This window comes from Bacillus cereus, assembly GCF_002567495.1.
Classification (GTDB): Bacteria; Bacillota; Bacilli; order Bacillales; family Bacillaceae_G; genus Bacillus_A; species Bacillus_A cereus_AQ.
In genome coordinates, this window is sequence record NZ_NVAP01000048.1 from 1 (window position 1) to 56,790 (window position 56,790).

Consider the following 56,790-nt stretch of genomic DNA (forward strand, 5'->3'; position numbering starts at 1 on the left):
CTATTCGGGTTCACTTCAACATGAAGAGGTTTTTACTTTTTTCTACTCATATGCTCCAAAAATGGAAGGATGAGTAGAAACAATAGTTTTATTATAAGCGTGTAATAAGGTGGCTCGTTAAGAGAATAACATTTGAAAGAATCGTTATTTTAACTTAGTAATAGTATGGTTGTTGACATGGTCCACCGTAACAAGGATAAGGTGCTGGCGGCGGGAAAGGTGGTGGATAAGGTGGGTAAAATGGTCGAGGGCCGAAAGCTAATGCTCCACCGAGCAATCCACCAGCAATTCCAGCTAGAAAGGGAACGCCAAAGAACGGGAAGAAGCGTGAGTCGCCTACTGGACCAATAGGTGCTGAACGGACTGGGATTGGTTGATAATATGGATACATGAACATACCTCCTTTATTGGACTCACTTGTATCATATGGTAAACGAAACGTGGATGAGCGCGTACAAGAAAGGATATGTAAGAAAATAGGCGAATTATTACGAATGTTGGAGCGTAAAAAGTGTAATTTCAGGTTTTGACATAAAACGGAATGGGACACGTGTTCTTCCGAGGCCCCGATTGACATAGAGAACTAAATCCTGAATCGTATAGAAGCCTTCAATATAGTCTTTGGCGAGTGCTGGTGTAATAATAGCTCCTAAAAAAGGGATTTGTACTTGTCCGCCATGGCTATGACCAGAAAGTTGCAAGTCGATTGGATATTTGGAAATTTGTGGCGCGATATCTGGCTCGTGAACAAGAACGATGTTATAAGTATTTCGCTGTGCATGTTGCAATGTTTGCTCTATTTTTGGTTTGCCTAATAGTATATCATCGAGACCGAAAATAGAAATTTCACTATTATCCATTAGACGGATTCTTTTTTCACTATTTAGCAATAGTTCAAATCCAGATTCACGCATGATGTGCTCATAGTATTCAGTTCCATATCCACCGTGATCATGGTTACCATAAATAGCGAATTTACCGAAGGGGGCTTGTATATTTTTTAAAATGGATGCAACGAAAGGAGTGTCAGTATACGTTTGGTAATTATCAATGAGATCTCCAGTAAAAAGGACAATATCTGGATTTACAGCATTAATTTTAGAAACAACTTGAGATAAATGTTGAAGCGAGAAATAGTATCCGAGATGTAAATCGCTGAATTGAAGAATTTTCATACCATGAAAACTTTTTGGGATGAGTTGTGATTTTAATGTGTGTTGTGTAAAAGAAATGAAATGGGGCTCTATATATTTAGCATAGTAGTATCCGATGCTACTGGTTATAAATGAATAGAGACAAGTACGCATACCAATTTTTAAAAAATTTCTTCTTGTAATGTGCTTCATAAAAATATGAGTATACCTCAATGTTTTTATTCTATTTATAGGATACTCAAATCTCCTTTCAGTTTATTTAAAATATATTTTACATAATAAAAAAGTAGTATAGATTACGAAAAAAATGAATAAAAAGAAAGTTCTTTACATTAAAATATCAGAAAAGTTTAAAAATATAAAGATTTCTATTAAATAAAATGATAAAATGAATGTGTATTCATTTTTGGGAGGGGATGTATGTGAAAGAAAAGGTAGTTATTATAACAGGTGGATCGAGCGGAATGGGAAAAGGAATGGCGACTCGTTTTGCAAAAGAAGGGGCACGAGTAGTTATTACAGGACGTACAAAAGAAAAATTAGAGGAAACAAAGTTAGAAATTGAACAATTTCCAGGGCAAGTATTACCTGTACAAATGGATGTGAGAAATACTGAGGACATTCAGAAAATGATTGAACAGATCGATGAGAAATTTGGGCGAATTGATATTTTAATAAATAATGCAGCTGGAAACTTTATTTGTCCAGCAGAAGATTTATCTGTAAATGGCTGGAATTCGGTAATTAATATTGTGTTAAATGGTACATTTTATTGTAGTCAAGCTGTCGGGAAATATTGGATTGAGAAAGGTATAAAAGGAAATATCGTTAACATGGTAGCAACATATGCATGGGATGCAGGTCCGGGAGTTATTCATTCGGCTGCAGCGAAAGCGGGCGTATTAGCGATGACGAAGACGCTTGCTGTTGAGTGGGGACGTAAATATGGAATACGAGTTAACGCCATCGCACCAGGACCAATTGAACGTACGGGTGGTGCGGATAAATTATGGATTTCGGAAGAAATGGCTAAGCGTACGATACAAAGTGTTCCGCTTGGAAGACTGGGTACGCCAGAAGAAATCGCAGGTCTAGCCTATTATTTATGTTCAGATGAAGCTGCGTACATAAATGGAACTTGCATGACAATGGATGGAGGGCAACATTTACATCAATATCCATTTTAAAAGGGATAAAAAATGAATGTTAGATTCATTTTTTTACGGTTAAATGTGACGGAATTGTGACATATGAAAGAAAAGTGTTTACAAGAGGTCATATATACGGTATATTTAAGACCTCTTTTTTCTTCATAGTAGAATTGCTAATTCCCCTTAGCATTTTACCCCTCTAATCCCTTCAGGAAAACTGAAGGGATTTTTTATTATTTTTCCGTAAATATCATGTTATAATTTTTGAAAAGTAAAGGGAGGGAAGCACGTTGATAGATGCATTAGATGTAATGAGTAACTTGGATAAAGTCCTTCCTTATTATCAAGCTATTTTTAGTGCTGATGAGCATACTGTAATTGGATATGAAGTAGTAGGACGTATTCAAACAGAAGAGGGCATGCAAAGTTTAGCTTCTTTCTTTCACGATGATTCAATTCCAAGTGAATTTCAACTGGAAGCGGATAACATTATAGTAGAAAAAGCTTTAAATCGTTATTTAGAAAGCGATCAAAAATTATTATTATTTATACATCGGAATGCGAATGTATTAATGAATGATGACGATGAAAGTTTACTTCAACTTTTATTGAGGTATGAAGAACAAGGTTTAAATTTAAAGCATATTGTTTTAGAGATTACAGAGCATGAATGTAAAGAAGATATAGAGCAATTTAATCATTTGCTTATGTATTATCGTACATATGGTATTCAAATTTCGATTAATAAGGTCGGAACGGGTACAAGTAATTTAGAGCGTATTAGCGTGTTAGCACCTGATATTTTAAAAGTAGATTTAACGAACTTAAGACAAACTGCACTTTTACAATCTTATCAAGATATTTTATATTCTTTATCATTACTTGCTAGAAGAATTGGTGCAACATTGTTATATGAAGAAATAGATGCTTTTTATCAACTGCAATATGCTTGGAAAAACGGCGGAAGATATTATCAAGGTAATTATTTGAAAGAATGTTTACCTGATTTTATTGAGACGAATGTTTTGAAAGAGCGACTTGGTAATGAATGTCATCAGTTTATTCAGCATGAAAAGAAGAAGTTACAAAAAATTTATAATTTAACAGAGATGTTACGCGATCGAATTGGCGATGTTTTATCAAAACAAAAAAAGAATGAAGATATAAATGATTGGTTATTACAATTTAGTCAAAGTGTATCACAGTATAGTTTTCGCATATTTATTTGTAATGAAGATGGTTTTCAACAATCAGGGAATGTTATGAAAAAAGATGGAGAATGGATTGCGATGCCGGATTATTATATGAAGAACTGGAGTTGGCGCCCGTATTTTCTCGAGAATATCATGAAAATGCGTTTTGAGAATAAGGCAAGGCTTTCAGATTTATATGCAGATATCGAAACGGGCGAAATGGTACGAACATTTTCTTTCCCGATTGATGATGACAACTTTTTATTTATAGATTTATCTTATGAATATTTATATGAAGAAGACGTTTTATTTTAATGCACGAAGAGATTCGTGCATTTTTTGTTTGTTTTTATCATAAATTGGTAATAGTGAAAATGGTGATGAAAATGCTGTCTATCGTTGTAAAGATTTTACGAACGAAATCTGTCCTTTCTTTGCATAATCATTGTTACAATGAATACTACAAAGACAAGTTCTTTTAAAAGGAAGGTGAAAAAATGAGGAAATATGGAATATGGCTTGTTCTATTTGTATGTGTTGCCTTTCTAGTTGGTTATAGTGTTACGACTGTTTTAGGAAAAGAGGAAGTGGAAGTCGATCGGAAAGAAGTATTTACAACGATACAAAAAGGCTATGAAACACAGTTTTCAATTCGTGGGAAGCATTTGCCGATGAATAAGATGATAGAGACGTTATCACCGTATTTTACAGATAATTTCCTTCAAGTATTTACAGATGAAAATAGCAGAAGTGATAAACAAAGTGGTGAATATTTACTTCCGGCAAAAGAAGCGCCGTTTTCTTTTAATTCAGAAACGAAAATGTCGTATGATGAAGAACATAAAAATCTATATGTATATGAGCGGACAAAAAGTGGACAATATCAAATTGTAACTTTGAAAAGGGATCAAGATAAATGGAAATTAGCAGGATATCATGAAAGCCAGGAACTTTTAACTGAAATAAAAAGGTTGCAACAATTATAAAGTGAAACTTTAAGCAGTGGGGCATCAATTTTCCATCTAACTTCTTTGCTCCAGCCGAATCTTTAGGTGGAAGTTTTACTGCCCACAAATAGCGGGATAAGAATAGGAATAGGTATTTACCTATTCCTATTCTATATTGAGTAGCTGTTGTAACTTTTCAATTTGAAACCCTGCAACTACTTCGCCATCAATTACGACTGTTGGAGTTGAATAGGAATCATAGTCGTATAAAAGACGATTGCGAGCAGCAGCGTCTTTTTTTACGTCAAATTCTTCATATGCAACATTATTATGCTTCAAAAATGCTTTCACAATAATACATGGCGGACAATCGGGTTGTGTATAAACCTCAATTTTTTTCATCGTAATTCCTCCTTTTTTCTGTTTTTTTATTATATTCTTCCAGCATAAAAACCGCAATAAAGAAGGGGAAATATGTTCTTTCTGTTTTTTCCTTCGCATTTCGACAAATTTTTAGTTGAGTTTCTGGCCAATAACCTTTATCCTAGACTGTGGAACATTTTTTCTGTTATGACGGATAGAATGAGTATAGCTGTAAAACCTATTGGTAGGAAGATCAGAGAAAGGAGAGATTTCATGTCTCTACTCCAAGGAATTTTAACTCGACTTGTTAGTCTACAAGAACAAGCTGAAAGCGGTGAAGTAGCACAACGCTATTTTGAAGTGAACGGTGAGCGCAAATGTAGCGTGAAATTTTTCGATAAAAGTGAAATGTATGAGTTAGAAGTGTATCAACAAGGTGAAAAACCTCAAGTGTATCAATTCGATAATATCGATATGGTTGCAATTGAGATTTACGATATCATTTCTTGATACATATAAAAAAGGTACTGCCATATGGCAGTACCTTTTTTAGTTCTATTACTTTCCAGCGTAATGTATAGAAGTTTTTTATTTTTCCTACAATGGTATTAAAATGAAAATTTAATCCATGAAAGGTTGCGCACCCATGTGGATAATTAATCCCGCCAACCGGGTGAATATGTGAAGCTAAACTTCTCACAATCGTTGGATCCTGCAAATAGCAGGAGAAATATAACTAGGAGGTTATCGTATGGAACGTTTACCAGTTGTGATCTGTCCTAATTGTCAAAGTTCTTCTGAGATTATTCATGTATTAACGGCTCAATCTAATCAAAATGTAATTTATACGTGCCAAGTTTGTCACTTTGTAATTCGAAATATTGAAACGAATAAAGGGTAGGAAGTTATAATTTTAGTTTTTGTCCCATACAATGAGAATACGAAAAGTCTGTCTAATTGAAAGGACGTGACTATGTGGACGGTGCACATAAATTTTACAATGTTTCAGAGAGACATTTAAATTTTGATATGGTCTTTAACCGTATTTGTAGTTTCATTGAAAAGGATCCACGAAATTTATATCGATTATCCATTGGGACAGACTCGCAAGCACATCAAAAGGATACGCGGTTTATTACAGCAATCCATATTCATCGTGTTGGAAAAGGAGCCTGGGGTTGTTTACACCATAGATCAGTAAAAGATAAGCCAGCAACTTTACGTGAGAAAATATATTTAGAAACGCAATTTAGTCAAGAAATCGCATGTCTATTTACGCCTACTCATATACAAACAATATGGGAGTTATTGCATCCGTATGCTCAAGATGGGGCCGGATTCATAATGGAAATTCATTTAGACATTGGCAATGATGGTTTAACAAAAGAATTTATTTTAGATATGACAGCAAAAATTCGAGCGATGGGATTAACTGCAAAAATTAAGCCAGATGCTTATGCAGCGTTTAGCTATGCAAATCGATATACGAAATGATTTTTTATATGTTTACGTTTGTTACATATCTTTTAATAAAAACTGAATATTACATCTATTAAATAGGCTAAATTTTTTATATAATAAGGGTAACGATGCGAGTGTAAGGAGAGGGGTATATGCAAAGGGAAGTTGTTTTAACGAAAGAAGAAGAGAGTTTACTACTAGATATTTTATTTCAACAAAATTATGCAAGCGAAATTTTAGCTGTGGAACTTACAGATATTGAGAATGGTTTAAAACAGACAGATGTGATGCAATATAAAAAAATCACAAGGCTATTTTACAGATTAAAAAATAAAGGGTATTAAGTGCTACCGGAATGGTAGTCTTTTTTTTGTGCTGTATGCTAAAATAGCTGTGTGATTGTATTTTTATTGAAATAAATTTAGGACAAAATAATAATATGAAAACGCTGTCATAAAATGTGAATAGAGTTGTGAACATAAGCAGGAAAAAGGGAAAATGGGGGATGTAATATGATTAGTATTCCGAAAGATGAATTTCAACAAATTCTTGTGAAGGATTTAATGATTTCATCGGAAAAAGTAGCTCATGTCCAAATTGGAAATAGTTTAGAACATGCTTTACTCGTTCTTGTGAAATCTGGATATTCGGCGATACCTGTCTTAGATCCAATGTATAAATTACATGGTTTGATTAGTACTGCTATGATATTAGATGGTATGTTAGGATTAGAGCGTATTGAGTTTGAAAGACTTGATGATATGAAAGTAGAACAGGTGATGAAGGAAGATATACCTGTTCTTAAATTAGAAGATTCATTTGCAAAAGCTTTAGAAATGACAATTGATCATCCTTTTATTTGCGCTGTCAATGAAGAAGGCTATTTTGAGGGGATTTTAACACGTCGAGCTATTTTAAAATTGTTGAATAAGAAAGTAAGGCAACATAATCGATAACGTGAGAAAAGTGACTTCATAGAAACGGAGAAGTCACTTTTTTTCGTGCATATCACTTGTGTATGTATTATATTTAAAAAGACATAAAACATAAGGAAAGTTTGAGCTGGAAAATTGTATTTTCTGCATGAAAGCATTCGGTTAAATTAAGGATGAAAAGCTTATTGAAATAAGGTGTATGGAAGCTAAGGAAAGAGGGAGAAAGTTGCAAATTGATGATTTTCAAATGATGGTTGTGTTAGCTCAGGAATCAAATATGAGAAAAGCGGCGGAACGTTTATTTGTTTCTCAACCTGCGCTGAGTCAACGATTACAATCTATGGAGAAACAATGGGGAATGAAGTTTTTTGTTCGCTCGCAAAAAGGATTGACAATTACACCTGAAGGGGAAAAAGTCGCAAATTATGCCAAAGAAATGTTGCAAAGGGAAGAGGATATAAAAAGTGAGCTAGCTGTTTTTAGGACGGAAACGCATGGAACGTTAAAAATAGCTGTTGCATCAGTTATTGGTCAATATTGGCTCCCTCCTGTTTTGAAAAAATTTGTGCATAAGTATCCTTCTGTAAAGATATCGCTGTTTACTGGATGGAGCAGTGAAGTGCAAAAGCAGTTTTATGAAGGCGACGTTCATGTTGCCATACTGAGAGGATCACAAGAATATAAAGGTCAGAAGCAACAATTATTTGAAGATGAACTATATTTAGTTGATAAAGAAATAAAAGATATTTCGATGTTAAAAGAAACAAATAGACCGTTCATTCAATTTAAAAGTGACTCGACTTATTATGGACAAATACAAAATTGGTGGTATGGTTTATTTTCTAATCCACCTAAGCGAACGATTGTAGTTGACCAAATTGAAACATGCAAACAACTCGTTTTAAACGGTATAGGTTATGCTCTTTTACCTTCTACCGTTTTAAAAGAAGTACAGGAAAATATGTATAAAACACCTGTTCAACTGACGAGAGAAACATGGTTATTAACAAGTGACTCGGCAAGGCAGTTGAAGCAAGTACAAGCATTTTTAGAAATTATAGAAGAAATTCAAAGGCAAAAATAAGATTATTATCTTGCTACTCGCTCTTTCGTTTGGTAGAGTAACATTATAAATGGATTTAGGAGGCAACAAGAATGAAAATGATGGACGCTAACGAAATTATTTCGTTTATTCAAAAAAGTGAAAAGAAAACTCCTGTAAAGGTATACATAAAAGGGGATTTAAAAGAAGTAACATTCCCTGAAACAGTACAAGCATTTGTGAATAAAAAATCAGGTGTATTATTCGGAGAATGGTCTGAAATTAAGACAATTCTTGATGAAAATAATAAGCACATCGTTGACTACGTTGTAGAAAACGATCGTCGTAATTCTGCAATCCCAATGCTTGATTTAAAAGGTATTAAAGCTCGCATCGAGCCAGGTGCTATTATTCGTGACCATGTTGAAATTGGTGACAATGCTGTAATTATGATGAATGCAACAATTAACATCGGTGCTGTAATTGGTGAAGGTTCTATGATCGACATGAACGCAGTACTTGGTGGACGCGCAACAGTCGGTAAAAATTGTCACGTAGGTGCAGGTGCTGTACTTGCAGGTGTTATTGAGCCACCTTCTGCAAAACCAGTTATCGTTGAAGATGATGTAGTAATTGGTGCAAACGTAGTTGTTTTAGAGGGTGTTACAGTAGGTAAAGGTGCAGTTGTAGCAGCAGGAGCTGTTGTAACAGAAGATGTACCTCCATACACAGTTGTTGCAGGTACTCCAGCACGTGTAATTAAAGAAATTGATGAGAAGACAAAAGCAAAAACAGAAATTAAACAAGAGCTTCGTCAATTAAACCCAGAGAAATAAAAAACAAAAAAAGCGTAAGGGCGTAAATGGGCTCTTACGCTTTTTATAGATAGAGGTGCAAAAATGACAGTAAGCAAATTTGTCCAAATCCGTAGAGATTTACATAGAATCCCAGAAATCGGATTTAAGGAATGGAAAACACAACAGTATATTTTAGATTATATAGGAACACTTCCTCATGAATTTGTGGAAGTGAAGACATGGAAAACGGGTGTAATCGTTAAAGTGAATGGAAAAAATCCAGAAAAAATAATAGGTTATCGTGCAGATATAGACGGTTTACCAATTACAGAGGAAACTGGATATGAGTTTGCTTCTACTCATGAAGGAATGATGCATGCATGTGGCCATGATGTACATACAACAATCGGTTTAGGCCTTCTAACGAAAGCTGTGAGCGAAAGAATAGATGATGACCTTGTATTCCTATTCCAGCCAGCAGAAGAAGGGCCAGGCGGTGCTCTTCCTATGTTAGAAAGTGAAGAGTTAAAAGGATGGAAACCAAATATAATTCTTGGTCTTCATATTGCACCAGAATACGCTGTAGGGACAATTGCGACGAAAGAAGGACTGTTATTTGCCAATACTTCAGAATTATATATTGATTTAAAAGGGAAAGGTGGCCATGCTGCCTACCCACATACTGCAAATGACATGATTGTTGCAGCGAGTCATCTTGTTACACAGCTTCAATCTGTTATTAGTCGCAATGTAAATCCTCTTGATAGTGCGGTAATTACAATAGGTAAAATTACAGGTGGTACGGTTCAAAATATTATTGCAGAAAAATCTCGTTTAGAAGGAACGATTCGCACATTATCAGTGGAATCAATGAAGCGTGTGAAAAGTAGAATTGAGGCAATTGTTGCAGGTATCGAAGCTTCCTTCCAGTGTAAGGCGGTTATAGATTACGGAGCAATGTATCACCAAGTATATAATCACGAAGAGTTAACGAGAGAATTTATGCAATTTGTACATGAACAAACTAATATGAATGTCATTACATGTACTGAGGCAATGACAGGTGAAGATTTTGGCTATATGCTTCGAGAGATCCCTGGATTTATGTTTTGGCTTGGAGTAAATTCAGAATATGGTTTACATCATGCGAAATTAAAACCAGACGAAGAAGTGATTGAAAAGGCAATTGTATTTTTAGATCAATATGTAAAGTGGAAAGGGACTAGAAAATAAAACTTCCGCTTTCTTGAAGGTTCCAAAAAACTTTTGTTCTGAGGTGTAAGTAACGCTCGTATAGGTTGATTTTAGACATTTGCATACAAATAGAATGAAGTTAAGTGGACTGTTTTGATAATGAGCAGGGTTTTTTTAGCCACTGCTCATTATTAATTATTTGACTAACTTATATATGTTTACTTTTAGTATGAAAAGTGTGTAAAATCAATGTGAAACATAGAAAAAAGGGTGGGGAATTACGTGCAAATTAGCAGTGCAATTTTATGTTTCGTCTTATATGCGTATGTTATTATTGCGGCGGTGTATTTTGGGATAAGTTTTTACGCCTATCGTCTAGTAGATAATAATGAATATGACGAAACATACAAATGGGTGAAGAGATATTTATCACCTGTACTAGAAATTATGAATGGGTTTGTACTCTTTTTATTTATTGGATTAATTGCTTTCTCAACGAGTTTAGTAGGGAATAAAACTACGTTATTTGTATTGGGTATCATTATTTTTATGCTGTTAGGAATAAGGATTGGTAATACGGTCTTTTGGAATGAAAGAAAAGTAGATGGTTGGACGGGAATGTTAATTCCGTGTATGTTAGCTGCAATCGTGACAAATATAGAACATGAATATTATCAATTGCATTTTTGGCTCATTATCGTTTTAACGATTCTTTCTGTTTTGTATATAAGTACAGTAGTACTAACATACATTGCACATGAAAAAGGAGATGTTAAAGGCACTCGTTTCTTTAGAGGACGGGCATTATTTTGGAGTGTGCCGACGATGGCAGTCATCGCGCTTATTGCGATATTAGTAAATGGATATCAATTTTCTAATTGGCAACTATTTTTAGAAAATTGGTGGATTTTCATCTTTTCGTTTATTGCTTTTTTAGGTGCAACGCATTATTTGTTCCATCAACATCATTACATATGGGCGCTGTTATTGGCATTTACGCAGCTTCTATTTGCTTTTTTTGGTCAAGAAACATTATTATTCGTTTTTGAAACATTTAGTTCATTTGGAAATATATTTGTATTTGCTATGTTACTTGTTGGTATCGCTTTTTACTTGCAACAATATTTTTATATACAAAAACAAAAATAAGAGATATTTACAGTTTTTGTGACGCATATAAAGTGTGTTACACTGAAAATACATAGTACTTGAAGTTATTGGAGGAATTCCTGTGGGTGAGAAAGAAAAAGAATTTGCTGTCATTGGGCTTGGTCGCTTTGGTGGAAGCATTTGCCGAGAACTAGCTCAATTAGGCATGGAAGTAATGGCAATCGATTCAGATGAGGATAAAATTAATGAATTTGCAAATATAGCTTCGCATGCTGTAATTGCAGATTCAACAGATGAGATGGTATTAAAAAGCCTTGGTATTCGAAATTTTGATCACGTAGTCGTTGCTATTGGAGATAATTTAAATTCAAGTATTTTAACGACTTTGATTTTGAAAGAGTTGGGTGTAAAAAATATTACTGTAAAAGCTCAAAATGATTACCATGAAAAAGTGTTAAGTAAAATAGGTGCAGATCATATTGTGCATCCAGAACGTGATATGGGAAAAAGGATTGCTAATAATATTGCATCAAGCAATGTGTTAGACTACCTTGAGCTTTCAGATGAGCATAGTATTGTAGAGATTATTGCGAATAAAAAAATTGATGGGCATTCTTTAATCGAATTAGATATTCGTGCGAAGTTTGGATTGAATATTGTAGCAATTAAACGAGGTAAAGAAGTTATCGTATCCCCTCGAGCTACGGAGAATATTCAAGCAGGAGATATATTAATTGTTATTGGTCATGACGATGAAGTGGATCGCTTTAAACACTTTTTAAGATAAGAGAGAAAAAAGGACAATGCCTTCATGGCATTGTCCTTTTTCTTATATTTCCATAATGATTGGTAAAATCATTGGACGACGTTTCGTTTTCTCATATAGGAATGGAGCTAATGTGTCAGTAATTTCATTTTTAATTTCAGACCATTGTGTTGTTTTGCGCTCCATTACTTTTTCTAAATGAGTTGTAATTAATGTTTGTGCATCATTGATTAAATCACTGCTTTCACGCATGTAAACGAAACCGCGTGAGATGATATCAGGACCTGCTGCAACTTTAAACTCTTTCATATCAATGCTTACAACTACAATAACAAGTCCTTCTTCAGAAAGGATACGACGATCGCGTAATACGATATTTCCAATATCTCCAATACCGTTTCCGTCGATATAGACAGATCCAGATGGTATTTTACCAGCTACACTTGCTTCATCTGAACGTAGAGCAAGAACATCTCCATTATCCATGATGAAACAGTTCTCTTCTGGGATACCACAATCATTCGCTAATTTCATATGCATACGTTGCATACGATATTCACCATGAATTGGCATGAAATACTTCGGTTTAATTAGGCGTAGCATTAGTTTTTGCTCTTCTTGTCCGCCATGTCCACTCGTATGAATGTTCGACAGCTTACCATGGATTACGTCAGCACCAGCACGATACAACATGTTGATTGTACGGCTTACACTAATTGTATTACCAGGGATTGGTGAAGAAGAGAAAACAACTGTGTCGCCAGGAATGATTTGAATTTGACGATGTGTACCATTAGCAATACGTGAAAGTGCTGCCATCGGTTCACCTTGACTACCTGTACATAAAATAACAACTTTATTAGCTGGTAAGCGGTTTAGTTGAGATGAATCTATGAATGTATCCTTCGGACAGCGAATATAACCAAGGTTTTGTCCGATTTCAATTGCTGCTTCCATACTTCGACCAAACACAGCTACTTTACGGTTGTTTTCAACAGCAGCTTCAACAACTTGTTGTAAGCGGTGAATATTTGATGCAAAGGTTGCGAATATAATCCGTCCGTCTACTTTACGGAAAATGTCTTGAATGCTATCACCAACGCGACGCTCAGACATAGTAAAGTTTGGAACTTCACTGTTCGTACTATCAGATAATAGACATAATACGCCATCTTTACCGATTTCAGCCATTTTCGTTAAATCAGCTGGTTCACCAACTGGTGTGAAATCAAATTTGAAATCACCTGTATGAACAACTTGACCTTGAGGTGTTTTCACAACAACGCCGTACGAATCTGGAATACTGTGAGTTGTACGGAAGAAGGATACAGACGTTTTTTTGAATTTAATAACGTCATCTTCTTGAATTTCGTAAAGTTTTGCTTTACGAAGTAAGCCGTGTTCTTCTAATTTATTTTTGATGAGTGCAATTGCTAATTTTCCGCCGTAAATCGGAATGTTTACTTGACGTAATAGGTAAGGGATTCCGCCAATATGATCTTCGTGACCATGTGTAATGAATAACCCTTTAATTTTATCTTCGTTTCGCACAAAATAAGTGTAATCTGGTATTACATAATCGATTCCGAGGAGTTCGTCTTCTGGAAACTTAATTCCAGCGTCAATTATAATAATTTCATCTTGAAATTGAACAGCATATGTATTTTTACCGATTTCACCAAGTCCACCTAAAGCAAAAACGGCAGCCTGATCATTCTTTAGAAATTTCATATGACTATACAATCTCCGCTAATATTAAATCAGCGTTTTGTTGTTCATATTCAAGATGGGCGCCAGTAACAGACTGAACAAACTCAATATTATATGCGAACTTATTTAATTTTTTACGAACATCCTTTTCAGACGTAGCCTCTAAATATAAAACTTTTGTATTTTCACGTACCGGAACCTCAGTTAATTTTTCTTGATAAAATACTTTAAAAATCATTTGGAAAACCTCTCCTTGTCTATGTTTTGCATTATCTGTTACTTATTATAAAGCAAACAGTCACGATTTTCATGTTTTTTCGAATGAGAATGAAGAAAAAGCCCGAAATGGGCACAATTTAAGCGATTGTCTTTTTACGGACTAGATCGTTTAAATAACGCTTGAGCTTTTTCTTCAGCTTCTTCAGCATGATTACTCCTTCCTTTCCTTATTTTAAACATGCATATTACTAGTGAAAACTCTATCTCTGATATGAGAGATAGGACAAAAGTGAATGGTGAATCTTGTCCTTTCCCATACAGTGAAAGTTATTCTATAGTAACGATTAGTAGCCGTTAGTTATAGGTATAGTATGAGAAAGAATGGAAAAGAAAATTCATCCGAACAAGTATCCACATGTTTTACTAATATATATATGCAAAGTTTATAAATAAGGTCAGAAAGGGAACGCTTTCTTCACAGATGTTTAATATGTTATACTTTTTTTTAGAATTTGAAAAGTGATATTCAAAATAGGAATATAGAGTGCCAGAAAGGATTTTGACAAATGAATGATAAAATTGTCTTTTTTGATATTGATGGAACATTATTAGATCATGATAAAAAAATTCCGCAATCTACACGAGATGCAGTAAAACATTTACAAGAAAAAGGTGTACACGTAGCAATTGCGACAGGGCGCGCGCCATTTATGTTCGAAGATATTCGTAAGGAACTCAATATACATAATTATGTTAGTTTTAATGGGCAATATGTTGTCTTTGAAGATGAGGTAATATTTAATAATCCGTTACATCCAGATGCTTTACATAAATTTACTCAGTTTGCAAAACAAGAAGGATATCCACTTGTATATCTTGACCATCAAGATATGAGAGCATCAGTGGAATATCATGATTATGTGAAAGAAGGTTTTGGAAGCTTAAACTTTGAGCATCCAACATATGAGCCTAATTTTTATGAGGAACGTAATATTTATCAAACACTACTTTTTTGTGAAGTAAATGAAGAGGAAAAGTTTATTAATCATTATCCAGATTTTCATTTTATTCGCTGGCATGCATATTCAATGGATATCATTCCGAATGGTGGTTCTAAGGCAAAAGGAATTGAGAAATACATTGAAAAGTTAGGTTTTAATCGTGATCAAGTGTATGCATTTGGAGATGGCTTAAATGATTTAGAAATGATTGAAGCTGTTGGCACAGGTATTGTGATGGGAAATGGCCATGAAGACTTGAAAAAACTTGCAAATCATGTGACAAAGGATGTTAGTGAAGACGGTATATACCATGGACTAAAGTGGGCTGGATTGCTGTAAGTGAATATGGAACCCATTTCATAATAAAAAGGCGGAAGATTAACTTCCGCCTTTTTATCCCGCATTAACGTGCAGTAAGACCCCCACCTCAAAATTCAGCGAAGGCAAAGAAGTTAGGTGGGGATCAACTGCCCGTAAAAGCCCGATTGGTGAGGGCTAATAATCAGTGGGGATGAACACCCCCCACTGATTAAAGTTTCACTTTATCATTATCGCTCTAGAGGTTTGGAATCATCAGGAGCGGCAAATGGATTTTCTTTATTAATATGGTCATAGAACATAACGCCATTTAAATGGTCAATCTCGTGCTGGAATACGATTGCTGGTAAACCTTTTAAACGTAATTTTACTTCTTCTCCGTTAATAGATGTTGCTTTTACTGTAATTCTTGTATAACGGGGAACATAACCAGGTACTTCGCGGTCTACAGATAGACAGCCTTCACCGCCCTGTAAATATGTACGTTCAACAGAATGGCTAATGATTTTTGGATTGAATAATGCATGGCTATATAATGTACCGTCCGCATCGGTTACATGAACTGCAATCATTTTTTTTGAAACACCGATTTGCGGAGCAGCTAATCCGATTCCAGGTCGTAAACTATATTTTTCAGCCATTTCAGGATCTTGGCTATTTATTACAAATTCAATCATTTCTTTTAAGGTAGTTGTATCTTCTTCGCTTGCCGGTAATGACACCTCTTCTGCAACGTTGCGCAAAATAGAATCTCCTTCGCGAATAACATCTTTCATTGTAAGCATATGTAATCTCTCCTTTCCTCTTTAGTCTACCAAAGGAGATGGAAAAAGTCATCGGCAAGAAAGGGAAGGCATTTTGGAAATCGTTCTATTATAGAGTAGTTATGTATGTGATAAACAGAAAAAGACGGCAAAGCCGTCTTTTTCTTTCCATAGTTGTTTGTTTTACATTAGCGAATGCAAGCAGCACCAACGATAATTAAAAGAATAAACAACACAACGATTAAGGCGAAGCCGCGTCCAGACCCGCCACAAGAACCGCCATAACCGTAGGAAGGATATGAACAAGTTGGATAGCAATATGAGTATCCGTACATGAGATGACCTCCTTTATCATTTCCCGCTAATATTGCGGTTACTATAATGTATGGAAGAGAGGGTAGAAATGTATAGGTATTTACCTAAAAAAGGAAGAGTAGTTTGTATATTTTTGTTACGAAGAGAGAAAAACTAAAGAGAATTAAATCGTTTACATATTATTCTAAGAGAAAAAATAAGTGAAAAAGGGAATAATATAACAGTAGGTCAATGCTTACTAATACAGATGTAAAAAATAAAAACACGTTTGTGTAGTAGAAACCTGCATATTATTTATAAAAAAACGTATTCAAAGTAATTGACATCGTAATTAGAATAGTTGTAAACTAAAAAACGTGATCAAGATTGTATTAATATGTTTCTGAAAAAACATTAGTACAGATTGTTAGGTACACAAAATTATTCTCAACCGACAGACAAACATGTTGGTTTACATCGTTGCGCTTTTTAAACTGGAAAATAGCCAGTGAAAGCGTTTCAGAATATGGTTCAAGAGAGGAAGAGGTGAACGGAATGGGTACTAAAACAAAAAAGACCCTATTTAATGTTGATGAGCAAATGAAAGCTATCGCAGCTCAATTTGAAACATTACAAATTTTAAATGAAAACGGTGAAGTTGTTAATGAAGCAGCTATGCCTGAATTATCTGATGATCAATTAAAAGAATTAATGCGTCGTATGGTGTATACTCGCGTATTAGATCAACGTTCTATTTCTTTAAACCGTCAAGGACGTTTAGGTTTCTACGCACCTACAGCTGGACAAGAAGCTTCTCAATTAGCGAGTCATTTCGCACTTGAGGCAGAAGACTTCATCTTACCAGGATACCGTGATGTACCACAATTAGTATGGCACGGACTTCCATTATATCAAGCATTCTTATTCTCTCGTGGACACTTCATGGGTAACCAAATGCCTGAGAATGTAAATGCATTAGCTCCACAAATCATTATCGGTGCGCAAATCATCCAAACTGCTGGTGTTGCGTTAGGTATGAAACTACGTGGCAAAAAATCTGTTGCAATTACTTACACTGGTGACGGTGGTGCTTCACAAGGTGACTTCTACGAAGGTATGAACTTTGCAGGTGCATTCAAAGCTCCAGCAATCTTCGTTGTTCAAAACAACCGTTATGCAATCTCTACTCCAGTAGAAAAGCAATCTGCAGCTAAAACTGTAGCACAAAAAGCAGTAGCAGCAGGTATTTACGGAATTCAAGTAGACGGTATGGATCCATTAGCTGTATACGCAGCAACTGCTTTCGCTCGTGAGCGCGCAGTAAATGGCGAAGGCCCTACTTTAATCGAGACTTTAACATTCCGTTACGGTCCACATACAATGGCTGGTGATGACCCAACTCGTTACCGTACAAAAGATATCGAAAACGAATGGGAACAAAAAGATCCAATCGTACGCTTCCGTAAGTTCTTAGAAGCTAAAGGCCTATGGTCTCAAGAAGTTGAAGAGACAGTAATCGAAGAAGCAAAAGAAGATATCAAACAAGCAATTGCTAAGGCTGACCAAGCTCCAAAACAAAAAGTAACTGATTTAATGGAAATCATGTACGAAAAAATGCCTTACAACTTAGCTGAACAATATGAAATTTACAAAGAAAAGGAGTCGAAGTAAGCCATGGCTCAAATGACAATGATTCAAGCAATCACTGATGCTTTACGCGTTGAAATGAAAAATGACCCTAACGTACTTGTGTTTGGTGAAGACGTTGGTGTAAACGGCGGTGTATTCCGTGCTACTGAAGGTTTACAAGCTGAATTTGGTGAAGATCGTGTAATGGATACTCCACTTGCAGAGTCTGGTATTGGTGGACTTGCAGTTGGTCTTGCACTTGAAGGATTCCGTCCAGTTCCAGAAATCCAATTCTTCGGTTTCGTTTTTGAAGTAATGGATTCAATTTCTGGTCAATTAGCTCGTATGCGTTACCGTTCTGGTGGACGTTGGACTGCTCCAGTAACAGTTCGTTCTCCATTTGGTGGTGGTGTTCATACTCCTGAACTACATGCTGATAGCTTAGAAGGATTAGTGGCTCAACAACCTGGTCTAAAAGTTGTTATTCCATCTACTCCATACGATGCTAAAGGTCTTTTAATCTCTGCGATTCGTGACAACGATCCAGTTATCTACTTAGAGCATATGAAATTGTATCGTTCATTCCGTCAAGATGTACCAGAAGGCGAATACACAATTGATTTAGGTAAAGCTGATATCAAACGTGAAGGTACAGATGTATCTGTTATCGCTTACGGTGCTATGGTTCACGCTGCATTAAAAGCTGCTGAAGAACTTGAAAAAGAAGGTATCTCTTTAGAGGTTGTTGACTTACGTACAGTTCAACCATTAGATATCGAAACAATCATCGCTTCTGTTGAAAAAACAGGTCGCGTAGTTGTAGTTCAAGAAGCTCAAAAACAAGCTGGTATTGCAGCTAACGTTGTAGCGGAAATTAACGACCGTGCAATCTTAAACTTAGAAGCTCCAGTTGTACGTGTTGCAGCTGCTGATACAGTATTCCCATTCTCTCAAGCAGAGAGCGTTTGGTTACCAAACCACAAAGATATTGTTGAAGCTGTAAACAAAGTAATGAACTTCTAATTTTTAGTTTTTCATGTGCAAAAGAAATCAGCACATGCTGGTTTCTTTTGTACATATTCCATAATAATGAAATGAATCAGGGGGCTGAATTCCGTGGCATTTGAATTTAAACTACCAGATATCGGTGAAGGTATCCACGAAGGTGAAATCGTAAAATGGTTTATTAAACCAGGCGATGAAGTAAATGAAGACGATGTACTTCTTGAAGTACAAAATGATAAAGCAGTAGTAGAAATCCCTTCTCCTGTTAAAGGTAAAGTACTTGAAGTACTTGTAGAAGAAGGAACAGTTGCAATCGTAGGAGATACATTAATTAAATTTGATGCTCCTGGATACGAAAACCTTAAATTTAAAGGTGACGATCATGATGAAGCTCCAAAAGCTGAAGAAGCAGCAGTAGAAGCTCCAGCAGCGGAAGCTACTCCAGCAGCATCTGCAGAAGTAGTAAATGAGCGCGTTATCGCTATGCCATCTGTTCGTAAATATGCTCGTGAAAAAGGTGTAGATATTCATAAAGTAGCTGGTTCTGGTAAGAACGGTCGCGTTGTGAAAGCTGACATCGATGCATTTGCAAATGGTGGACAAACTGTAGCAGCAACTGAGGCTCCAGCAGCAGTAGAAGCTACTCCAGCAGCAGCGAAAGAAGAAGCACCAAAAGCACAACCAATTCCAGCTGGTGAATATCCAGAAACTCGTGAGAAAATGAGTGGTATCCGTAAAGCGATTGCGAAAGCAATGGTTAACTCTAAGCATACAGCTCCTCACGTAACATTAATGGATGAAGTTGATGTAACTGAGCTTGTTGCTCACCGTAAGAAGTTCAAAGCAGTAGCAGCTGACAAAGGTATTAAATTAACTTACCTTCCATACGTTGTTAAAGCTTTAACATCTGCATTACGTGAATACCCAATGTTAAACACTTCTTTAGACGATGCATCTCAAGAAGTAGTTCATAAACATTACTTCAACATCGGTATCGCAGCTGATACAGACAAAGGTCTATTAGTACCAGTTGTTAAAGATACAGATCGCAAGTCTATCTTCACTATTTCTAACGAGATCAATGATCTTGCTGGTAAAGCACGTGAAGGTCGTCTAGCTCCAACTGAAATGAAAGGTGCTTCTTGCACAATTACAAACATTGGTTCTGCAGGTGGACAATGGTTCACTCCAGTTATCAATCACCCAGAAGTAGCAATCCTTGGTATCGGCCGTATCGCTGAAAAACCAGTTGTGAAAAATGGTGAGATCGTTGCAGCTCCAGTATTAGCATTATCTCTAAGCTTTGACCATCGTTTAATTGACGGTGCAACTGCTCAAAAAGCGTTAAACCAAATTAAACGTCTATTGAATGACCCACAATTATTAGTAATGGAGGCGTAATAACAATGGTAGTAGGAGATTTCCCAATTGAATTAGATACAGTCGTTGTTGGTGCAGGTCCTGGTGGATACGTTGCGGCAATTCGTGCAGCACAATTAGGTCAAAAGGTAGCAATCATTGAAAAAGCTAACCTTGGTGGCGTATGCTTAAACGTTGGATGTATTCCTTCAAAAGCGTTAATCAATGCAGGTCATCGTTATGAGAATGCAATGCATTCTGATGACATGGGTATCACTGCAGAGAACGTAAAAGTTGACTTTACAAAAGTTCAAGAATGGAAAAACGGCGTAGTTAAGAAATTAACTGGCGGTGTTGAAGGCCTTCTTAAAGGTAACAAAGTTGAAATCATTCGCGGTGAAGCTTACTTCGTAGATGCTAACACATTACGCGTTATGACTGAAGATGCAGCTCAAACTTATACGTTTAAAAATGCTGTTCTTGCAACTGGTTCTACACCAATCGAAATTCCAGGATTCAAATACTCTAAACGTGTTATCAACTCTACAGGTGCTTTAAGCTTACCTGAAATTCCTAAAAAACTTGTTGTAATCGGCGGCGGTTACATCGGTATGGAATTAGGTACTGCATATGCTAACTTCGGTACAGAAGTTACTGTAGTAGAAGCTGGCGACGAAATCTTAGCTGGTTTCGAAAAAGCTATGAGTTCTGTTGTTAAACGTGCTCTACAGAAAAAAGGTAACGTAAATATCCATACAAAAGCTATGGCTAAAGGCGTTGAAGAAACAGAAACTGGCGTAAAAGTTAGCTTTGAAGTTAAAGGTGAAATCCAAACTGTAGAAGCAGATTACGTATTAGTAACTGTAGGTCGTCGTCCAAATACTCAAGAAATCGGTCTTGAGCAAGTTGGAGTTAAAATGACTGACCGCGGCATCATCGAAATCGATGAGCAATGTCGTACAAATGTACCAAACATCTATGCAATCGGTGATATCGTTCCTGGACCACCATTAGCTCACAAAGCTTCTTACGAAGGTAAAGTAGCTGTAGAAGCAATTAGTGGCCATGCATCAGCTATCGATTACATCGGAATTCCTGCAGTATGCTTCACTGATCCAGAATTAGCATCTGTTGGTTACACTAAGAAACAAGCTGAAGAAGCTGGAATGACTGTAACTGTATCTAAGTTCCCATTCGCTGCTAACGGTCGTGCATTATCATTAAACAGCACAGACGGTTTCCTACAACTTGTAACACGTAAAGAAGATGGTCTTCTTGTAGGTGCTCAAGTTGCAGGTGCAGGTGCTTCTGATATTATCTCTGAGATTGGTTTAGCTATTGAAGCTGGAATGACAGCTGAAGATATCGCTCAAACAATCCATGCTCACCCAACATTAGGTGAGATCACAATGGAAGCAGCTGAAGTTGCTCTTGGAATGCCAATTCACATTGTAAAATAATTTAAGTAATGTAAATAGCCCCTCTCTTACAATAAGAGAGGGGCTATTTTTATTTTCATCAAATGACTTGCAAGGTCTTTAAACGTACTTGTCGAATGAATATATAATACTTTAATAAACGGTTAAGACGTAACTTACTTCAAAGGTAATATATATCATCCTATAATATGTAATTGATTTAAACTTAACCCCATATATTAATAAAATAGAGCATGTCAAAGGAGAAGGTTCCATGAAAATATTACATGTTATATTTTATCATTTGCTACTATGGAGTGGCTTTTCTATTGTATTAACATTATCAAATGGTGATAAGTTTCATTATAAAGTTATTCTTTTTTTCGTATTCCTGTATTTAGCATATGTAATGGCATATTTTGTATTACACGTAAGGAAGCAGGCTTTATTTCTTACATGTTCGAATTGTATACTATTTTTAATCGTATTATCTATTTTTTAAATTAACGTTTATAGAAATACATTGTTCTTCCATTAAATAATTGTAACTCTCCTTCTAATTTCTTCGCTAAAAAACGGCAAAATTCATTTGCTTTCCCTTTGTCACCAAATGTGGCATTAGGTGGTAAAGAAACTTGGATAAAAGATTGTTCATTTTCTATACCAACACCAATATAAATTGAGTCATACCGATCGTGATTGGATTGAAGTTTTAATGTTGTTGTAGATGTATCTAAAATTTCATAAGGAAAAGCGGTATTTGTATAAGTATAATTAATTTGGACACCAGTTTTAGAAGTAACTGTTTTATAATAATGAAAAAGTTGTTTTATATCATCTATTGAAACAGATTGTTGATTGGATTTAGGTACAAGCGTAATAAAGGCGTGTTGCATATAAATTCCCCCTAACTTAGTAGAATATTATCATTCTACATCCTACTGAATTTTTTGACAATTAAAAGGAGTATTACTTTTTTTGTTTAATATACTAGTAAAGAAACGTGATGTAGAAAGGTGGAAACCGATGTTTGAAAAATTGTATGATGAGCATGAAAGTGTGAAGGTACGATTTTTAGGGTTTATGACACATGATACACGTTATGATTTTGGTGTTATTTATACAAATATGTTTTTTGGAAAGCCACTCATTGTTTGTATGCAAACAGGAAGATCTACTTTACTTGGACGAGATGATGTAGAGAACGTTCAATATATGCAGGAGATTTTTAAATTAGGATCAGAAGAGGAAGCTAAGGAGTTAGCTCAGTTTTTCAAATTTCTAGTTCCGTCTACTTCTTTGCATGCAGAATATGAAGAATAATTAATGTGAAACAGTCGTACTTATTAAATATGGCTGTTTTTTTATTTGAATATCGCATACTAATTAAAATTTAAAATATTTAATGTGTTATACTAAAAACCTATTGACGTAAAAAGTATAACATATTAAAATAAAGACAGAAAGTTAAGCGGTTACAAAAAGTTTTTGGGATTATAAACTTAGGGGGAAATAAAAAATGGGAACAATCGTATGTCAAGATTGTGAAGGTACAATTGCACACTTCGAGGATGAGAAAGTAACGGTACTTTACGGGAAATGTGGATCTTGCGGATGTGATCACACAGAGCATACAAAAGCCCAATAATTGATAGGAAATGGACAGCTAAAAGTTTTTAGGACCATAAACTTAGGGGGAAATGAAAAATGGGAACAATCGTATGCCAAGTATGTGAAGGAACAATCGGACATTTTGAAGATGAGAAAACGACAGTACTTTACGGAAAATGTGGAACAAATTGTGACTGTGCTAGAAAAGATAATGCGAAAGCTTAATGATAAATAAATAGATTACTATTAAAACTCAGGGGGAAATGAAAATGGGAACAATCGTATGCCAAGTATGTGAAGGAACAATCGGACATTTTGAAGATGAAAAATCAACAGTACTATACGGGAAATGTGGATCTCATTGCGAATGTGACCATAAAGACCATACAAAAGCTTAATAATAAGAAAAAGCGCCTACATCTGTAGGCGCTTTTTTAATAAATTGTAGTTGTATGACCAACTGTTGCAACAATTGCATCATCTCTAATCGGAATAAAGCTTATGGATGTCTGTGGTGTGCTAGAAGAAGCGTATTGGCTCATTATACGGCTATCGATACGGGTAATAGTATCGGTCAAGAAAGCTGAAATAAAAGCGTAAGGGACTCGTCGTTCATTTAATGCATAAATAATTTCTTCTTTTGTTCTTACACCTACGCCATGTCCGTAAAAAAAGAAATTTCCTAAATAGATTGTGTTTTCTCCTTGCCACTCAATCGTAGCGGGGTTCACTTGTGGATTTTTAAAGTAAACAAGGTCACCTGGAACAAGGTCACCACCCGTTTTTGTTATGAGCTTTAGATCTTGATCATAATCCCATGTATAAAGCAAAAGGTTTGCAAATAGACGATTGAAAGTTTCTTCCTCATACAATGATAGTAAAGCTTTATAAAAAATAATGATCATAGCGGTTGCGCATTCAGTTCCATATAGTTTTCCGTTTTTGAAAATATCTTGTATGGCAATAGAAGGTGGTATGTTTGGAAGAAGTTGAAACCCTCCAAGGGATGTTCTTTTCCAATACTGGGGGTTGCAAAAGGATTGTTGAAATGTGCGAAACTGAAATCCACTTTGAAAAAGTTCTAGTGCAGAGGTAATAATGTTAACTCGCAAATTGAGATCAAAGCTGAGTTCATCAGCTGTTCGGAAGGAATAAACTTCTTGATTTCCTGCCATTATTGATAAAATTTGTTGTTTCTCAGCTGCAAATGGCTCATATTCATTTGTGATATAAGGATGTACAATAGAACGGCCTATTACAATCATAATAGTATCCCCACCTATACGTTACATTCTTTAGTATCGTATGAGTAAAAGAAAAAAAGGTGAAAGAAAAGCCTATCAACTGATAGGCTTGTACTCTTTAATAACACGTAATGTTTGTAATGTCATATCTTCAGGACCTTGTACAGGTAAACCTGCTTCTAAGTTTTTACGAATATACTCTAAGTTTTCTTGTGTAATAATTTCCCCCGGAGTAAAGATTGGAATCCCTGGCGGATAAACCATAACGAAATCAGCTATAATACGACCCGCTGCATCTTCAAATGGAATGACTTCTGTTTCCGAATAAAAAGCATCTCGAGGAGAAAGTGCTAGCACTGGAATTTCTGGAATCTCTACTTGTACTTGAACACCTTTATCTGCCCTATTGCTAAATGTTGCCGCTAAATCTTGTAATGCTGCAATAAGTGTATTTGTATCACTTTCTGTATCTCCCAAAGTGATAAGACATAGTATGTTGTATAGATCTGAGAGTTCTACTTCAATGTTATATTGCTCTCTAAGCCACACTTCAGCTTGGTGGCCGGTAATACCTAAATCTTTTACAGATACAATTATCTTTGTAGGGTCATAGTTAAAGGTAGCATCTGTACCTAACATTTCTTTTCCAGGACAGTAAAGATGCTCAATAGAATTTATAGCATCACGAACATGTTCAGCTAATTGTATTGTTTGTTCTATGAGTGCTGTTCCTTCCGTGGCAAGACGTTTTCTCGCAACATCAAGGGATGCTAACAAGATGTAAGAAGTTGATGTAGTCGTAAGCATGCTAATAATAGATTGGACATGCTTTACATTCACCAAGCCTTCTCTCACATTAAGAATAGAACTTTGAGTTAAAGAGCCTCCTAATTTGTGAACGCTTGTTGCTGCCATATCTGCACCAGCTTGCATCGCTGACATCGGCAATTCATCGTGAAAATGAATATGAACACCATGAGCCTCGTCGACTAGTACAGGGATATCATAAGAATGTGCTAATTGTACAATCTGTTCTAAGTCTGCAGCAAACCCAAAGTACGTTGGATTAATAACAAGTAAGCCCTTTGCATCTGAGTGCTCTTCAAGTGCTTTTTTGACAGATTGAATTGTGATTCCATGAGAAATACCGAGTTTTGGATCGATTTCAGGATGCATGAAAATCGGTTTTGCACCTGAGAAAATAATAGCTGACATTACTGATTTATGCACGTTTCGTGGTACTAGGATTTTGTCACCAGGACCGCAAACGCTCATCACCATTGTCATAATAGCGCCACTTGTACCTTGAACAGAAAAGAAAGTATGATCTGCACCGAATGCAGCCGCTGCTAAATCCTGTGCTTCTTTAATCATACCTTTTGGATGATGTAAATCATCGAGTGGCGCAATATTAATTAAATCAATTGCTAATGCATTATGCCCAATAAATTCGCGAAATGTAGGATCCATGCCCTGTCCTTTTTTATGACCAGGAATATGGAATTGAATTGGATTTCGCTTACTGTGCTCAACTAAAGCGGTAAACAATGGTGTTTCGTATTGGGACAATCTATACACCCCTTCTTCTTCATAATATTTAGTATAATTTGTTTTATATAATCCTGCTCTAAAAAAGGTAAGTCCTTTTTTAGAATGAGGCTTGTTTTTCTGCCATTCAAAAAATCGTTTTTGAGATGGTAGGTTCACTTTATTTTCTATAAAACAAAAGCATTATATCACCAATAATTATAGATGTATAGAAAAAAATATTTTTAAGGTGAGTATGTTTAATAGTTAGCTTCAACTAATGAATAGAGGAAGACAATTCCATTAAAATGAATAAATAGTGTATAATGCAGAGTGGCTATAATGAAGAATAAAATAATCTCTTTAAGATAGCATAATGAAACAAGAAGAAATGATAAATGAGGTGCGAAATGGAATATCAATATCCGTTAGATTATGATTGGTCAAATGAGGAAATGGTTACAATTGTGAAGTTTTATGAAGCGATTGAGAAAGTTTATGAAAAAGGAATTATAAGAGAAGAATTAATGGGTTTATATCGTCGTTTTAAAGAGATTGTTCCATCGAAAGCAGAAGAAAAGAAAATTGATAAAGAGTTTCAAGAAGTAAGTGGGTACTCTATATATCGCGCTATTCAAAGAGCCAAGGAAATCGAAGAACAAAAGCTTGTAAAAATATAAAAAATATTTTGAAAAATAAAAACTGAAGTGATATAATGTGATAACAACTAAAAACGGACAATATAAATTGTCCGTTTTCTACTATCGATTACAAAGTGCATATAAAGGAAGGAGTGATTGCATCGTAGATTCAATCTTAGCAAGGAATTGTTCGTTGGTCATTGCTGAAAACTCCTCTGGTGATATATGAATACCAACTAATAGTTCTGCTTTTTTTACAGTAGCTAGTCGTTCAATCATCTTTTGTAAGTCTTCGGTTTCAAGTGTTTTATGTAATTTCACACTTGGTTTAGTATGGTCAATGGACCAAACGAAGTCATTTGGAATATTTGTTTTTAAATCATTTAAATGTTCTAAGAAGGCATGAGCCGTCTCAACTTTTTGTGGACACTCATAGATTAAACCAAAGTATATGAAGGCATGAGTACCCCATAAGCCGATTTGGAAATGCGGTAGCATTTTATATCCTCGTTTATTTGTTGAAAAAGCAACCCAAGTATCGTTTGGTGGATTGACTTTGCGGCGTGCGTGTTTTGCAACATGATAAAAAAAGTTCTCATCAGTTTGCTTGGATAAGTATCCTGCAAATTGTTCCCCTAAAGCTTCTAGCTTAGGATGAATGTTCGTTTTAATTGCACTCATTCGTTCTTCGAGACCATCAACTGTAAAGACATCAAAATCAGTTGACTTGAATGTTTGTATTGTCATGATTGTTCCTCCAACTCCTATTTTGCTTTTATTTTAGCATAGCTTGTACTATTCATAAAAAAAACAGCACAAAAAAATTTAAATAAAAAAATATAATTTTGTTGCATAGATGATTTATCCAACATAGTATAGTATAAAACAAAAAATCAGAAAATTGAATTAATTCTAGTCCGAGGGCAGACGAATATTGGGAGGAGGCAAATAATATGAGACAGGTGATTAATGCGTTAAAGAGAACAGATGCTGAAAAGAGAATACCGGTGCTACGTTTGGAGCTAGATTATGAATTAGCAACTTTATATGATGCAATGATGGAGGACGACAAACAGAAAAAAGAAGCGTGTGTACAAAAGTTAGAAGTGTTAAGACTTGAAATGATTCGTTTAGAAGCGTAATAATAGTATATGTATAAAAAATTAGTTGGTGCGAACCTTATAAAGGGTTCGTTTTTTCTGTGAACAGTATAGATCGGAGTGTTTAAACATGCAAGAAGTATGGAAAGACATCGATGCACATGCCAAACAGTGGATTCGGGATGCGGGAAAACATTTAATGGCATCAATGAAAAAAGCACTTATTATAGAAACAAAATCAAATGCAGCTGACCTAGTTACAAATATGGACCGAGAGATAGAACAGTTTTTAATTGGGAAAATTAAAGAAACATTCCCGAATCATAATATTTTAGGAGAAGAGGGTTATGGAGACGAGATAACTTCTTCTGACGGGGTTGTTTGGTTAATTGATCCAATTGACGGCACAATGAACTTTGTTCATCAAAAAAGAAATTTTGCGATTTCAATTGGAATTTATGAGAACGGTATCGGAAAGATTGGGCTTATTTATGATCCCGTGCATGATGAACTATATCATGCAGTCAAGGGATCTGGAGCTTTTTGTAATGATATATCAATTCCTCCACTGGAAAAAGGAACTGTAGAGCAAGGTATTGTAGCTTTAAATGCGATATGGCTTACCGATAATCCATTGCTTAATATGGAAAGTATGATGGCACTTGTTAAGAAAGCAAGGGGCACAAGATCATATGGCTGTGCAGCGTTAGAGATGGTATACGTTGCAACAGGAAGAATAGATGCATATGTAACGCCGAGATTATCACCATGGGATTTTGGCGGAGGACAGATAATTGTGGAAGAAGTTGGAGGTAAGGTGACGACATTCTCTGGAGCGCCACTTTCTATCATAGAGAAGAGCAGCGTGTTAGTTGCAAAACCAGGAGTGTATGAAGAAGTGTTATCGTTTATATCAGAGCAATAAAAAAAGTAAGAGGCTGCATATAAGCTTCTTACTTTTTAGCGTTATTGTGATTTGCGCATTTTTCTTTTTGTTACAAAACCGTATCCAACTGTAACAAATGTGCCGATAATGCAAATAATAATACCGATTGGACTATTTTCAGCAATCATAATGCCGATACCGATTAAGAAAATAACACCGATAATTGCGGTTAATAAAAAGCGATATTGAATGTGTTCCATTTCTTCACCCTCCAATCTCATTTTACTTTCACAAAAGTAAGAATACAACTATATTTTCATTCTTGATTTTATTTTAATTGCTATTGTATCCCCTTCGCTCTTATAATAGAGAAGGATTAAAAAGACATTAGGAGTTGGACATGTTGAAAAAACGACAAGATTTACGTAATATAGCAATTATTGCCCACGTTGACCATGGTAAAACAACACTTGTTGACCAGTTATTGCGTCAAGCGGGGACTTTCCGTGCGAACGAACACGTTGAAGAACGCGCAATGGATTCAAATGATCTAGAAAGAGAACGCGGTATTACAATTTTAGCTAAAAATACAGCGATTCACTATGAAGATAAAAGAATTAACATTTTAGATACACCAGGTCACGCTGACTTCGGTGGAGAAGTAGAACGTATCATGAAAATGGTTGATGGTGTTTTACTTGTTGTTGATGCATACGAAGGTTGTATGCCACAAACACGATTTGTTTTAAAGAAAGCTCTTGAGCAAAACTTAACTCCAATCGTAGTTGTAAACAAAATTGACCGTGACTTCGCTCGTCCTGATGAAGTAGTTGATGAAGTAGTTGACTTATTCATCGAACTTGGTGCAAACGAAGATCAATTAGAGTTCCCAGTTGTATTTGCATCAGCAATGAACGGAACAGCAAGCTTAGATTCAAATCCAGCAAATCAAGAAGAGAATATGAAATCATTGTTTGACACAATTATTGAACATATTCCAGCACCAGTTGATAACAGCGAAGAGCCACTTCAATTCCAAGTAGCACTTCTTGATTACAATGACTATGTTGGTCGTATTGGGGTTGGACGCATATTCCGCGGTACAATGAAAGTAGGACAACAAGTTGCATTAATGAAAGTTGACGGAAGTGTAAAACAATTCCGTGTAACTAAATTATTTGGTTACATTGGATTAAAACGTCAAGAAATTGAAGAAGCAAAAGCTGGAGATTTAGTAGCTGTTTCAGGTATGGAAGACATTAACGTAGGTGAAACGGTATGTCCGGTTGAGCATGAAGAGGCTTTACCATTATTACGTATTGATGAGCCAACACTACAAATGACATTCCTTGTAAATAACAGTCCATTTGCAGGTCGTGAAGGTAAATTCATTACATCTCGTAAAATTGAAGAGCGTCTTCGTTCACAATTAGAAACAGATGTAAGTTTACGTGTAGATAATACAGATTCTCCTGATGCGTGGATCGTATCTGGACGTGGGGAACTACATTTATCTATCTTAATCGAAAACATGCGTCGTGAAGGTTATGAGTTACAAGTATCTAAGCCAGAAGTAATTATTAAAGAAGTTGATGGCGTAAGATGTGAGCCTGTAGAGCGCGTACAAATCGATGTACCTGAAGAATACACTGGTTCTATTATGGAATCTATGGGTGCACGTAAAGGTGAAATGTTAGATATGGTGAATAACGGAAACGGTCAAGTTCGCCTTACTTTCATGGTTCCAGCACGTGGTTTAATTGGTTACACAACAGAATTCTTAACATTAACTCGTGGTTACGGTATTTTAAACCATACATTCGATTGTTACCAACCAGTACACGCTGGACAAGTTGGTGGACGTCGTCAAGGTGTTCTAGTTTCACTTGAAACAGGAAAAGCATCACAATACGGTATTATGCAAGTTGAAGACCGCGGTGTAATCTTCGTTGAACCAGGTACAGAAGTATATGCTGGTATGATTGTCGGAGAACACACTCGTGAGAACGACTTAACAGTTAACGTTGTGAAAATGAAACAACAAACGAATATTCGTTCTGCGACGAAGGATCAAACTTCAACAATGAAGAAACCACGTTTAATGACTTTAGAAGAATCATTAGAGTACTTAAACGATGACGAGTTCTGTGAAGTAACTCCAGAATCAATTCGTCTGCGTAAAAAGATTCTTGATAAGAGTGAGCGCGAAAGAGCTGCTAAGAAAAAGAAATCTGTTGAAGCGTAAAATATTAGAACAGCTACCTTTAATTAAGGTAGCTGTTTTTTGTGTTTATTTTTTAGAATATTTACTCTTTTTTAGTGGACAGTATTTTTTTCGCGGGTTACTCTTGTATTAAGTGTATAAAGAAAATTGGATTTTATGGCTAGGGGGGGAAGCTTGTGTTAGAAAGGATGTCTTTTTTTGCGAAATTGTGTAAGGTAGATGAAAATCCAGAGTTAGGAATGTGGTTACTCTATGGGACGATTATTATATTAAGTGCTCTCGTCTATAATTTAGGATTTGCTAGAAAGTTGTCTGTACTAAAAAATATTGTGATATATATATCGTTAGCAATTGGATGTACAGTGTTAACTTTTTTTGCTGTATTTTTACCTGTTGGAGAAGGACTTGTTGTAGCGGCAATTGTACTTGGAATTTATAGGTTGCGTTTGCGTCAAGCGAAACAACAAAAAGCAGGATGAGGAAGGGGAGTTTTCATGCGCTCAGTACAAGATGCACTATATAATTGGTTAACAATTAAAACAGTTGCTGAAGCACGTCCGGATGATAATGCTGCAAAAGAAACGTATTTGTTATTTCAAAATATGATATATGACGAACATAAATTAAGAAATGTGGAAGTTAAAAAGAACGAGGAAATGTATTTAATTACATATGAAATGAATGGGGAAAGGAAATCTGCAAGGTTTCCGCTAGAAGCCATTGATTGTTTTTTGGATCAGATGAATCGTGAACCAGAAAAATATAAATAAGTCCTTATCCATATGAGTAAGGACTTATTTACATTTTACCAATCGTCTTCGACTTTTTTATCACGATATAATCGGAAATTACCACTTGCATGACGTTCTATTGTACGCTCTGCAATTCGTTCTGAACATTCCATGCACATATATGTATGAATAGGGCGATTACGCAGTTTTTTTGCCATAGGATTTTCATCGTCTAACATATCTTTTTTATCACAAATCATACATTTGACTCTCATTTCGTCACCTCAATACGAATTCTATCAGTATAAGTATATCATGGAAGTATAATGTTTTTGAATAATAGTGGGAAAAAATAATATTTTCGCAATTCGAAAAATAAGTTATGATAAGGATATACCGAGTATGTTTGGAGGTGAAAATATGGCGAATGTAGTAGAGCCTACATTAACAGATGATTTAGTACAAACGTTGCGTAAAGAGTGTATTGTTATGATAGCAACGACAGATTTCGAAAAACAAGTTCCTAACGTAAGTGCTATTTCTTGGGTGTATGCAGTGAGTAAAACTAGTATTCGATTTGCAGTAGATCAACGTTCACGTATTGTGGAAAATATACGGCATAGTACAGGGGTGGTATTGACTATAATGGCGAATGAATCCGTATTTTCCATAAGTGGTATAGGTGAAATTTTGACAGATAGAATGGAAGGTATTTCTCTAAAATTAACTGTAATAGAAGTAAATGTGCAAGAAGTGCGTGATGTTATGTTTTATGGAGCGAAACTTGCAATTGAACCAACATATGAAAAAACATATGATCTTCGGGCAGCGAAAAAGCTGGATAACGAAGTGCTAGTAGGAATAAGAGAATTGTAAATGTGCTAAATAAGAAATTCGTTTATTCACTTTTGAAATCAGTTATTGTGATTTAACGTTAATAATTATAATAAAAAGTAATATATTGAATAGAAATGAATAAAGAATAAATAAAAGGTTTAATGACTATGGATTTCGATTCTACCTCGTTTGCACGGTACATATAATTATAACAATGGTTCGTCCATATTTTATGGATGAAACCCTTGTTCTACAAATTTAAAAGTGGAGTCAGGGGGTAACAGGTTGGATAAAATTTATGTGTTAGATACGAATGTACTTTTGCAGGATCCTTTATCTATTTTTTCATTTGAAACCAATGAAGTAGTGATTCCAGCAGTTGTATTAGAAGAGGTTGATTCGAAAAAACGTTATATGGATGAAGTAGGACGAAACGCTCGTTATGTATCTAAGTTAATAGATAAATTTCGTGAAATAGGAAAGCTGCATGAAAGTATCCCGCTAGAAAACGGCGGAACATTTCGTATTGAATTAAACCATCGTTCATTTGTGCAACTACAAGATATTTTTGTAGAAAAAACAAATGATAATCGAATTTTAGCTGTAGCAAAAAATCTATCTTTAGAAGAACAGGAAAAAGAGGACGGGAAGTCTGTTATTTTAGTAAGTAAAGATGTACTCGTAAGGGTAAAAGCTGATGCAATTGGTTTGAAGGCTGAAGATTATTTAAGTGATCGCGTAATTGAAGTGGAAAATATATATTCTGGCTTTTTAGAAGGATATATCTCAAAAGAACAATTGGATTATTTTTATGAGAAAGGTGAATTGCCTCTATCTGAAATTGCGAATCACCCTTTTTACCCAAATCAATTTGTAGTAATGAAAGACGCATTAGGGGGCTCTAGTTCTGCACTTGGCATTGTGGACCACTTAGGTAAGAAGGTAAAGAAACTTATTTTTCACAATGAACAAGTGTGGGGGATAAGGCCACGAAACGTGCAGCAAATTATGGGATTAGAATTGTTGCTTCGTGAAGATATTCCGCTTGTAACGTTAACGGGGAAAGCCGGTACAGGAAAAACGTTACTTGCATTAGCTTCGGGACTTATGCAAACAGAAGATTTAGGGTTATATAAAAAATTACTCGTTGCAAGACCAATTGTTCCAGTCGGAAAAGATATCGGTTATTTACCAGGAGAAAAAGAAGAAAAGTTAAGACCATGGATGCAGCCAATTTTTGATAATCTAGAGTATTTATTTAATACGAAAAAGCCAGGAGAGTTAGATGCTATTTTAGCTGGAATGGGTTCGATTGAAGTAGAAGCCCTTACTTATATACGCGGGAGAAGTATTCCAGATCAGTTTATTATCATTGACGAAGCGCAAAATTTAACAAAGCATGAAGTAAAAACGATACTAACTAGGGTAGGGGAAAAGAGTAAGATTGTATTAATGGGAGATCCTCAGCAAATTGATCACCCATATTTAGATGAATATAATAATGGCTTAACGTATGTTGTAGAGAAGTTTAAAGAACAGCGTATTAGTGGTCATGTGAAGTTTGTTAAAGGAGAGCGATCTAATTTAGCTCAACTAGCAGCAGATTTATTGTAAAAAGGAGTGAGCTGAAGCTCACTCCTTTTCTTTAAACAATTGTAAATTTACGGATGTTCCGGATTGGGTTTTGTCGATTAGATCCATCATTGAAATAGAGATGAACAGGTCCATCTTCTTTTAATGGTTTTCCTTCTTTTGAAAAGCCTAGGATAGCATTTTTGACAGTTTCTAATGGAAGTGTCATTGTTTGATCTACCGTTTCGATTTCAACTTGCGTAGCGTCCTCTAAAATTTCAGCGTTAGCAAGGAATGGATGAAATGGTATACCAAATGTTCCGGTAATCAGCTGTTCTTTTTTATATTTCTTTACACTTTGTTGTATCGGAGGAAAAGCGGCACCATCACGAATTTCGCGATCCCAATGTTCTGAAGTGTTTTTTAAATAAGCTTCTAGTTCAGACGTGTTTTCTCTAGTTTCATCAAAGTAAGTTGTCAAATCTACTTTTCGATCATCAAAGATCCAAACAGTTGGATCGATAGTGATTGGAAAACGTACTTTTCCGTTAATAAATAAAATTTCGCTCATTGTTGTTCCCCCATTTGTGTTATACTCCCACTTTTCAGTATAATAGTATTAGACACTGTTGTCACAAAAAATGTTTCTATTGCAATTTATGAAAACTATCGCTAATATTAATAGATAGGATAGAGGAGAGTAGGACGGAAACGGAGGGAATCAATTTGGCGTCTGAGACAGTAGCAAATCATCAGGAAAAGGCACTAGCCCTTCTACAAGCGGATGCAGAGAAGATTTTAAGACTTATTAAGGTGCAAATGGACCATCTTACAATGCCGCAATGTCCATTATATGAAGAAGTGTTAGACACACAAATGTTTGGACTATCCCGCGAGGTCGATTTTGCGGTTCGCCTTGGTCTTATTGCAGAAGAACAAGGGAAAGCAATGTTAGGTGAGCTCGAACGTGAGTTATCTGCACTTCATGAAGCATTTACAAACAAACAACAATAACGGGTTCAAATAAGGGGGCTCAAACTAAATTAGTTTGAGCTTTTTATTTGTATAATAAAGCAGGAAGAATCAATGTACATATGGAATACAACAATAATTAAATTGAAACAGAGAGAGGAAATGAAATGAAAAAAGTATGGAAATCAATGGATTATTCATTGTTACTTCCTCTTGTTATCTTATGTGTGCTGGGAGTTATAATGGTATATAGTTCGAGTTCCATTGTTGCGATTTCGAGGTTTGATAAACCAGCAAATTTCTTTTTTAAAAGACAATTAATTACTCTAGCTGCTGGGACAGTGTTATTAATAATTCTTGCTATTATCCCATATAAAGTGTGGAGAAAACGAATCTTTTTATTGGGGAGTTATGGAATTAGTATTGCATTATTAGCAGCAGCTGCATTTTTTGCTAAGACAGTAAATGGTGCAAGTGGATGGATATTTGGAATACAGCCTGCGGAATTTGTTAAGATAACAGTTATTCTTGTGTTGGCCAATTTCTTTGCGAAGAGGCAGGAAACGAATACGCCTGTTTTTAAAGGATCAGGGCCAGTAATGTTGGGTGTCGGTTTAATTATGTTCTTAATTTTAAAGCAAAATGACTTAGGGACCGATTTGCTAATTATGGGGACAGTAGGAATTATGTTTCTTTGTTCAGGAGTACGGATTAACTTATGGATTAAACGAATTGTTTTAACTTCTATAGTATGGATTCCAGCGCTATATTTCCTTGGGAATTATGCATTAAGTCCGTATCAAAAGGCACGCTTTTCAGTTTTTCTTGATCCATTTAGTGATCCACAAAAGGATGGGTTCCAATTAATAAATTCATTTATTGGAATTGCTTCAGGTGGGTTAAATGGTCGAGGATTAGGAAATAGTGTACAAAAGTATGGTTATTTACCAGAACCACAAACAGATTTTATAATGGCGATTATATCTGAAGAGCTTGGGTTTATAGGTGTAGCTATCATTTTAATCTGTCTATTGCTTATTATTATTCGATCATTTAGAGTTGCACAAAAGTGTACAGATCCATTTGGAAGTTTAATAGTTATTGGAATTGCAAGTTTGTTTGGAGTTCAAACTTTTGTTAATGTCGGTGGTATGTCTGGATTAATACCGCTTACAGGAGTGCCGTTACCATTTGTTAGTTATGGTGGTAGTTCATTATTAGCTAATCTACTTGCGATGGGAATACTACTTAATATTGCTAGTCATGTAAAACGAGAAGAGAAACAGCAGAATGAGGTAATAAAAGAAAGAGAACAAGGTGGACCACATCTTGTAGTTGTAAAATAAAAAAACACATCGTGCTTTAGAGCGCGATGTGTTTTTTTATTTTCAAATAGGATATATTATTTTGTTTTTTTTGTTAAAAAATATATCACATTTGGTTGAATGTGATATACAATTAAGTTGTTCGGAAAGTAAGAGGTATGCTATACTGTTTTTGTGAAACAAATTGCACAGAAAACTTATCATTTGTTAAAAAATAAGGTATGATGGATAAAAATAAAGTGAAACTTTCTAAGTATAATATAATGTGGAAAGTGAAGAACTTCACGCTTTTTATGGTGTGTATATATTTTATCTCTAGAGTGGTAGGAAAGTAGAGGGGGAAAATCATGACAAAGCTGCAACGTATTCAAAAAGTATTGGTAGCTAACCGTGGAGAGATTGCAATTCGTGTGTTTCGAGCTTGTTCGGAACTTGGATTAAAAACAGTTGCAATCTATTCTAAAGAGGATAGTGGTTCTTATCATCGCTATAAAGCTGATGAGTCCTATTTAGTTGGGGAAGGAAAAAAACCAATTGATGCTTATCTAGATATTGAAGGCATTATTGAGATTGCAAAAAGTAATCATGTAGATGCAATCCACCCTGGATATGGTTTCTTGTCAGAAAATATTCAATTCGCGAAACGTTGTGAAGAAGAAGGAATTATCTTTATCGGTCCGAAAAGTAAGCATTTAGATATGTTTGGAGATAAAGTGAAAGCAAGAACACAAGCGCAGCTAGCACAAATTCCAGTTATACCTGGTAGTGATGGTCCAGTAAATTCATTAGAAGAAGTCGAAAAATTTGCTGAAAAGTATGATTACCCGATTATTATCAAAGCGTCCCTTGGTGGTGGCGGTCGTGGTATGCGTATTGTACGAGCTAGTGAAGAATTAAGAGAATCGTATAATCGCGCGAAATCAGAAGCGAAAGCAGCCTTTGGTAATGATGAAGTATACGTTGAAAAGTTCGTTGAAAAACCTAAACATATAGAAGTACAAATTTTAGCAGATGAAGAAGGTAATGTTGTACATTTATATGAGCGTGATTGTTCTGTACAACGTCGTCATCAAAAAGTTGTAGAAATTGCACCGAGTGTGTCGCTTTCAGATGATTTACGTCAGCGTATTTGTGATGCTGCTGTGAAGTTAACGAAAAATGTAAACTATTTAAATGCAGGAACGGTAGAATTCCTTGTAAAAGGTGATGAGTTTTACTTCATTGAAGTAAACCCACGTGTTCAAGTAGAACATACGATTACAGAGATGATTACAGGAGTCGATATCGTTCAATCACAAATTTTAATAGCTGATGGACATGCATTACATAGTAAAATAGTAGGTGTTCCGAAGCAAGAGGAAGTGGTTGTGCATGGATTTGCAATCCAATCTCGTGTAACAACTGAGGATCCACTAAATAATTTTATGCCGGATACAGGAAAAATAATGGCGTACCGATCAGGTGGTGGTTTTGGTGTGCGTCTTGATACAGGAAATAGCTTCCAAGGTGCAGTTATTACACCGTACTACGATTCTTTACTTGTAAAAGTTACAACATGGGCGCTTACTTTTGAACAAGCTGCTGCAAAAATGGAACGTAACTTAAAAGAATTCCGTATTCGTGGTATTAAAACAAATATTCCATTCCTAGAGAATGTAGTAAAACATAAAAACTTTTTATCAGGAGAATATGATACTTCGTTTATTGATGTGTCACCTGAACTATTCTTGTTCCCGAAACGTAAAGACCGCGGAACGAAAATGTTAAATTATATTGGTTCAGTAACAGTAAATGGCTTCCCAGGAGTAGGAAAAAAAGAAAAACCAATATTCCCAGATGCTCGTATTCCATGTTTAAAACATTCAGAGCCAATCCAAAATGGAACGAAACAAATTTTGGACGAGCGTGGAGCAGATGGATTAGTAAAATGGGTACAGGATCAAAAACGTGTACTTTTAACGGATACAACATTCCGTGATGCACATCAGTCATTACTTGCAACTCGTATTCGTACAAAAGACTTACATCAAATTGCAGAGCCAACAGCAAGAATGTTACCGAACCTATTCTCAGCGGAAATGTGGGGCGGTGCAACGTTTGATGTTGCGTATCGTTTCTTAAAAGAAGATCCATGGGAACGATTACTAGATCTTCGTGAAAAAATGCCGAACGTTTTATTCCAAATGTTACTTCGTTCTTCAAACGCAGTTGGATACAAAAACTATTCAGATAATTTAATTCAAAAATTTGTGGAATGTTCTGCTCAAGCGGGTATTGATGTATTCCGTATTTTTGATAGCTTAAACTGGGTAGAAGGCATGAGAGTTGCGATTGATGCTGTACGAGATACTGGTAAAATTGCAGAAGCGACGATGTGTTACACAGGTGATATTCATGATCCATTGCGTAGTAAATATGATTTGAATTATTATAAGGATTTAGCGAAAGAACTGGAAGCATCAGGAGCTCATATATTAGGGATTAAAGATATGGCAGGTTTATTAAAACCTAATGCGGCATATGATTTAGTTTCTGCATTAAAAGAGACAGTGTCGATTCCAATTCATCTGCACACGCACGATACGAGTGGAAATGGTATATTAACGTATACGAAAGCAATTGAAGCAGGTGTTGATATCGTCGATGTAGCGGTGAGTTCTATGGCTGGTCAAACGTCACAACCGAGTGCGAACACACTATTCTATGCGCTAGGTGGAAATGAAAGACAACCAGATGTTAATATCGATTCTTTAGAAAAGCTATCTCATTATTGGGAAGATGTACGCAAATACTATGCACCGTTTGAAAGTGGTATGAATGCACCTCACACAGAGGTATATATGCATGAAATGCCAGGTGGACAGTATAGTAATCTTCAACAACAAGCGAAGGCGGTTGGTTTAGGAGATCGCTTCGATGAAGTGAAAGTAATGTACCGCCGTGTGAATGACATGTTTGGAGATATTGTAAAAGTAACACCGTCATCAAAAGTTGTTGGCGATATGGCATTATTTATGGTTCAAAACCATCTGACAGAACAAGATGTTTTAGAGCGTGGACATGCTTTAGACTTTCCTGGATCTGTTGTTGAAATGTTCTCTGGTGATTTAGGTCAACCGTACGGTGGTTTCCCGAAAGAGTTGCAAAAGATTATTTTAAAAGGAAAAGAGCCGTTAACAGTAAGACCTGGTGAATTATTAGAGCCAGTAGATTTCGACGCGTTAAAAGAAGAATTATTCCATAAACTTGGACGCGAAGTAACAATTTTTGACGTAGTTGCATATGCATTATATCCAAAAGTATTTATGGACTATGAAAAAGTTGCTGAGCTTTATGGAAATGTATCTGTACTTGATACACCGACATTCTTCTATGGTATGAGACTTGGTGAAGAAATTGATGTGGAAATTGAACAAGGTAAGACATTGATGGTTAAACTTGTATCAATTGGAGAACCGCAGCCAGATGGAAATCGTGTTCTTTACTTGGAATTTAACGGACAACCACGTGAGATTGTTGTAAAAGACGAAAGTGTAAAAGCAACAGTTGCACAACGTGTGAAAGGAAACCGTGAAAATCCAAATCATATTAGTGCAACAATGCCAGGAACGGTAATTAAAGTAGTTGTAAGAGAAGGCGATGAAGTGAAAAAAGGCGATTCTATGGCAATTACAGAAGCGATGAAAATGGAAACGACAGTTCAAGCGCCGTTCAATGGTAAAGTGAAGAAAGTATATGTTAACGATGGTGATGCAATTCAAACGGGTGATTTACTTATTGAATTAGATCACTAAAATAAAAAAAGAGCTGTGTAAATACAGCTCTTTTTTATTGCAAAAAATCCCTTGCCGAATTGGTAAGGGATTTTAGTTTTAAATTATTTTGTATGTTTAGAAGTTGATTCGGCTTCCTTTGCATTCGCTTTACTTCTTGTTCCTAGCATAACTAAATAGCATAGTACGGCAAACAAGCAAGAAATGAATAGAGAATGTAACAATGCCATTGCTAAACTAGCGTTTGTAAATACAACTAAAACTCCTACTACAGCTTGAAGTGTAACAAGGATAAATGAAATGATCCATCCCCAGTATACTACAGGTTGCTGTTTGTAATGACGAATAGCGAGAATCATCGCGTAAAGTATCCAAGTGAAAATTAACATTGCTGCAACTCTATGGCCCATTTGAACCCACTCATGTAGTTGAGTTGGCATAGGTCTGTTTTTGCTACATAAAGGAAAGTCTGGACAGGCTAAGCTAGCTCGTTCGTGACGTACTAAAGCGCCTGTGTAGACGACGATATAGCTGTAAATTGTTACACCATAAATATGAAATTTCATTTTTTTGTCCATAATAAGTGAACGTGCATCAAATTTTTGGTCAATTTCAAAGATAAGACACGTTAATAAAATGACAGAAGCAAATGAAATTAAGGAAATACCGAAATGGATAGCAAGTACAGCTGGCATTTGTCCCCAAACAACTGCTGCTGCTCCCATTAATGCTTGTGCAACTAAAAATACGAAGGATAAAATTGCTAACGTTTTTGTTTCGCGCACATGTTTATAATATTTCCAGGACAAAATACAAAGGAGAGTGACAAGAATTCCTGCTGATCCTGATGTTAATCGGTGGCTAAGTTCAATAATAGTTTCCATTGATAAATTAGATGGAACAAATTCACCGTTACAAAGTGGCCATGATTTACCGCAACCTTGACCAGAACCTGTTTTTGTAACTAAAGCGCCTCCTAATAAAACTATTAATAAATCAAGGCTTGTAATGACTGCTAACCATTTAATAAAGCGTTGCAATCTCGTTCACCATCTTTCTGCTATGAAGTTATTGCGAAATATTTTCATTCCATTATGTATAGAATAAAACGCGCTAGTTCCTATGATATATAAAAAATAATAAAATAGCAAAGAAATGGAGGGGGGAGACAAGGGGGAGAAAACAGGTGAGAAAATAGGGTTTTTAAGGGAAAAAATGGGTGAAAAATAGGCTGTTTTGAAAAGAAATGGGGAGAATACGTGTTAAATAGGACAAAATAGTTTATTATAGAAGGTAACATCATGTTATGATAAGGGCAAGTCAGAATTAAGTTTTTTATATTCGACACAAAAAGTTCATGTTTTCTTCACAAAATGTTCGGGAAATATGATTTAATATATTGGAGTATGGGCGTAGATTAGTAGTAGAATGGGTTAACAATGTTTCTACTGTAATAATATTGCTATATAGAAGCGAATTATTTCATTTGAAATAGGCGCAAAAAGAAAGATGAAAGTTTTAAGAGGGGGTTAGAGTGATGAACCATGCAACAAGTGAGCTGCATGATGAGTCCGCTGTTACAAGTGTACCGGAAACAACTCGGTTACAAGATTTATCAGCACTCGTTAAAATGGGGATTGTAAACTCAAATACACTTACTGTATTTACAGGATTTTGGTTGGCGTTACACTTTAATGGATTAAGTGTAATGGACAATCTGGATAAGCTATTTTTTACAATCGTTGGTTCTGGATTAATTATGGCAGGGGTATGTTGTTTAAATAACTACATCGATAGAGATATCGATCCGTTAATGGAAAGAACAAAGACTCGTCCAACGGTTACTGGAAAGTATAAACCAGGATTTGCACTTACATTTGGATTAGTTATATTACTTCTTGGATTTGTATTTTTATTATTAACAACACCAATGGCAGTTTTAATGGGATTTATTGGTGCTTTCACATATGTTGTCCTATATACTTTATGGACAAAGAGAAAGTATACACTAAATACTGTTGTAGGTAGTATATCTGGAGCAGTTCCACCTTTAATTGGATGGGCAGCAATCGATCCATCTTTAGGTCATCCAATTGCTTGGATGTTATTTTTAATTATGTTTATTTGGCAAATCCCACATTTCCTTGCATTAGCGATGAAACGTGTTGATGAATATCGAAATGCAGGAATTCCAATGCTTCCTGTAGTTCATGGATTTGAAATTACGAAACGCCAAATTATGATTTGGACAGTATGTTTATTACCACTACCATTTTATATGAGTGGGCTAGGGATAACATTTATGGTAATTGCAACACTGCTTAACATCGGATGGATCGCTTTAGGATTTTATGGCTTCCGTAAGAAAGATGACATCAAATGGTCCGTGCAAATGTTTGTTTATTCCCTAAATTATTTAACAATCTTATTTGTATCAATGATTGTAGTTACATTCTTCTAAGACAACGACATAATTGGATTTCTTTACGTTGAGATTTACTTTACTTAACTATAAAGTACAATCTAATTCACAAGGAAAGTGGGGGTTGTTTGTATGAAGAAACAGTGGCGACTGCTTTCGTTCGTTTCACTGCTGGCTTTACTGTTAGGGGGATGCGGTAAAGCCTTTCAATCTACTTTAATTCCGCAAGGAGAAGTAGCAAAAATGCAATATGATTTACTTCTACTGGCAAGTGCAATCATGGTAGGAGTAGTACTAGTAGTTACTATTATTTTCTTGTATGTAATTGTGCGTTTCCGACAAAAGAAAGGTCAGGAAGATTATATTCCAGAGCAAGTTGAAGGGAATCACAAGCTAGAAATTATATGGACAGTTATTCCGATTATTCTTTTACTAATCTTAGCTGTTCCAACGGTTACATATACATTCAAACTTGCTGATGTAAGTGCGATGGAGAAAAAGAATATTGATAAAGATACTATCGTTGTTGATGTAACAGCGAATCTTTATTGGTGGGAATTTTCTTATAAATCAGAAAAAATAGTAACTTCTCAAGATTTAGTCATCCCCACAGGTAAGAAAGTGTATTTAAATTTGAAGGGTGCCGATATTAAACACTCATTTTGGGTTCCATCTTTAGCTGGGAAAATGGATACAAATACAGACAATGTAAACAAAATGTGGTTAAAGGCTGATAAATCGGGCACTTATAATGGTTTTTGTACAGAATTTTGCGGCCCATCACATTCTTTAATGCAATTTAAAGTGAAAGCTTTAGATGAAAGCGAGTACAAAAAATGGCTTGCTGATATGAAGAAGATTGATGGGAAGAAAGAAGTAGCTTCAACAAAGGCGCAAGAGGGCCAAGAAATATTTAATAAAAGCTGTATTGGTTGTCACGCAGTTGGATCTAATGATAGTAGACCACCTTCCGCTCGTATCGCACCAAACTTAGCAAACTTTGCGGATCGCGATATGGTTGCCGGTATTGCCGAAAATAATGAAGAAAACTTAAAAAAATGGCTGAAAGATCCTGAAAATATGAAGCCAGCAAACAAAATGACTGGTAAATATGGCAACTTAACGGATGATCAAATTGATGCATTAAATGCATACTTACAAACGTTAAAAGTTGAAAAGTAAAGAGGGATTATTCGCGAAGGGGAGGTTGAAAACGTGAGTTCTGTAGCAAAAAAACAGGGGATGGGTGCTGTCATATGGGATTATTTAACGACAGTAGACCATAAAAAGATTGCCATTCTCTATTTAATTGCAGGTGGATTGTTTTTTGTAATAGGCGGAATAGAAGCTCTATTTATTCGCCTTCAATTAGCAATTCCTAACAACGCTTTTCTTGTTGGGGATGCTTATAATCAAGTATTAACGATGCACGGTACAACAATGATTTTCCTCGCAGCTATGCCACTCGTGTTTGCATTTATGAACGCCGCTGTACCACTTCAAATTGGTGCACGTGATGTAGCGTTCCCGTTTTTGAATTCACTCGGATTTTGGTTGTTTTTCTTTGGTGGAGTATTTTTAAATTTAAGTTGGTTTTTAGGTGGAGCACCTGATGCAGGATGGACATCTTATGCATCTTTAGCTTTAGCCTCTAAAGGTCATGGTGTTGATTTCTATGTACTCGGCTTGCAAATCTCAGGTATTGGTACATTGATTGGTGGTATTAACTTCCTTGTAACAATTATTAACATGCGCGCGCCAGGAATGACGTATATGCGTATGCCGATGTTTACATGGACGACATTTGTAACATCTTCACTTATATTATTCGCTTTTCCGCCGTTAACTGTAGGATTAGGACTTTTAATGTTAGATCGTTTATTTGGAACAAGTTTCTTTAATCCAGCATTGGGCGGGAATACAATTATATGGGAGCATTTATTCTGGATTTTCGGTCATCCAGAAGTATACATTCTTATACTCCCAGCTTTCGGAATATTCTCAGAAATCTTCGCGACATTTTCGAAAAAACGATTGTTTGGTTATTCATCGATGGTGTTTGCGACGGTATTAATTGGATTTTTAGGGTTTATGGTATGGGCGCATCATATGTTTACTGTTGGACTTGGTCCGGTTGCAAATGCTATTTTCTCAGTTGCAACAATGGCGATTGCGGTTCCGACTGGTATCAAAATATTCAATTGGCTCTTTACAATGTGGGGCGGAAGTATTCGCTTTACGACACCGATGATGTGGGCAGTAGCTTTCATTCCATCATTCGTAATGGGTGGAGTTACAGGGGTTATGCTAGCATCTGCACCAGCTGATTATCAATTTCATGATAACTATTTCGTAGTAGCGCATTTTCATTATGTAATTGTCGGCGGTGTTGTATTCGGTTTACTTGCAGGAGCGCATTATTATTGGCCACTAATGTTTAATAAAGTATTAAATGAAACATTAGGAAAGATAACGTTTTGGCTATTCTTTATCGGTTTCCATTTAACGTTCTTTATTCAGCATTTCCTTGGCTTGATTGGTATGCCACGCCGTTACTACACATATCTTGAAGGGCAAGGATTGGAAATGGGGAATATGATTAGTTCTATCGGAGCGGTGTTTATGGCTCTTGGAACGATTGTTCTTCTATTTAATGTAATTAAAACGACAGTATCAAGAGAAAAGGCTGGTCGTGATCCGTGGGATGCACGTACATTAGAATGGACAATGCCAGCACCTACACCAGAATATAACTTTAAACAATTACCATTTGTACGCGGATTAGATCCATTTTGGATTGAAAAACGTGAAGGTAATAAAGAGATAACAGCAGCGGAACCAGTTGGTGATATTCATATGCCAAATCCTTCGTTTTCACCATTTGTCATTTCTTTCGGATTGTTTATAGCGGCATTTGGTGCAATGTATATGCAGGGCGGAAAAGATAAGTTCTGGTTATTAGTAGCAATTATTGGTTTAATCATTACATTTGGCACAATGTTCCTACGTTCAGTAATCGATGATCATGGATATCATATTCATAAGGAAGATTTAGAGGATAAGGGGGGCAAGGCATAATGCATGTAGATGAAAAATTAACGAATGAAACATTTCCAGCAGAGCCTGAAAAAGCAACCCTTGAGGGGAAAAATAAGTTTGTCGGTTTTTGGTTATTTCTTGGAGGCGAAACAGTGTTGTTCGCTTCCTTGTTTGGCACATATTTAGCGCTAAAGAATTCTACAAATGGTGGACCAACATCTCAAGAGATGTTCCAAATGCCACTCGTTTTCATTATGACGATGCTTTTATTAACGAGTAGCTTAACGAGTGTATATGCGATGTATCATATGAAAAACTTTAACTTTAAGAAAATGCAGCTTTGGTTACTAGTAACTGTATTGTTAGGTTTAGGATTTTTAGGGTTTGAGATATATGAGTTTTACCATTATACACATGAATTTAAGCATACTATGAGAAGTAGTGCGTTTGGCTCTGCATTTTATGCTCTTGTTGGTACACATGGACTCCACGTATTGTTTGGATTGTGTTGGATTTTAACATTAATCTTTAGAAATGCGAAGAGAGGCCTAAATTTATACAATGCACCGAAGTTTTATGTTGCATCGATCTATTGGCACTTTATTGACGTAGTTTGGGTGTTTATTTTCACTGTAGTATATTTAATGGGAATGGTGGGATAAACAATGGCGATAAAGCAAATGAATAATCCTAAAGTTGATCTTGTTTATCGGAAGAGAAAAAGTGCGGAGGAAATGAGGCATCAAGTTATTACGTTTGCATTAATGATTTTTTTAACATTAGTTGCATTTGTAGCAGTGGCGTATCCAAAAACGTTTAGCCCGACTTTCTCTGTGCCATTTATTTTACTATTAGCAGTGGTACAAGTAATTTTTCAATTGTATTATTTTATGCATATGAGTCATAAAGGACACGAAGCAGCAAGTTTCTTTCTTTATTCTGGTCTGCTAATCGGGTTAATTACAATTTTAGCTTTTATGACAATCGTGTGGATTTGAAAAGTGAAAAATAAGGGAGCTTGTGTTGTCACAGCTCCCTCTTCATATTATGGAATAACCTTAAGGAAGTAGGTGTGACAATGAGTAACTTATGGATATTTGGTTTTCAGGCTTTATGGAGTCCGATCTTTTTATTATTTATGCTTTCAATTTTAATTGGGTATTTCTTAATTATTGGGCCATATAGAATGCGATTTGAAAATGCAACGAAGGTAAGTAAGAAGCAAATTTTTTATTTTACGACTGGTATTGTTCTTTTGTATTTTGTAAAGGGAGGGCCTATTGATTTAATTGGCCATATTATATTTAGTGCTCATATGTTTGAAATGGCAGTCATGTATATTGCAGTTCCACCGTTACTGTTGCTTGGTATACCAATTTGGTTATATCGTTACATTACTTCTTTTAAGTTCGTTCAAATTATATTAAAGGCATTTGCTAAACCACTTATTGCATTGTTTGTATTTAACGGCCTGTTTTCTTTTTATCATTTACCAGTTGTTTTTGATGCAGTAAAACAAAGTCAAATTGCTCATCCTATTTGTCTCGCTATATTGTTTTTTACAGCAATCATGATGTGGTGGCCGATGCTAAATCCGTTACCAGAATATCAAACGTTAAGTGATATAAAGAAACTTGGTTACATGTTTGCTAACGGTATATTATTAACACCAGCTTGTGCGTTAATTATTTTTTCGACTGCACCGTTATTTGCAACGTATACGGATCCAGCCGCTTGGATGAAAGCGATGGAACTATGTGTACCAGCGGGCACTTTATCAGATTTAAATATAACTGGACCAGAGTTTTTACACTGGATGCCAGTATTACAAGACCAACAAACTGGTGGTATCATAATGAAAATTGTCCAGGAAATAGTGTACGGTACGATTATCGGTTATGTATTCTTTAGATGGGCGCGTAGAGAGCGTGAAAAGGATAAGGAGCAGTTGCAACAATTGCCACCTTATTTGCAGACTAAGTAGAAGAAGTGTATGGGCAATCTCATACACTTTTTTTCTTTTAAGTTGTAGTAGGTATAAAAGATTGAATTTTCTAACTTTTCGTGTTAACCTATTGTAGGCATGTACTAAAAATGGATATAAAATTTACTACTAGCTTTAAGACGTAATATTTCCATATGTAGTGCAAGTTTTTTTAGAGATTTACAACTTTCTCCCGCTACTTGCAGGAGTCGGGCTGTCCGTAAAAGCCTGATTGGTGAAGGGTAATAATGAGTGAGGGATGGACGCCCCACTGATTAAAGTTTCACCTTATATTGTTTTCTTTAATAAACATAAACTATTTTAAGGGGGAATTTAAATGGGTAGTAGTGGAAGTATGGTAAAGCCGATTAGTGGTTTTTTGACAGCACTAATTCAATATCCAGTACCAGTAGTAGAGTCGCGTGCAGACATTGATAAGCAAATTCAACAAATCATAAGAACAATTCATTCGACTAAATCAGGTTATCCTGGATTAGAATTAATAGTATTTCCTGAATATAGCACACAAGGGCTCAATACAAAAAAATGGACTACAGAAGAATTTTTATGTACAGTTCCTGGGCCAGAAACAGACTTATTTGCTGAGGCATGCAAAGAATCTAAAGTATATGGTGTTTTTTCAATAATGGAAAAAAATCCTGATGGTGGAGAGCCGTATAATACAGCAGTTATTATTGATCCACAAGGTGAAATGATTTTGAAGTATCGTAAGCTAAATCCTTGGGTGCCAGTCGAGCCTTGGAAAGCTGGAGATTTAGGCTTACCTGTTTGTGATGGACCTGGAGGAAGTAAATTAGCTGTTTGTATTTGTCATGATGGCATGTTCCCTGAAGTAGCTCGTGAAGCGGCCTATAAAGGAGCAAATGTCTTGATCCGTATTTCTGGATATAGCACACAAGTTAGTGAACAATGGATGCTAACCAATCGTTCAAATGCATGGCAAAATTTAATGTATACATTGTCGGTAAACTTAGCGGGTTATGATGGTGTATTTTATTACTTTGGTGAAGGACAAGTATGTAATTTTGATGGGACTACTTTAGTACAGGGACATCGAAATCCTTGGGAGATTGTTACTGCTGAAGTATATCCAGAACTAGCAGATCAGGCTAGATTAGGATGGGGATTAGAAAATAATATATATAATCTAGGTTCAAGGGGATATGTAGCAACTCCTGGTGGGGTGAAAGAAAATCCATATACGTTTGTAAAAGATTTAGCTGAAGGTAAATATAAGGTTCCTTGGGAAGATGAGATTAAAGTAAAAGACGGATCTATTTATGGATATCCAGTAAAAAAAACAATTCATTCTTAGGGAAGAGAAATAAAACAAGCGCATCATATCGATGCGCTTGTTTTTGTTAATCAATAATTTGAAATTCTTTTAAGCCTTTTTCAATATTTTGTAGGAGTTGTTCGCTTTTTTGAAGTACATTCGTTGGGAAAGTCTCATCCTCACCATATTCAACACCGTGAGGATAATAATGTTTTCCTAATAAGGGAGGGAGTAGTTTTACTTCGGCGTGTCTACTGCCGATGTCACCTTCAACAGCAACTCCTTGTACTCGTAAATAATAAACATCCTTTAATATTTCAAATTTATAATCGTATGTAACCCGTTCATAATCCCACTGTCCAGCAAGTACGAAGTGGTTGTTTTCCATAATTTCAGTTAAAAGAGTTAATTCAACGACGGCCCCATTAAATTGCGTATTTGTAAATTGCATATAATACCTCCTTTTTTAATGTTAAACCATTATTTTTATAATAGTATGAATAATAAGAAATCGCAATTCATATTGAGAGAAAAGGGATAATCCAGACTTTTTTCGCGAAAATATGATATAGTGAAAAGAGTACGGTACACACAAAAAGAAAGAAAAGGATTTGTGTATATCTCAATTTTATGTTTTGTTCAGGAGGTATATCGTTTGAAGAAATTATTGCGTATCGTAATGATTACATTTTTAATTTTAGCTGTTGATTTATACGGGAAATTACTCGTTTCACAATATATATTAACCCCATCTCAATCAAAGCAAGAAAATAAAATTGTGAAAAAGAAAAAGCAAATTAAGGAAGATTCATCAGACACTGTTTTAAATATGATTGGTGAGGACTCTGAAAATTTATTAGCGAAGTGGGGAGAACCCTCTCGAATAGAGCCATCCGCATACGGATATGAATGGTGGGTATACAATCAGGATTTAACTCAGTATGTTCAATTTGGAGTTTCTGAACGTAAAGTTGTAACGGCGTACGCTGCTGGTGAACAAGTTAAGATTCCACCTTATTATATAAATGAAAAATATGAAGAAGTATATAAAAAGAGTCCGCTTTCGCATGAAATTTCATTAAAAAGAGGGAAAAATAGTTATCAATTTGAACTATCTGATACCGAAGTTATGGAACAGCCGTTAATACCTGTAGAAGATGGGTGGGCGCAATTGTATTTTGATCATTTTACACATGAGCTTGTTGGTGTTCGTTATATGGATGATGAAACTTTATTACACCAAAGACCGTATCAGCTCGTTTATTCAGGTGAATTAATAGCAGAACAACCATTGACTCCAGAAAAAATAAAACAAGTGGAAAATGGGAATATGCAACAAATTTTTGATTTGACAAATATTATTCGAAGTCGTCATAACTTACCATTACTAACGTGGGATCAGGAAACAGCAGATGTTGCTATTGGTCACAGTAAAGATATGAAAGACAATAATTATTTTTCTCATGACTCACCTACACTAGGTACGCTAGGAGATCGTTTGCAGCGCGGGAAAGTAGGGTTTCAACTTGCTGGCGAGAACATAGCGGCGCAACATAGTGATGGAGTTGCAGCCGTGCAAGGTTGGCTAAATAGTGAGGGGCATAGAAAGAATTTATTAAATGAACAATTTACAGGATTAGGTGTTGGTGTATACGATAAATTTTATACACAAAACTTTATTCGAAAATAAAGCGAAACTGTAAGCGGTGGGGTGCTACATCACCTAATTAGTTACTTCGTAGTCACTGAATTGTAGGTGGGAATCTGACCGTATGCAAATAGCAGAAAAAAAGGTGCATGAATCGTCTGAAAATGGGCGAACCATGTGCCTTTTTTTTCTTACTATATAGTAGATATACATGGAGAGGTGAGGATTATGCCAACAACAAAAGGACCGTTACATCCATCGGTTCAACAGTTTAAAGAATTTGTAAACCATCACCCTAAAATGGTTCATGAGGTTAGAAATGGTCACAAAACTTGGCAACAATTTTATGAAGAATGGTACTTACTTGGTGAAGAAGATCCACTATGGACAACTTATAGACCGGATGGAGCGCCTGCGTTTTCTTCGGTAAAAGAAAATAAAAAAGAAAAAGATAATCGAACTGAAGAGGAAAAAACTGCTGATGTAATGGGGCAAATGCTTTCTTTTTTTAAAAAGCTGGACGTGGAACAAATGCAGCACCATTTAGCCAATGTGACGAGTGCCATTGGGAGTGTGCAACAAGTTATTCAGCAATTTCAAGGTAACCGTACGCAGCAAGAACAAAGTACTTCAGAAAATAACCCATTTTTCTTTCAAAAGGATTAGGGGGAAAGATGATGAGAGCAGAAATTATGGAGTTTATAAAGGCTGATGAGGATTTATCTCGCTATATCAGAGAGCAACCGTACTGGTATAGAAAATTAACGCGAAATCCTGAAGAAAAAGAGGCTTTTGAGTTAGCGGCGATGCAACATTTCAAAAAAACAATACCAGATAAAGTGGAAAAGTTTCAAAATCAATTGGCCGTTGCTTCGATCATGATTGATATGTTTCAGTATATGAAGCAACAAAATGCAACATAATTGGAAGTGAAAAATATGTCCGTCATGTAGAACTTTTGTTACAATAGAGGTTGATTATTTAAAAAGGAGTTGCAGCATGACGGAAATTTGTTTAGTACGACATGGACAAACTGATTGGAATTTTCAAGAAATTATTCAGGGGCGAGAAGATATTCCGCTTAATGAAGTTGGTAAGAAGCAAGCGAGTCAAAGTGCAGCTGCTTTACAAGAAGAAAAGTGGGATATCATTATAAGTAGCCCGTTGATTAGAGCGCAAGAAACGGCTAATGAAATCGCAAAGGCGGCTGGATTACAATCGATTTTATTAGATGAGCGATTTGTTGAACGGAATTTTGGAGAAGCTTCAGGGAAGCCAGTTGCGGCTGTTAGAGAGTTGATTGCCGAGGGTAAAGTAGAAGGTATGGAGCAAGATGAAGAGATTGTAGCTCGTTGCTTTGCTGCTTTAGAAGATGTTGCAACAACTCATTTTGGCAAACGTATTATTATTGTTGCTCACTCACACGCGATAAAAGCGATTTTACATGCCATTGACCCAGATGAAATTACATTTAAGACACCATTAAAAAATGCGTGTATTAGTTATGTGAAACAAAATAGTGGGAAATGGGATGTTCTTAAATATAATATAGCGGAACATATTAATGTATAAGTGTGTACGGATATAGTGTGAAAATAGTTTCATTATATCTTTCTTTTGAGTAAGTCACTTCAATTAGTAGTTCTAATCTAAATGTGGTATGATGGATACTCGGAGGTGTCTCTCATGATTGTAGCGACGCTAGAAAGCGTATTAATATTAGATAAGGCAGAGCAGCTTGCAAAAGCGATTATCTGTTCAGATATAGCAGAAGATTATCGTAAGTATTATAGAGAATTACATGAAGATATGGAACTTCAGACGTTAATTCAGCAATTTACAGCGATGAAAGAACGGTATGAGGAAGTACAGCGTTTTGGAAAATACCATCCTGACTATACTACCGTGTCGATGAAAATGAGAGAATTAAAGCGTTCTGTAGACTTACATGATAAGGTTGCAGCTTTTAAAAGAGCAGAAACTGCTTTGCAGAAGTTATTGGACGAAGTTAGTGTAGCAATCGGTTCAGAAGTGTCTTCTTCCATTAAAGTGCCAACAGGAAATCCATTCTTTGATGCTGGTGGCTGTGGTGGAGGTTGTGGTACTGGCGGCGGTTGTGGTTGTAAAAAAACGGGGTGATGTACCCCGTTTTTTAGAAGATAGAAGAAAACGTATACAGAGTTTGTCCTGTAATGTCATAAATTTCTGATTGGTTTTCATAGAATATAAAATATATGTTTTTAAAAGGAGAAGATGGAGAAGATTATGTTCGGGCAACGACAAAGTATGATTGTTTATTTACATTCATTGAAACATGCCAAGATTTTAAGGAAATATGGTAACATACATTACATATCAAAACGATTAAAATATGCTGTAGTATATTGTGATATGGAACAAATTGAGCATATGATGCATAAGTTGAACAAACTTCCTTTTGTAAAAAAGATAGAACAGTCGTATCGCCCGTATTTAAAAACGGAATTTGAAAATTCACGTCCTGACCGGGCAAAAGAATACGATTATAGCTAATAGAAAAAATCCCCTGCTAAATTTAGCGGGGGATTTTTCCCTTGAAATAAAGTGTTATTTCATCGGAGGAATGAAATTGTTCATTCGTAAAATACCAATTAAATGATTGAAAAATAGTTCTTTTTCAGGGAAAGTTGTAGATGGTTTTACAGTAAAGGTAGCCACTTTTTTCCCAAGTTGTTCTGCCGTTTCTTCAAATAAAATGACACGTTTACTTTTTTTATTTTCAAATACAGGAATGCCTTCACGACATATGTATAATGGTTGGAAATCACCAGTAGTAGTTGGTTTTAATATTACAACAAGCGAACACACTTTTTTATCGTTTTTTATCGTTTCAAATTGTAGCATATGTGCTATACGTTCTTGATTTGTTTTGGCAATTTCAAGTAATTCATATAAGTCAGAGTAGCCTTCTCCGAGTTCTATAAAGCGTTGAATCATATTTTTTCCTCCTCTTTCTTTTACTGTACCATTTCACTTTTTAAATGAAAAGCACACAAAGAAAAAAAACCCTGCATAGCAGGGCCCTTCTTATACTAGCATGTACTAGTAAGAAGGCAAAGGGAGAGGAGAAACCGGAGGAAGAACTTATGGGGAAACGTAAGTCTTCTCCGCGGTTGGCAACAACATCGAAGGTGATGTTGTTATAATTATTTATGTCCAATATAAATGAAGATATACATAATGAAATTAAATTTTATGTTGGGCTTTTTATTTTTCTTTTTTTTATTTTGTGATAGGATAAAAAAGATAAAGTGGAACTAATATACATATTGGATTCATATTAGTGAATGATGAGATGAATACATAAAAATAACGAGTGGTTATTTGATGCCGAGTTTTCCTATAGCTAGGTAAATGTGGTTTGTTAACGGTTACCGAAGTGGGAATGGCTTTCTATAATGGCTCGATAGATTGAAATAAAGGTAGTGACAACAGATGAGAGTAGTTTCAGGAAAATGTAAAGGACACCCACTTAAAGCGGTTCCTGGTAATACAACACGTCCAACGACAGATAAAGTAAAAGAATCTATTTTTAATATGATAGGTCCTTATTTTGATGGTGGGATCGCCCTTGATTTATTTGGTGGTAGTGGTGGCCTTGGAATTGAGGCTTTAAGCAGAGGAATCGATAAAGCGATTTTTGTTGATCGAGATAGTAAAGCGATAAAAGTAATTCATCAAAATTTAGAAAGTTGTAGAATACAGGAACAAGCTGAAGTGTATCGAAATGATGCGGAACGTGCAGTGAAGGCGCTAATAAAACGTGAAATGTCATTCGATCTTATATTAATAGATCCTCCATATAAAGAGCAAAAAATTGTATCTTTAATTAGTGTAATGGATCAACATGGATTGCTACATAGTGATGGATTAATTATGGCAGAGCATGGTAATGATGTGGTTTTACCTAATTCAATAGGAAGGCTTGTAAAAGTACGAGCTGAGAATTATGGGATTACTGCAATATCGATTTATAAGTATGAAGGTGAGGGGACAGAATGACAAGTATAGCTATTTCTTCAGGAAGTTTTGATCCAATTACCCTTGGGCATCTGGATATTATTAAAAGGGGAGCAAAAGTATTTGATGAGGTGTACGTAGTCGTTTTAAACAATTCATCAAAAAAACCATTCTTTTCAGTTGAAGAGCGATTAGAACTAATTCGAGAAGCGACAAAGGATATCCCGAATGTAAAAGTAGATTCGCATAGTGGGCTATTAGTAGAGTATGCAAAAATGCGTAATGCAAATGCAATATTACGTGGTTTACGAGCAGTTTCTGATTTTGAATATGAGATGCAAATTACTTCTATGAATCGAAAATTAGATGAAAATATTGAAACATTTTTTATTATGACAAATAACCAATATTCATTTTTAAGCTCGAGTATTGTGAAAGAAGTTGCGAGGTATGGAGGAAGTGTAGTAGATCTTGTGCCTCCTATTGTAGAGCGTGCTTTAAAAGAAAAGTTTCAAACCCCGTTAAAGTGAACGGGGTTTTTCTTTATGCGTGCGAAAAAATAATAAAACAACATATAAATATAGACAAAATAATGTAAAAATTGGTCCGTAATGTATAAAAGATGTCCAAATTTCATGTAGTATAGAAGGATGCTTTGATAAAAATACAGGAATATCTTTTTGCATAGGTGAGAAAGAACTCACTTTCTCATAAAATGGTATCCAAAATATAAATGTAAAAATAGGGGCAAGAATACTTTGAATAATTCGTGCGAAAAAATAGGGTTTAAATCGGATGTCTGTTTCAGCTAATATGCTAGCAACTTGTGCCTGAATGGAAAGACCGCTAAATGCTAAAATGAAGCTTGTTACCATAGCTTGTTGTAAGAGAGGTGTTTCATTTATTTGACTAATCATTTGGCTTCCGAGTGTCATTTCGAAAATACCTGATAATATAGGTATACTAAAATCTGTACTTAGTTGGAAGAATGATAAAATATGTTGCATAATAAAAGAAAGAGCTGCTGTAATGTGGAATACAGTAATCATTTTATTTAACACAGAGAATAAAATAATAAATCCGCCAATCATAAGTAATGTTTGAATAGAAGAAACGATAGCATCCCCAAGTAATTTTCCGATTGGTCTTTTTTCTTGTAAGCGTGTCTCGTGAAGAATTAAAAAAGGGTTTTGAAAGGGTCGTTTTTTTGTAGTGTGTTTATTGTTTTTGTAAGCGGTATTATGGCCGTAAAAACGCATAATTAATCCGACAGCAAAGTTACTTAAATAATGGGCAGCCGCTAATATAATCCCTAATTTCGGATTATTAAAAAAACCGATAGACACAGCACCGAAAATAAAAAGTGGATTAGAAGAATTCGTGAAAGAAACGAGGCGCTCCGCTTCAATCTGAGTTAAAAGATTGCTTTTTCGTAGTCTAGCGCTTAATTTGGCGCCTGCAGGGAACCCTGAAGCCATTCCCATTGCCCAAACAAATCCACCTATCCCTGGAACGCGAAAAAGTGGGCGCATGAGTGGTTCTAATATAACGCCGATAAATTTTACAACACCAATACTAATTAGAAGTTCCGCAATGATGAAAAACGGTAGTAGTGAAGGGAATACAACTTCCCACCATATATTTAATCCGCGAATAGAAGCTTGCAAAGCGGCTTGGGGGTGGAGTACAAGAGAAAAAGTTAAAAATAGCGTTGATATGGTAAGGAAAGCGGTTTTCCATTTTTCATACATGTAAGTAAATCCCCCTTTGTCCCAAAAAACGTTCATTTCAGTATACGTGGATACGTAGTGAATTTAGACCATAAGTATGAAAAAGGAATGAAAAAAATTAAAGGGTGAGAAAAATGAAAGAACCAAAGATTGGTTTAGCACTTGGGTCTGGGGGAGCGAAAGGGTTTGCTCATATTGGCGTAATAAAGGTTTTAAGGGAAGCGGGTATCCCTATTCATATGATTGCAGGAAGTAGTATGGGGGCGCTAATAGGCACGTTTTATGCGGCAAGTAGTAATGTTGAAAGACTGTATAAATTGGCATCTGTTTTTAAGAGGAAGTATTATTTAGATTTTACGGTACCTAAAATGGGATTTATTGCTGGAAAACGTGTCAAA

General features: G+C 35.6%; 68 protein-coding genes (1 of these 68 only partly in view). 50 read left to right on the top strand and 18 right to left on the bottom strand.

All coding sequences use genetic code 11. The annotated features are described in order from the left end of the window. Positions 1 to 154: 154 nt before the first annotated feature. Positions 155 to 391: a hypothetical protein gene (locus tag COK05_RS23290; protein ID WP_000283738.1), complete on the bottom strand. Its 237-nt coding sequence runs from the start codon at positions 389 to 391 to the stop codon at positions 155 to 157. A 97-nt stretch (positions 392 to 488) separates the two neighbouring features. Then, positions 489 to 1,346: a metallophosphoesterase gene (locus tag COK05_RS23295; protein WP_098614562.1), complete on the bottom strand. Its 858-nt coding sequence runs from the start codon at positions 1,344 to 1,346 to the stop codon at positions 489 to 491. Positions 1,347 to 1,576: 230 nt separating this feature from the next. Between COK05_RS23295 and fadH the strand changes: the two genes are divergently transcribed. The 3 genes from fadH (at position 1,577) to COK05_RS23310 (ending at position 4,484) form a co-directional block, all read left to right on the top strand. After that, entirely contained in the window at positions 1,577 to 2,341 is a 765-nt protein-coding gene (gene fadH, locus COK05_RS23300; RefSeq protein WP_098614448.1) for a 2,4-dienoyl-CoA reductase, read from the top strand. Between the two features lie 254 nt (positions 2,342 to 2,595). Further along, positions 2,596 to 3,813, top strand: coding sequence for an EAL domain-containing protein (locus COK05_RS23305; RefSeq protein WP_098614449.1), 1,218 nt, complete (start codon positions 2,596 to 2,598; stop codon positions 3,811 to 3,813). 182 nt (positions 3,814 to 3,995) lie between these two features. Next, positions 3,996 to 4,484 carry a DUF3993 domain-containing protein gene (locus COK05_RS23310; RefSeq protein WP_001233804.1) on the top strand — a complete coding sequence of 163 codons (489 nt, stop codon included), beginning with the start codon at positions 3,996 to 3,998 and terminating at the stop codon, positions 4,482 to 4,484. A gap of 126 nt (positions 4,485 to 4,610) precedes the next feature. On the opposite strand, the gene COK05_RS23315 is transcribed toward COK05_RS23310, so the two are convergent. Beyond that, positions 4,611 to 4,847 (bottom strand): glutaredoxin family protein, encoded by a 237-nt coding sequence (locus COK05_RS23315; RefSeq protein WP_098614450.1) that lies wholly within the window; start codon positions 4,845 to 4,847, stop codon positions 4,611 to 4,613. Positions 4,848 to 5,081: 234 nt separating this feature from the next. On the opposite strand from COK05_RS23315, the gene COK05_RS23320 reads away from it, so the two are divergent. The 10 genes from COK05_RS23320 (at position 5,082) to COK05_RS23365 (ending at position 12,134) form a co-directional block, all read left to right on the top strand. Then, on the top strand, positions 5,082 to 5,318 hold the full coding sequence (locus tag COK05_RS23320; protein ID WP_000055151.1) for a YkuJ family protein: 237 nt from the start codon (positions 5,082 to 5,084) through the stop codon (positions 5,316 to 5,318). 241 nt (positions 5,319 to 5,559) lie between these two features. After that, entirely contained in the window at positions 5,560 to 5,709 is a 150-nt protein-coding gene (locus COK05_RS31425; RefSeq protein WP_098614451.1) for a hypothetical protein, read from the top strand. Positions 5,710 to 5,783: 74 nt separating this feature from the next. Next, positions 5,784 to 6,302, top strand: coding sequence for a ribonuclease H-like YkuK family protein (locus COK05_RS23330; RefSeq protein WP_098614452.1), 519 nt, complete (start codon positions 5,784 to 5,786; stop codon positions 6,300 to 6,302). A 119-nt stretch (positions 6,303 to 6,421) separates the two neighbouring features. Continuing rightward, positions 6,422 to 6,613, top strand: a complete 192-nt coding sequence (gene abbA, locus COK05_RS23335) for an antirepressor AbbA (RefSeq protein ID WP_001188692.1) — start codon at positions 6,422 to 6,424, stop codon at positions 6,611 to 6,613. A 168-nt stretch (positions 6,614 to 6,781) separates the two neighbouring features. After that, positions 6,782 to 7,225 carry a cyclic-di-AMP-binding protein CbpB gene (cbpB, locus tag COK05_RS23340; RefSeq protein ID WP_000623581.1) on the top strand — a complete coding sequence of 148 codons (444 nt, stop codon included), beginning with the start codon at positions 6,782 to 6,784 and terminating at the stop codon, positions 7,223 to 7,225. Positions 7,226 to 7,403: 178 nt separating this feature from the next. Then, on the top strand, positions 7,404 to 8,288 hold the full coding sequence (locus COK05_RS23345) for a LysR family transcriptional regulator (protein WP_098614453.1): 885 nt from the start codon (positions 7,404 to 7,406) through the stop codon (positions 8,286 to 8,288). Between the two features lie 71 nt (positions 8,289 to 8,359). Further along, entirely contained in the window at positions 8,360 to 9,082 is a 723-nt protein-coding gene (dapD, locus tag COK05_RS23350) for a 2,3,4,5-tetrahydropyridine-2,6-dicarboxylate N-acetyltransferase (RefSeq protein ID WP_000783241.1), read from the top strand. A 63-nt stretch (positions 9,083 to 9,145) separates the two neighbouring features. Continuing rightward, complete coding sequence (locus COK05_RS23355) at positions 9,146 to 10,276, top strand: N-acetyldiaminopimelate deacetylase (RefSeq protein ID WP_098614454.1); 1,131 nt, start codon at positions 9,146 to 9,148, stop codon at positions 10,274 to 10,276. Positions 10,277 to 10,519: 243 nt separating this feature from the next. Continuing rightward, entirely contained in the window at positions 10,520 to 11,386 is an 867-nt protein-coding gene (locus COK05_RS23360) for a cytochrome C oxidase assembly protein (RefSeq protein WP_098614455.1), read from the top strand. Positions 11,387 to 11,468: 82 nt separating this feature from the next. After that, on the top strand, positions 11,469 to 12,134 hold the full coding sequence (locus COK05_RS23365) for a potassium channel family protein (RefSeq protein WP_000504032.1): 666 nt from the start codon (positions 11,469 to 11,471) through the stop codon (positions 12,132 to 12,134). Between the two features lie 42 nt (positions 12,135 to 12,176). On the opposite strand, the gene rnjA is transcribed toward COK05_RS23365, so the two are convergent. Together rnjA and COK05_RS23375 are read right to left on the bottom strand one after the other, a co-directional pair. Continuing rightward, positions 12,177 to 13,844 carry a ribonuclease J1 gene (gene rnjA, locus COK05_RS23370; protein ID WP_098614456.1) on the bottom strand — a complete coding sequence of 556 codons (1,668 nt, stop codon included), beginning with the start codon at positions 13,842 to 13,844 and terminating at the stop codon, positions 12,177 to 12,179. 4 nt (positions 13,845 to 13,848) lie between these two features. Then, complete coding sequence (locus COK05_RS23375) at positions 13,849 to 14,061, bottom strand: DNA-dependent RNA polymerase subunit epsilon (protein WP_098614457.1); 213 nt, start codon at positions 14,059 to 14,061, stop codon at positions 13,849 to 13,851. Between the two features lie 547 nt (positions 14,062 to 14,608). Here COK05_RS23375 and COK05_RS23385 point away from each other — a divergent pair. Next, complete coding sequence (locus tag COK05_RS23385; protein ID WP_098614458.1) at positions 14,609 to 15,382, top strand: Cof-type HAD-IIB family hydrolase; 774 nt, start codon at positions 14,609 to 14,611, stop codon at positions 15,380 to 15,382. 209 nt (positions 15,383 to 15,591) lie between these two features. Here the strand turns inward: COK05_RS23385 and def are convergent, their stop codons facing one another. After that, positions 15,592 to 16,146: a peptide deformylase gene (gene def, locus COK05_RS23390; RefSeq protein WP_098614459.1), complete on the bottom strand. Its 555-nt coding sequence runs from the start codon at positions 16,144 to 16,146 to the stop codon at positions 15,592 to 15,594. A 167-nt stretch (positions 16,147 to 16,313) separates the two neighbouring features. Next, positions 16,314 to 16,460: a YjcZ family sporulation protein gene (locus tag COK05_RS23395; RefSeq protein WP_000274562.1), complete on the bottom strand. Its 147-nt coding sequence runs from the start codon at positions 16,458 to 16,460 to the stop codon at positions 16,314 to 16,316. 514 nt (positions 16,461 to 16,974) lie between these two features. On the opposite strand from COK05_RS23395, the gene pdhA reads away from it, so the two are divergent. The 5 genes from pdhA (at position 16,975) to COK05_RS23420 (ending at position 22,332) form a co-directional block, all read left to right on the top strand. Continuing rightward, the gene (pdhA, locus tag COK05_RS23400; protein ID WP_000536895.1) at positions 16,975 to 18,090 is read left to right on the top strand and encodes a pyruvate dehydrogenase E1 component subunit alpha; all 1,116 of its coding nucleotides are present in this window, start codon (positions 16,975 to 16,977) and stop codon (positions 18,088 to 18,090) included. A gap of 3 nt (positions 18,091 to 18,093) precedes the next feature. Beyond that, entirely contained in the window at positions 18,094 to 19,071 is a 978-nt protein-coding gene (pdhB, locus tag COK05_RS23405; protein WP_000068163.1) for a pyruvate dehydrogenase complex E1 component subunit beta, read from the top strand. 93 nt (positions 19,072 to 19,164) lie between these two features. Next, entirely contained in the window at positions 19,165 to 20,454 is a 1,290-nt protein-coding gene (pdhC, locus tag COK05_RS23410) for a pyruvate dehydrogenase complex dihydrolipoyllysine-residue acetyltransferase (protein ID WP_098614460.1), read from the top strand. Between the two features lie 5 nt (positions 20,455 to 20,459). Further along, entirely contained in the window at positions 20,460 to 21,872 is a 1,413-nt protein-coding gene (gene lpdA, locus COK05_RS23415) for a dihydrolipoyl dehydrogenase (RefSeq protein WP_000260104.1), read from the top strand. A 232-nt stretch (positions 21,873 to 22,104) separates the two neighbouring features. Beyond that, positions 22,105 to 22,332 carry a hypothetical protein gene (locus tag COK05_RS23420; RefSeq protein WP_098614461.1) on the top strand — a complete coding sequence of 76 codons (228 nt, stop codon included), beginning with the start codon at positions 22,105 to 22,107 and terminating at the stop codon, positions 22,330 to 22,332. Between the two features lies 1 nt (position 22,333). On the opposite strand, the gene COK05_RS23425 is transcribed toward COK05_RS23420, so the two are convergent. Beyond that, positions 22,334 to 22,726, bottom strand: a complete 393-nt coding sequence (locus tag COK05_RS23425) for a DUF1885 family protein (protein ID WP_098614462.1) — start codon at positions 22,724 to 22,726, stop codon at positions 22,334 to 22,336. 130 nt (positions 22,727 to 22,856) lie between these two features. Here COK05_RS23425 and COK05_RS23430 point away from each other — a divergent pair, with 130 nt between their 5' ends. From COK05_RS23430 to COK05_RS23445, 4 genes are all read left to right on the top strand, one after another. Continuing rightward, on the top strand, positions 22,857 to 23,153 hold the full coding sequence (locus tag COK05_RS23430) for a DUF3055 domain-containing protein (RefSeq protein ID WP_098614563.1): 297 nt from the start codon (positions 22,857 to 22,859) through the stop codon (positions 23,151 to 23,153). 196 nt (positions 23,154 to 23,349) lie between these two features. After that, positions 23,350 to 23,478 carry a GapA-binding peptide SR1P gene (locus COK05_RS23435; RefSeq protein ID WP_000536778.1) on the top strand — a complete coding sequence of 43 codons (129 nt, stop codon included), beginning with the start codon at positions 23,350 to 23,352 and terminating at the stop codon, positions 23,476 to 23,478. Between the two features lie 59 nt (positions 23,479 to 23,537). Next, positions 23,538 to 23,666: a GapA-binding peptide SR1P gene (locus tag COK05_RS23440; RefSeq protein WP_000536803.1), complete on the top strand. Its 129-nt coding sequence runs from the start codon at positions 23,538 to 23,540 to the stop codon at positions 23,664 to 23,666. Between the two features lie 44 nt (positions 23,667 to 23,710). Continuing rightward, positions 23,711 to 23,839 (top strand): GapA-binding peptide SR1P, encoded by a 129-nt coding sequence (locus COK05_RS23445; protein WP_098614463.1) that lies wholly within the window; start codon positions 23,711 to 23,713, stop codon positions 23,837 to 23,839. Positions 23,840 to 23,875: 36 nt separating this feature from the next. Here the strand turns inward: COK05_RS23445 and COK05_RS23450 are convergent, their stop codons facing one another. Then, a complete protein-coding gene (locus COK05_RS23450) occupies positions 23,876 to 24,706 on the bottom strand; it encodes a protein-glutamine gamma-glutamyltransferase (protein WP_098614464.1) in 831 nt (276 codons plus the stop codon). Between the two features lie 75 nt (positions 24,707 to 24,781). Next, positions 24,782 to 26,254 (bottom strand): arginine decarboxylase, encoded by a 1,473-nt coding sequence (gene speA, locus COK05_RS23455; protein WP_141539230.1) that lies wholly within the window; start codon positions 26,252 to 26,254, stop codon positions 24,782 to 24,784. A gap of 368 nt (positions 26,255 to 26,622) precedes the next feature. On the opposite strand from speA, the gene COK05_RS23460 reads away from it, so the two are divergent. Next, entirely contained in the window at positions 26,623 to 26,892 is a 270-nt protein-coding gene (locus tag COK05_RS23460) for a UPF0223 family protein (RefSeq protein WP_098614466.1), read from the top strand. Between the two features lie 81 nt (positions 26,893 to 26,973). On the opposite strand, the gene COK05_RS23465 is transcribed toward COK05_RS23460, so the two are convergent. Beyond that, complete coding sequence (locus tag COK05_RS23465; RefSeq protein WP_098614467.1) at positions 26,974 to 27,600, bottom strand: YktB family protein; 627 nt, start codon at positions 27,598 to 27,600, stop codon at positions 26,974 to 26,976. Positions 27,601 to 27,806: 206 nt separating this feature from the next. Between COK05_RS23465 and COK05_RS23470 the strand changes: the two genes are divergently transcribed. Beyond that, complete coding sequence (locus tag COK05_RS23470; RefSeq protein ID WP_098614468.1) at positions 27,807 to 27,995, top strand: hypothetical protein; 189 nt, start codon at positions 27,807 to 27,809, stop codon at positions 27,993 to 27,995. Positions 27,996 to 28,083: 88 nt separating this feature from the next. Next, positions 28,084 to 28,878 (top strand): inositol monophosphatase family protein, encoded by a 795-nt coding sequence (locus COK05_RS23475; protein WP_098614469.1) that lies wholly within the window; start codon positions 28,084 to 28,086, stop codon positions 28,876 to 28,878. Between the two features lie 41 nt (positions 28,879 to 28,919). Here the strand turns inward: COK05_RS23475 and COK05_RS23480 are convergent, their stop codons facing one another. Continuing rightward, entirely contained in the window at positions 28,920 to 29,099 is a 180-nt protein-coding gene (locus COK05_RS23480) for a DUF5325 family protein (protein WP_000400127.1), read from the bottom strand. 140 nt (positions 29,100 to 29,239) lie between these two features. On the opposite strand from COK05_RS23480, the gene typA reads away from it, so the two are divergent. The 3 genes from typA to COK05_RS23495 all read left to right on the top strand — a co-directional run bounded on the left by typA (position 29,240) and on the right by COK05_RS23495 (position 31,833). Continuing rightward, positions 29,240 to 31,084 carry a translational GTPase TypA gene (gene typA / locus COK05_RS23485; protein ID WP_098614470.1) on the top strand — a complete coding sequence of 615 codons (1,845 nt, stop codon included), beginning with the start codon at positions 29,240 to 29,242 and terminating at the stop codon, positions 31,082 to 31,084. A gap of 155 nt (positions 31,085 to 31,239) precedes the next feature. Then, complete coding sequence (locus COK05_RS23490) at positions 31,240 to 31,542, top strand: YlaH-like family protein (protein ID WP_000893662.1); 303 nt, start codon at positions 31,240 to 31,242, stop codon at positions 31,540 to 31,542. A gap of 15 nt (positions 31,543 to 31,557) precedes the next feature. Beyond that, entirely contained in the window at positions 31,558 to 31,833 is a 276-nt protein-coding gene (locus tag COK05_RS23495; RefSeq protein WP_098614471.1) for a hypothetical protein, read from the top strand. Between the two features lie 35 nt (positions 31,834 to 31,868). Here the strand turns inward: COK05_RS23495 and COK05_RS23500 are convergent, their stop codons facing one another. Further along, positions 31,869 to 32,069 (bottom strand): YlaI family protein, encoded by a 201-nt coding sequence (locus COK05_RS23500; RefSeq protein ID WP_033662466.1) that lies wholly within the window; start codon positions 32,067 to 32,069, stop codon positions 31,869 to 31,871. Positions 32,070 to 32,214: 145 nt separating this feature from the next. On the opposite strand from COK05_RS23500, the gene COK05_RS23505 reads away from it, so the two are divergent. Further along, a complete protein-coding gene (locus COK05_RS23505) occupies positions 32,215 to 32,670 on the top strand; it encodes a pyridoxamine 5'-phosphate oxidase family protein (protein ID WP_098614472.1) in 456 nt (151 codons plus the stop codon). A gap of 246 nt (positions 32,671 to 32,916) precedes the next feature. Further along, positions 32,917 to 34,245, top strand: a complete 1,329-nt coding sequence (locus tag COK05_RS23510) for a PhoH family protein (RefSeq protein ID WP_000358083.1) — start codon at positions 32,917 to 32,919, stop codon at positions 34,243 to 34,245. A 31-nt stretch (positions 34,246 to 34,276) separates the two neighbouring features. On the opposite strand, the gene COK05_RS23515 is transcribed toward COK05_RS23510, so the two are convergent. Continuing rightward, on the bottom strand, positions 34,277 to 34,774 hold the full coding sequence (locus COK05_RS23515; RefSeq protein ID WP_098614473.1) for a hypothetical protein: 498 nt from the start codon (positions 34,772 to 34,774) through the stop codon (positions 34,277 to 34,279). A 155-nt stretch (positions 34,775 to 34,929) separates the two neighbouring features. Between COK05_RS23515 and COK05_RS23520 the strand changes: the two genes are divergently transcribed. From COK05_RS23520 to pyc, 3 genes are all read left to right on the top strand, one after another. Continuing rightward, positions 34,930 to 35,217, top strand: a complete 288-nt coding sequence (locus COK05_RS23520; protein ID WP_000135694.1) for a YlaN family protein — start codon at positions 34,930 to 34,932, stop codon at positions 35,215 to 35,217. A 125-nt stretch (positions 35,218 to 35,342) separates the two neighbouring features. Continuing rightward, the gene (locus tag COK05_RS23525) at positions 35,343 to 36,521 is read left to right on the top strand and encodes an FtsW/RodA/SpoVE family cell cycle protein (protein WP_098614474.1); all 1,179 of its coding nucleotides are present in this window, start codon (positions 35,343 to 35,345) and stop codon (positions 36,519 to 36,521) included. A gap of 326 nt (positions 36,522 to 36,847) precedes the next feature. After that, positions 36,848 to 40,294 carry a pyruvate carboxylase gene (gene pyc, locus COK05_RS23535; protein ID WP_098614475.1) on the top strand — a complete coding sequence of 1,149 codons (3,447 nt, stop codon included), beginning with the start codon at positions 36,848 to 36,850 and terminating at the stop codon, positions 40,292 to 40,294. Between the two features lie 83 nt (positions 40,295 to 40,377). On the opposite strand, the gene ctaA is transcribed toward pyc, so the two are convergent. After that, positions 40,378 to 41,313, bottom strand: a complete 936-nt coding sequence (gene ctaA / locus COK05_RS23540; protein ID WP_098614476.1) for a heme A synthase — start codon at positions 41,311 to 41,313, stop codon at positions 40,378 to 40,380. A gap of 497 nt (positions 41,314 to 41,810) precedes the next feature. Between ctaA and ctaB the strand changes: the two genes are divergently transcribed. The 7 genes from ctaB to COK05_RS23575 all read left to right on the top strand — a co-directional run bounded on the left by ctaB (position 41,811) and on the right by COK05_RS23575 (position 49,054). Then, entirely contained in the window at positions 41,811 to 42,734 is a 924-nt protein-coding gene (gene ctaB, locus COK05_RS23545; protein ID WP_001015060.1) for a protoheme IX farnesyltransferase, read from the top strand. Positions 42,735 to 42,827: 93 nt separating this feature from the next. Then, entirely contained in the window at positions 42,828 to 43,877 is a 1,050-nt protein-coding gene (gene coxB / locus COK05_RS23550; RefSeq protein ID WP_098614477.1) for a cytochrome c oxidase subunit II, read from the top strand. A gap of 60 nt (positions 43,878 to 43,937) precedes the next feature. After that, positions 43,938 to 45,773, top strand: coding sequence for a cytochrome c oxidase subunit I (gene ctaD, locus COK05_RS23555; RefSeq protein ID WP_176539459.1), 1,836 nt, complete (start codon positions 43,938 to 43,940; stop codon positions 45,771 to 45,773). Next, a complete protein-coding gene (ctaE, locus tag COK05_RS23560; RefSeq protein WP_000557861.1) occupies positions 45,773 to 46,396 on the top strand; it encodes a cytochrome c oxidase subunit III in 624 nt (207 codons plus the stop codon). The genes ctaD and ctaE overlap by 1 nt, the downstream gene beginning before the upstream one ends. A gap of 3 nt (positions 46,397 to 46,399) precedes the next feature. Further along, positions 46,400 to 46,732 (top strand): cytochrome c oxidase subunit IVB, encoded by a 333-nt coding sequence (gene ctaF / locus COK05_RS23565; protein ID WP_098614479.1) that lies wholly within the window; start codon positions 46,400 to 46,402, stop codon positions 46,730 to 46,732. A gap of 80 nt (positions 46,733 to 46,812) precedes the next feature. Next, positions 46,813 to 47,718: a cytochrome c oxidase assembly factor CtaG gene (gene ctaG / locus COK05_RS23570; RefSeq protein WP_098614480.1), complete on the top strand. Its 906-nt coding sequence runs from the start codon at positions 46,813 to 46,815 to the stop codon at positions 47,716 to 47,718. A 337-nt stretch (positions 47,719 to 48,055) separates the two neighbouring features. Further along, the gene (locus COK05_RS23575) at positions 48,056 to 49,054 is read left to right on the top strand and encodes a formamidase (RefSeq protein ID WP_098614481.1); all 999 of its coding nucleotides are present in this window, start codon (positions 48,056 to 48,058) and stop codon (positions 49,052 to 49,054) included. A gap of 46 nt (positions 49,055 to 49,100) precedes the next feature. On the opposite strand, the gene COK05_RS23580 is transcribed toward COK05_RS23575, so the two are convergent. Next, positions 49,101 to 49,466: a YugN family protein gene (locus COK05_RS23580; RefSeq protein ID WP_098614482.1), complete on the bottom strand. Its 366-nt coding sequence runs from the start codon at positions 49,464 to 49,466 to the stop codon at positions 49,101 to 49,103. A gap of 204 nt (positions 49,467 to 49,670) precedes the next feature. On the opposite strand from COK05_RS23580, the gene COK05_RS23585 reads away from it, so the two are divergent. From COK05_RS23585 to COK05_RS23610, 6 genes are all read left to right on the top strand, one after another. Next, complete coding sequence (locus COK05_RS23585) at positions 49,671 to 50,705, top strand: CAP domain-containing protein (RefSeq protein ID WP_098614483.1); 1,035 nt, start codon at positions 49,671 to 49,673, stop codon at positions 50,703 to 50,705. A gap of 186 nt (positions 50,706 to 50,891) precedes the next feature. Beyond that, complete coding sequence (locus COK05_RS23590; protein ID WP_098614484.1) at positions 50,892 to 51,329, top strand: YlbD family protein; 438 nt, start codon at positions 50,892 to 50,894, stop codon at positions 51,327 to 51,329. A gap of 11 nt (positions 51,330 to 51,340) precedes the next feature. Continuing rightward, positions 51,341 to 51,586, top strand: coding sequence for a YlbE-like family protein (locus COK05_RS23595; RefSeq protein ID WP_001200990.1), 246 nt, complete (start codon positions 51,341 to 51,343; stop codon positions 51,584 to 51,586). 76 nt (positions 51,587 to 51,662) lie between these two features. Then, entirely contained in the window at positions 51,663 to 52,235 is a 573-nt protein-coding gene (locus COK05_RS23600; RefSeq protein WP_098614485.1) for a histidine phosphatase family protein, read from the top strand. A 114-nt stretch (positions 52,236 to 52,349) separates the two neighbouring features. Next, a complete protein-coding gene (locus COK05_RS23605) occupies positions 52,350 to 52,802 on the top strand; it encodes a YlbF family regulator (protein ID WP_000634366.1) in 453 nt (150 codons plus the stop codon). A gap of 126 nt (positions 52,803 to 52,928) precedes the next feature. Further along, on the top strand, positions 52,929 to 53,195 hold the full coding sequence (locus COK05_RS23610) for a YlbG family protein (RefSeq protein ID WP_002082261.1): 267 nt from the start codon (positions 52,929 to 52,931) through the stop codon (positions 53,193 to 53,195). Positions 53,196 to 53,249: 54 nt separating this feature from the next. Here COK05_RS23610 and COK05_RS23615 read toward each other — a convergent pair whose 3' ends face one another. Further along, a complete protein-coding gene (locus COK05_RS23615) occupies positions 53,250 to 53,639 on the bottom strand; it encodes a DUF7147 family protein (protein ID WP_000616017.1) in 390 nt (129 codons plus the stop codon). A gap of 498 nt (positions 53,640 to 54,137) precedes the next feature. Here COK05_RS23615 and rsmD point away from each other — a divergent pair, with 498 nt between their 5' ends. After that, positions 54,138 to 54,704 (top strand): 16S rRNA (guanine(966)-N(2))-methyltransferase RsmD, encoded by a 567-nt coding sequence (gene rsmD / locus COK05_RS23620; protein WP_001266977.1) that lies wholly within the window; start codon positions 54,138 to 54,140, stop codon positions 54,702 to 54,704. Then, positions 54,701 to 55,192 carry a pantetheine-phosphate adenylyltransferase gene (gene coaD, locus COK05_RS23625; protein ID WP_000200601.1) on the top strand — a complete coding sequence of 164 codons (492 nt, stop codon included), beginning with the start codon at positions 54,701 to 54,703 and terminating at the stop codon, positions 55,190 to 55,192. Before rsmD ends, coaD begins: the two co-directional genes overlap by 4 nt. Here coaD and ylbJ read toward each other — a convergent pair. Next, a complete protein-coding gene (ylbJ, locus tag COK05_RS23630) occupies positions 55,184 to 56,413 on the bottom strand; it encodes a sporulation integral membrane protein YlbJ (RefSeq protein ID WP_098614486.1) in 1,230 nt (409 codons plus the stop codon). The genes coaD and ylbJ overlap by 9 nt on opposite strands. 113 nt (positions 56,414 to 56,526) lie before the next feature. On the opposite strand from ylbJ, the gene COK05_RS23635 reads away from it, so the two are divergent. Next, positions 56,527 to 56,790: the 5' end (the start) of a patatin-like phospholipase family protein gene (locus tag COK05_RS23635; protein WP_000662588.1), read on the top strand. It continues 528 nt past the right edge of the window; only the first 264 of its 792 coding nucleotides appear in the window; the start codon lies at positions 56,527 to 56,529; its stop codon lies off the right edge, out of view.

Bases quoted from the DNA above. Each gene is read 5' to 3' on its own strand.
- COK05_RS23290 (WP_000283738.1), bottom strand. From the start codon at position 391: ATGTATCCATATTATCAACCAATCCCAGTCCGTTCAGCACCTATTGGT.
- COK05_RS23295 (WP_098614562.1), bottom strand. From the start codon at position 1,346: ATGAAGCACATTACAAGAAGAAATTTTTTAAAAATTGGTATGCGTACT.
- COK05_RS23310 (WP_001233804.1), top strand. From the start codon at position 3,996: ATGAGGAAATATGGAATATGGCTTGTTCTATTTGTATGTGTTGCCTTT.
- COK05_RS23315 (WP_098614450.1), bottom strand. From the start codon at position 4,847: ATGAAAAAAATTGAGGTTTATACACAACCCGATTGTCCGCCATGTATT.
- COK05_RS23320 (WP_000055151.1), top strand. From the start codon at position 5,082: ATGTCTCTACTCCAAGGAATTTTAACTCGACTTGTTAGTCTACAAGAA.
- COK05_RS31425 (WP_098614451.1), top strand. From the start codon at position 5,560: ATGGAACGTTTACCAGTTGTGATCTGTCCTAATTGTCAAAGTTCTTCT.
- abbA (WP_001188692.1), top strand. From the start codon at position 6,422: ATGCAAAGGGAAGTTGTTTTAACGAAAGAAGAAGAGAGTTTACTACTA.
- cbpB (WP_000623581.1), top strand. From the start codon at position 6,782: ATGATTAGTATTCCGAAAGATGAATTTCAACAAATTCTTGTGAAGGAT.
- COK05_RS23345 (WP_098614453.1), top strand. From the start codon at position 7,404: ATGGAAGCTAAGGAAAGAGGGAGAAAGTTGCAAATTGATGATTTTCAA.
- dapD (WP_000783241.1), top strand. From the start codon at position 8,360: ATGAAAATGATGGACGCTAACGAAATTATTTCGTTTATTCAAAAAAGT.
- COK05_RS23355 (WP_098614454.1), top strand. From the start codon at position 9,146: ATGACAGTAAGCAAATTTGTCCAAATCCGTAGAGATTTACATAGAATC.
- rnjA (WP_098614456.1), bottom strand. From the start codon at position 13,844: ATGAAATTTCTAAAGAATGATCAGGCTGCCGTTTTTGCTTTAGGTGGA.
- COK05_RS23375 (WP_098614457.1), bottom strand. From the start codon at position 14,061: ATGATTTTTAAAGTATTTTATCAAGAAAAATTAACTGAGGTTCCGGTA.
- COK05_RS23385 (WP_098614458.1), top strand. From the start codon at position 14,609: ATGAATGATAAAATTGTCTTTTTTGATATTGATGGAACATTATTAGAT.
- def (WP_098614459.1), bottom strand. From the start codon at position 16,146: ATGCTTACAATGAAAGATGTTATTCGCGAAGGAGATTCTATTTTGCGC.
- COK05_RS23395 (WP_000274562.1), bottom strand. From the start codon at position 16,460: ATGTACGGATACTCATATTGCTATCCAACTTGTTCATATCCTTCCTAC.
- pdhA (WP_000536895.1), top strand. From the start codon at position 16,975: ATGGGTACTAAAACAAAAAAGACCCTATTTAATGTTGATGAGCAAATG.
- pdhB (WP_000068163.1), top strand. From the start codon at position 18,094: ATGGCTCAAATGACAATGATTCAAGCAATCACTGATGCTTTACGCGTT.
- lpdA (WP_000260104.1), top strand. From the start codon at position 20,460: ATGGTAGTAGGAGATTTCCCAATTGAATTAGATACAGTCGTTGTTGGT.
- COK05_RS23420 (WP_098614461.1), top strand. From the start codon at position 22,105: ATGAAAATATTACATGTTATATTTTATCATTTGCTACTATGGAGTGGC.
- COK05_RS23425 (WP_098614462.1), bottom strand. From the start codon at position 22,726: ATGCAACACGCCTTTATTACGCTTGTACCTAAATCCAATCAACAATCT.
- COK05_RS23430 (WP_098614563.1), top strand. From the start codon at position 22,857: ATGTTTGAAAAATTGTATGATGAGCATGAAAGTGTGAAGGTACGATTT.
- COK05_RS23435 (WP_000536778.1), top strand. From the start codon at position 23,350: ATGGGAACAATCGTATGTCAAGATTGTGAAGGTACAATTGCACACTTC.
- COK05_RS23440 (WP_000536803.1), top strand. From the start codon at position 23,538: ATGGGAACAATCGTATGCCAAGTATGTGAAGGAACAATCGGACATTTT.
- COK05_RS23445 (WP_098614463.1), top strand. From the start codon at position 23,711: ATGGGAACAATCGTATGCCAAGTATGTGAAGGAACAATCGGACATTTT.
- COK05_RS23450 (WP_098614464.1), bottom strand. From the start codon at position 24,706: ATGATTGTAATAGGCCGTTCTATTGTACATCCTTATATCACAAATGAA.
- COK05_RS23460 (WP_098614466.1), top strand. From the start codon at position 26,623: ATGGAATATCAATATCCGTTAGATTATGATTGGTCAAATGAGGAAATG.
- COK05_RS23465 (WP_098614467.1), bottom strand. From the start codon at position 27,600: ATGACAATACAAACATTCAAGTCAACTGATTTTGATGTCTTTACAGTT.
- COK05_RS23470 (WP_098614468.1), top strand. From the start codon at position 27,807: ATGAGACAGGTGATTAATGCGTTAAAGAGAACAGATGCTGAAAAGAGA.
- COK05_RS23475 (WP_098614469.1), top strand. From the start codon at position 28,084: ATGCAAGAAGTATGGAAAGACATCGATGCACATGCCAAACAGTGGATT.
- COK05_RS23480 (WP_000400127.1), bottom strand. From the start codon at position 29,099: ATGGAACACATTCAATATCGCTTTTTATTAACCGCAATTATCGGTGTT.
- typA (WP_098614470.1), top strand. From the start codon at position 29,240: ATGTTGAAAAAACGACAAGATTTACGTAATATAGCAATTATTGCCCAC.
- COK05_RS23495 (WP_098614471.1), top strand. From the start codon at position 31,558: ATGCGCTCAGTACAAGATGCACTATATAATTGGTTAACAATTAAAACA.
- COK05_RS23500 (WP_033662466.1), bottom strand. From the start codon at position 32,069: ATGAGAGTCAAATGTATGATTTGTGATAAAAAAGATATGTTAGACGAT.
- COK05_RS23505 (WP_098614472.1), top strand. From the start codon at position 32,215: ATGGCGAATGTAGTAGAGCCTACATTAACAGATGATTTAGTACAAACG.
- COK05_RS23515 (WP_098614473.1), bottom strand. From the start codon at position 34,774: ATGAGCGAAATTTTATTTATTAACGGAAAAGTACGTTTTCCAATCACT.
- COK05_RS23525 (WP_098614474.1), top strand. From the start codon at position 35,343: ATGAAAAAAGTATGGAAATCAATGGATTATTCATTGTTACTTCCTCTT.
- pyc (WP_098614475.1), top strand. From the start codon at position 36,848: ATGACAAAGCTGCAACGTATTCAAAAAGTATTGGTAGCTAACCGTGGA.
- ctaB (WP_001015060.1), top strand. From the start codon at position 41,811: ATGAACCATGCAACAAGTGAGCTGCATGATGAGTCCGCTGTTACAAGT.
- coxB (WP_098614477.1), top strand. From the start codon at position 42,828: ATGAAGAAACAGTGGCGACTGCTTTCGTTCGTTTCACTGCTGGCTTTA.
- ctaD (WP_176539459.1), top strand. From the start codon at position 43,938: ATGGGTGCTGTCATATGGGATTATTTAACGACAGTAGACCATAAAAAG.
- ctaE (WP_000557861.1), top strand. From the start codon at position 45,773: ATGCATGTAGATGAAAAATTAACGAATGAAACATTTCCAGCAGAGCCT.
- ctaF (WP_098614479.1), top strand. From the start codon at position 46,400: ATGGCGATAAAGCAAATGAATAATCCTAAAGTTGATCTTGTTTATCGG.
- ctaG (WP_098614480.1), top strand. From the start codon at position 46,813: ATGAGTAACTTATGGATATTTGGTTTTCAGGCTTTATGGAGTCCGATC.
- COK05_RS23575 (WP_098614481.1), top strand. From the start codon at position 48,056: ATGGGTAGTAGTGGAAGTATGGTAAAGCCGATTAGTGGTTTTTTGACA.
- COK05_RS23580 (WP_098614482.1), bottom strand. From the start codon at position 49,466: ATGCAATTTACAAATACGCAATTTAATGGGGCCGTCGTTGAATTAACT.
- COK05_RS23590 (WP_098614484.1), top strand. From the start codon at position 50,892: ATGCCAACAACAAAAGGACCGTTACATCCATCGGTTCAACAGTTTAAA.
- COK05_RS23595 (WP_001200990.1), top strand. From the start codon at position 51,341: ATGAGAGCAGAAATTATGGAGTTTATAAAGGCTGATGAGGATTTATCT.
- COK05_RS23600 (WP_098614485.1), top strand. From the start codon at position 51,663: ATGACGGAAATTTGTTTAGTACGACATGGACAAACTGATTGGAATTTT.
- COK05_RS23605 (WP_000634366.1), top strand. From the start codon at position 52,350: ATGATTGTAGCGACGCTAGAAAGCGTATTAATATTAGATAAGGCAGAG.
- COK05_RS23610 (WP_002082261.1), top strand. From the start codon at position 52,929: ATGTTCGGGCAACGACAAAGTATGATTGTTTATTTACATTCATTGAAA.
- COK05_RS23615 (WP_000616017.1), bottom strand. From the start codon at position 53,639: ATGATTCAACGCTTTATAGAACTCGGAGAAGGCTACTCTGACTTATAT.
- rsmD (WP_001266977.1), top strand. From the start codon at position 54,138: ATGAGAGTAGTTTCAGGAAAATGTAAAGGACACCCACTTAAAGCGGTT.
- coaD (WP_000200601.1), top strand. From the start codon at position 54,701: ATGACAAGTATAGCTATTTCTTCAGGAAGTTTTGATCCAATTACCCTT.
- ylbJ (WP_098614486.1), bottom strand. From the start codon at position 56,413: ATGTATGAAAAATGGAAAACCGCTTTCCTTACCATATCAACGCTATTT.